The 57671-nt window shown below is 38.1% G+C and carries 29 protein-coding genes (1 of these 29 running past the window's edge); 3 read left to right on the top strand and 26 right to left on the bottom strand.

Features of this window, described 5'->3' with window-relative positions:
* The 4 genes in view from RM347_RS27430 to RM347_RS27415 are tightly spaced (at most 60 nt apart) and all read right to left on the bottom strand, a layout consistent with a single transcriptional unit that may run on beyond the window.
* Window positions 1-804: the beginning of an ABC transporter ATP-binding protein gene (locus RM347_RS27430; protein WP_322716223.1), read on the bottom strand. The gene continues 1008 nt to the left of window position 1, outside the view; the window shows 804 of its 1812 coding nt (coding positions 1-804); it begins with the start codon at window positions 802-804; its stop codon lies beyond the left edge, outside the window.
* A gap of 60 nt (window positions 805-864) precedes the next feature.
* Complete coding sequence (locus tag RM347_RS27425) at window positions 865-1683, bottom strand: ABC transporter ATP-binding protein (protein WP_322716224.1); 819 nt, start codon at window positions 1681-1683, stop codon at window positions 865-867.
* A gap of 18 nt (window positions 1684-1701) precedes the next feature.
* Window positions 1702-2742 (bottom strand): FecCD family ABC transporter permease, encoded by a 1041-nt coding sequence (locus RM347_RS27420; protein ID WP_322716225.1) that lies wholly within the window; start codon window positions 2740-2742, stop codon window positions 1702-1704.
* The gene (locus RM347_RS27415; protein WP_322716226.1) at window positions 2739-3770 is read right to left on the bottom strand and encodes a FecCD family ABC transporter permease; all 1032 of its coding nucleotides are present in this window, start codon (window positions 3768-3770) and stop codon (window positions 2739-2741) included. Before RM347_RS27415 ends, RM347_RS27420 begins: the two co-directional genes overlap by 4 nt.
* A gap of 503 nt (window positions 3771-4273) precedes the next feature.
* On the opposite strand from RM347_RS27415, the gene RM347_RS27410 reads away from it, so the two are divergent.
* The 3 genes from RM347_RS27410 (at window position 4274) to xisF (ending at window position 8977) form a co-directional block, all read left to right on the top strand.
* Window positions 4274-6379 (top strand): acylase, encoded by a 2106-nt coding sequence (locus RM347_RS27410; protein ID WP_322716227.1) that lies wholly within the window; start codon window positions 4274-4276, stop codon window positions 6377-6379.
* Window positions 6380-6466: 87 nt separating this feature from the next.
* Entirely contained in the window at window positions 6467-6898 is a 432-nt protein-coding gene (locus RM347_RS27405; protein WP_322716228.1) for an EamA family transporter, read from the top strand.
* Between the two features lie 528 nt (window positions 6899-7426).
* Entirely contained in the window at window positions 7427-8977 is a 1551-nt protein-coding gene (xisF, locus tag RM347_RS27400; protein WP_322716229.1) for a fdxN element excision recombinase XisF, read from the top strand.
* Here the strand turns inward: xisF and RM347_RS27395 are convergent.
* The 22 genes from RM347_RS27395 to RM347_RS27290 form a co-directional block, all read right to left on the bottom strand.
* Window positions 8974-9123 (bottom strand): hypothetical protein, encoded by a 150-nt coding sequence (locus RM347_RS27395; protein WP_322716230.1) that lies wholly within the window; start codon window positions 9121-9123, stop codon window positions 8974-8976. The two genes, xisF and RM347_RS27395, sit on opposite strands and share 4 nt — an antisense overlap.
* Window positions 9124-9779: 656 nt before the next feature.
* Window positions 9780-10649, bottom strand: a complete 870-nt coding sequence (locus tag RM347_RS27390) for an oxidoreductase (protein ID WP_322716231.1) — start codon at window positions 10647-10649, stop codon at window positions 9780-9782.
* Window positions 10650-10777: 128 nt separating this feature from the next.
* Entirely contained in the window at window positions 10778-11002 is a 225-nt protein-coding gene (locus tag RM347_RS27385; RefSeq protein ID WP_322716232.1) for an MbtH family protein, read from the bottom strand.
* 91 nt (window positions 11003-11093) lie between these two features.
* The gene (locus RM347_RS27380; RefSeq protein WP_322716233.1) at window positions 11094-12476 is read right to left on the bottom strand and encodes an MATE family efflux transporter; all 1383 of its coding nucleotides are present in this window, start codon (window positions 12474-12476) and stop codon (window positions 11094-11096) included.
* Window positions 12477-12501: 25 nt separating this feature from the next.
* The gene (locus RM347_RS27375; RefSeq protein ID WP_322716234.1) at window positions 12502-13533 is read right to left on the bottom strand and encodes a sucrase ferredoxin; all 1032 of its coding nucleotides are present in this window, start codon (window positions 13531-13533) and stop codon (window positions 12502-12504) included.
* 52 nt (window positions 13534-13585) lie between these two features.
* The gene (locus tag RM347_RS27370) at window positions 13586-14473 is read right to left on the bottom strand and encodes an SDR family oxidoreductase (RefSeq protein ID WP_322716235.1); all 888 of its coding nucleotides are present in this window, start codon (window positions 14471-14473) and stop codon (window positions 13586-13588) included.
* Between the two features lie 111 nt (window positions 14474-14584).
* Window positions 14585-15937 (bottom strand): cytochrome P450, encoded by a 1353-nt coding sequence (locus tag RM347_RS27365; RefSeq protein ID WP_322716236.1) that lies wholly within the window; start codon window positions 15935-15937, stop codon window positions 14585-14587.
* Window positions 15938-16042: 105 nt separating this feature from the next.
* On the bottom strand, window positions 16043-17422 hold the full coding sequence (locus tag RM347_RS27360) for a cytochrome P450 (RefSeq protein ID WP_322716237.1): 1380 nt from the start codon (window positions 17420-17422) through the stop codon (window positions 16043-16045).
* Complete coding sequence (locus RM347_RS27355; RefSeq protein WP_322716238.1) at window positions 17422-21534, bottom strand: non-ribosomal peptide synthetase; 4113 nt, start codon at window positions 21532-21534, stop codon at window positions 17422-17424. Before RM347_RS27355 ends, RM347_RS27360 begins: the two co-directional genes overlap by 1 nt.
* Window positions 21535-21751: 217 nt before the next feature.
* The gene (locus tag RM347_RS27350) at window positions 21752-22510 is read right to left on the bottom strand and encodes a class I SAM-dependent methyltransferase (RefSeq protein ID WP_322716239.1); all 759 of its coding nucleotides are present in this window, start codon (window positions 22508-22510) and stop codon (window positions 21752-21754) included.
* Window positions 22511-22650: 140 nt separating this feature from the next.
* On the bottom strand, window positions 22651-27276 hold the full coding sequence (locus RM347_RS27345) for a polyketide synthase (protein WP_322716240.1): 4626 nt from the start codon (window positions 27274-27276) through the stop codon (window positions 22651-22653).
* 32 nt (window positions 27277-27308) lie between these two features.
* Window positions 27309-31709 (bottom strand): type I polyketide synthase, encoded by a 4401-nt coding sequence (locus tag RM347_RS27340; protein WP_322716241.1) that lies wholly within the window; start codon window positions 31707-31709, stop codon window positions 27309-27311.
* Window positions 31710-31743: 34 nt separating this feature from the next.
* Window positions 31744-33423 (bottom strand): pyridoxal-dependent aspartate 1-decarboxylase PanP, encoded by a 1680-nt coding sequence (gene panP, locus RM347_RS27335; protein WP_428850622.1) that lies wholly within the window; start codon window positions 33421-33423, stop codon window positions 31744-31746.
* A 135-nt stretch (window positions 33424-33558) separates the two neighbouring features.
* Window positions 33559-38235, bottom strand: coding sequence for a type I polyketide synthase (locus RM347_RS27330; protein WP_322716244.1), 4677 nt, complete (start codon window positions 38233-38235; stop codon window positions 33559-33561).
* Window positions 38236-38264: 29 nt separating this feature from the next.
* Window positions 38265-41030, bottom strand: coding sequence for a non-ribosomal peptide synthetase (locus RM347_RS27325; RefSeq protein WP_322716245.1), 2766 nt, complete (start codon window positions 41028-41030; stop codon window positions 38265-38267).
* Window positions 41031-41087: 57 nt separating this feature from the next.
* On the bottom strand, window positions 41088-42341 hold the full coding sequence (ectB, locus tag RM347_RS27320) for a diaminobutyrate--2-oxoglutarate transaminase (protein ID WP_322716246.1): 1254 nt from the start codon (window positions 42339-42341) through the stop codon (window positions 41088-41090).
* Window positions 42342-42426: 85 nt separating this feature from the next.
* Window positions 42427-43308 carry a cupin-like domain-containing protein gene (locus RM347_RS27315; protein ID WP_322716247.1) on the bottom strand — a complete coding sequence of 294 codons (882 nt, stop codon included), beginning with the start codon at window positions 43306-43308 and terminating at the stop codon, window positions 42427-42429.
* Between the two features lie 176 nt (window positions 43309-43484).
* On the bottom strand, window positions 43485-44888 hold the full coding sequence (locus RM347_RS27310; protein WP_322716248.1) for a condensation domain-containing protein: 1404 nt from the start codon (window positions 44886-44888) through the stop codon (window positions 43485-43487).
* Complete coding sequence (locus RM347_RS27305) at window positions 44885-50944, bottom strand: polyketide synthase (RefSeq protein ID WP_322716249.1); 6060 nt, start codon at window positions 50942-50944, stop codon at window positions 44885-44887. Before RM347_RS27305 ends, RM347_RS27310 begins: the two co-directional genes overlap by 4 nt.
* 14 nt (window positions 50945-50958) lie before the next feature.
* Complete coding sequence (locus RM347_RS27300; protein ID WP_322716250.1) at window positions 50959-54207, bottom strand: non-ribosomal peptide synthetase; 3249 nt, start codon at window positions 54205-54207, stop codon at window positions 50959-50961.
* Between the two features lie 86 nt (window positions 54208-54293).
* A complete protein-coding gene (locus RM347_RS27295; RefSeq protein WP_322716251.1) occupies window positions 54294-55340 on the bottom strand; it encodes a TauD/TfdA family dioxygenase in 1047 nt (348 codons plus the stop codon).
* A gap of 1 nt (window position 55341) precedes the next feature.
* Window positions 55342-57671, bottom strand: a 2330-nt coding sequence (locus RM347_RS27290; RefSeq protein WP_428850621.1) for a condensation domain-containing protein, incomplete at its 5' end; no start/stop codon positions are given.

Raw genomic sequence — 57671 nt, 5'->3', positions numbered from 1 at the left:
AGAAAGTTTAATTGCTTTGGTGTTACTTTTTCTATATGCTTCGCTGTCTCCTGCCAATCTAGCGCTTTCATAATCTTCAGCAGTGAAACTTTTAATCGTGGTAATACCGCTAATATTATTTGCTAGTCGTGAGTTCAGAAAGCTTATCCTTTCTCGCACCTCAGCGTAACGAGTTTCTAGACGTTTTTGATAAGTAAAGGAACCCCAAACAATAAATGGCATTGGTAACATTGCTGCCAAGGTGATGTATGGGGGTAAAATGAAAAATGCACCACCAGTTAAAATGATGAGTGAGGTGATAATATTGATAATTTCATTGGCTCCAAAATTTAAAAAATCTTCTAACTGGTTGATATCATCATTCAAAATTGACATCAAACCGCCAGTGCTACTTTCTTCAAAGTAAGCTGAATCTAATTCTTGTACATGATTGTAGGCATCTAAGCGTAAATTATGCTGAATATTTTGGGCTAAATTACGCCAAATTCTATTATATGCATACTCAGAAGTTGATTCTAGTATCCAGACAATGATAGTAATGAATGAAAGTAGTAAAAATTGCCAAAATATATCTTTTACACCCAACTTGGCAAGTACAGAGTTTTGCTGCTCTACGAGAATATCTACTGCAATACCAATTAACCACGGTGGTGCTAAATCTAAAATTGTATTAATGATAGAACATGATGTTGCTTGCCAAATTTGTTGGTGATAGTGGCTGCCATAGTTGAGCAAGCGTTGTAAAGGATGGGCTGAATTTCTATGCTTATTCGATATTCGAGGAGATTTGGATGTGATTGTCACGACTGTTTATTGTTTCTAGTTAGATGATTGATAAGAGCGATATATTTAGTAGAAATCGAATTAGGAATTTAAGTACATTTGTTTGTTATTTACTTTTCCCTTGCGTCCTATCGGTACACACATCGGTGTCTCCATCACTGGGTCAGGAATAATCCGACACTCCAACCCAAAAACCTCTTGAACCATTTCTTGAGTCATCACTAGCTTTGGTTCCCCAGCAGCAAAAATTCTACCTTCTTTGACTGCAACTAAGTAATCAGCATAACGACACGCCTGATTTAAATCATGCAGCACCATCACAATTGTCCGTCCCTGATTTTGGTTCAACTCATACAACAAATCCAAAATCTCTATCTGGTGCGCCAAATCCAAAAAAGTAGTCGGTTCATCTAAAAGTAAAATATCTGTATCTTGTGCCAACGCCATTGCAATCCAAGCTCTTTGTCGTTGTCCACCAGACAAAGTATCTAATGCTCTATCTGCCAATTTCAACAAATCTGTAATTTCTAGTGCCTGCTGCACGATTTTTTCATCTTTTGCCGACCACTGCTGTGACCAATTTTGATAAGGATAACGTCCTTGTGCTACCAAATCTTGCACTGTTAACCCTTCCGGTGCTATTGGCCCTTGGGGCAAAATACCTAACTGCTGTGCTACTTCTTTGGTTGAAAGATTAAAAATAGATGTTCCATCAAGATAGACCGTACCGCCACGGGGTTTAAGCAATCTTGCCAAACCTCGTAACAACGTTGATTTACCACAACCATTAGCACCAACTAAACCACTAATTTGTCCGGTGGGGATTACCAAGTTCAGGTCACGGATAATTAGCGCCCCATCGTAAGCTAAAGATAAACTTTTGGTTGACAGTCCTTTCATAGATGATATTTCCCAGCTTTATTTTTTGCGGTTACGAATTAATAAATAAAGAAAATAAGGAGCGCCAATAGCAGCAGTTACCACCCCACATGGAACTTCGATAGGTGCAAACAGCGTTCTTCCTAGCAAGTCTGCCATCACAACAATCACTCCCCCCAAGAGTGCAGAAGTAGGAATCAAGCCTTCATGAGTTGCACCTACCAACTGTCGTCCTAAATGGGGTGCGATTAAACCAATAAAACCAATATTTCCGGCGGTGGCGACTCCTGCACCTGCTAAGGCTACACCCACCAGCACGAGTAAACCACGTTGCCACTCCACTCGACTACCTAAACTTTTGGCAACATCATCTCCTAAGTTAAGAGCATTCAAATGCCTTGCTAGTGTCAAAGCCATTGGGACAAAAACAATTAACCAGGGTAACAAGGTAAAGACTTGCTCCCAAGTTCGGCCGTATACGCTCCCAGCTAACCAAACCAAAGCATTACTAACGTCATAAATTTCTCCAAAGGTAATCATCAAGCTGGTTATGGCACTGGCGATCGCAGACAAGCCAATACCCATTAAAATTAATAGAATCGGGGAACTACCGTTATTCCAAGCCAGCGAGTAAATTAAAATCGCCATTAGCAAAGCACCAGCAAAGGCTGATAGAGGCAGGCTATAAATCGGTGCTGAAGGAAATAGCACAATTACCGTAACTGCCGCCAGACTTGCCCCAGCATTGATACCGATAATACCGGGATCAGCCAATGGATTGCGTGTCAGTCCTTGAAAGATAGTGCCAGAAATTGCCAGCGCCATTCCCACCATAAAAGCGACAAGGGTGCGAGGTAAACGCAGATTTTGAATCACGAATTGATGATCTGGGTTTCCTGTATCTAAACCCAATATAGTTTTCACAATATCTAAAGGCGAGATTGGATATTCTCCCCGCCCGACATTCATCACCATCGCTACTGCGATCGCTACTACCAAACATAACAGTATGACTGGTACACGTCGGTCTATGCGGAAAGATATCGCCTGGGAACGAATCACTAGCCAATCAAAACTCATTTTTTCACCTTTGACTTAGCTAGGTATACAAAAAAAGGAGCGCCAACTATTGCTGTCATTACACCTACAGGTAACTCCTGTGGTTTGAGCAATACACGGGCGGCAATATCTGCGACCAAAAGTAAAATAGCACCCAAAACTGCACAATAAGGTAATATCCAACGATAATCGGCTTTAATATAAAATCTCACTACATGGGGAACGACTAAACCAATGAAGCCGATTGGCCCTGCAAGGGCGACGGAACTTCCTGCTAGTAAGACTACGCTGATAGCGGTAAATATTTTGATCCAAGCTGTCTGTTGACCCAAGCCTCTGGCGACATCTTCACCTAAACTCATAGTGGTAATTTGTCTGCCAAGGGCAAAAGCTAATACTAATCCCATACCGAGGAAAGGCAGTAGTTGTAAAAATAAATTAAAATCTCGACCTGATAATGAACCAACTAACCAAAATCTGACTTGTTCGAGTGTTTGTTGACTGACAATGAGGATACCGGTGGTGAGGGAAGAAATCAAAGCAGTTAAGGCTGCTCCTGCTACCGTCAAATTCAATGGAGTGGCTCCTCCCCGTCCCAGGGAACCAAGGATGTAAACTAACACCGCTGTTACTCCCGCACCCAGAAAGGCCACAAAGGCGTAAATACTTAGGGATGAGCTGCCAAAAACAAAAATTGCAACAACGACGAAGAGGGCGGCTCCCGATTCAATACCCAAAATACCTGGATCTGCTAGGGGGTTTCGCGTCAAACCCTGCATCAATGCTCCCGATACAGCAAGGGCTGAACCTACAAGGATAGCAATTAGCGATCGCGGTAATCTCACGGTCTGAATAACTAAGTGATCATAAGAACCATCAAAGGCTATAAAAGATGTCAAAATCTTACCTAGAGGTATTTCTGCTGCACCTAGCGTCACACTGTACACCAAGCAAATTAGCAGCATACACAGTCCCAAAATCAGACCAAATAAGGCTGATATTTGTGGCTTTTTTAATCTTGTAGGTGAGAGTGTAGTCGCTTTTATCATGATCCTGCCGTCACTTGAAAATATTACGCTCTGCTAGTTAGTTGTTTTTTCAATGGGCACTCTCAATATTTAACAGCTTTTTAATCATTGGAGTTGATAATCTTTCTTGATAAATATATAGATTACATGATCGTGTTGCCTTTTCTCCATTTTTAAACGGAATAAAGGATACTATTACAGTTTTGATATATTTTCTCAACAGAGTGGTATTGTTAGATCAACTTAAATCTGCTTTGTCAAAGTCACTTGCGTGCCAAGAGGGGACTGGGGACTAGTGGTCTGCCAACCCAAAAATGCCGGGTGAAGGCTGGGAAAATGTTAAAGGGGAAAGGAAAAGGGATTAAAAACCTTTACCCTTTACCCCGCCAAGTTTCCTTGGCGTGCCACTAAGGACTAGGAGGACATAAAGGACAAGGGGGAATTATTTAAAAAGTCACTCTTTTGTCTCTTCCTAATCCCCATTCCCCATTCCCCAGGCGTTACATCTGTAAATGGTGGTGTTCATGAGGATTGATAGTTTACTCAGGGTTTACAAAAGAAAATCAATACGTGTTTTACCCTTAATACTCAGCTTGATACTGGTTTTGTTTGTCGGAAGCCGCACTATGGCTGTACCAACAAAATCCACAGAGATATTATGGGATACCTATGGTGTGCCGCATATTTACGGCAAAGATAACCAGAGTGCATTTTATGCCTTTGGTTGGGCACAAATGCAAAGTCATGGAGATTTGCTTTTGCGTCTCTATGGACAAGCACGGGGACGCGCGGCCGAATATTGGGGAGAGGAATACCTGGAGTCAGACCGTTGGGTACAGACTACGGGAGTACCAGAACGCGCTTGTTCTTGGTATAAAGCACAGAGTCCAACTTTTCGTAGTTATCTCGATGCTTTTGCTACTGGGATCAATGCTTATGCAAAACAAAATCCTAACTTGATTGACGATCGAGTTGAGGTCGTGCTACCAGTCAAGGCAGAAGATGTCATGGCTCACTTACATCGGGTACTCAATTTCACCTTTGTGGTCAATCCGGAGTCAGTATTCGACCTGAGCAAAGAAAAGTTGCAAGCAGGATCTAATGGTTGGGCGATCGCACCAACTCATTCCGCCGATGGGAATGCCATGCTGTTAGCCAATCCACATCTACCTTGGTCAGATTTATTTTTGTGGTATGAAGCCCAAATCACCGCACCAGGAATTGATGCTTATGGAGCATCACTTGTAGGCATTCCCGTATTAGCGATCGCATTCAACAACAATTTAGGTTGGACTCACACTGTTAACACATACGATGGTTGGGATGTTTATGAACTCACACTCGCAGCTAATGGGTACCAGTTTGATGACAAAGTTCGTAACTTTCAGACAAAAACCCTCTCCTTAAAGGTGAAGCAGAAAGATGGCTCTTTGCAAGAGCAACCATTAGTAGTGAAAAGTTCTATCCACGGGCCTGTGGTAGCCGAAAAAAATGGTAAAGCCGTGGCGCTGAGAGTTGCAGGTCTTGACCGACCAGGTGTACTCCAGCAGTGGTGGGATATGGCACGAGCAAAAAACCTTGCCCAGTTTGAAAAGACACTTCAGCGCTTGCAATTGCCAATGTTTACGGTGATGTATGCAGATCGAGAAGGGCATATTATGCACCTATTCAACGGTCAAGTTCCAGTGCGCTCCTTTGGTGATTTTAAATATTGGCAAGGCATAATCCCAGGAAATACATCTAAAACCTTGTGGACGAAAATTCATCCTTACCAAGATTTACCGCGCATAGTTGACCCGAAAAGCGGCTGGTTGCAAAATACAAATGATCCACCTTGGACAACTACATTTCCATCTGCCATTAAAGCAGATAATTACCCGCCTTACATCGCACCTCGTTTTATGGATTTCCGCTCCCAACGTTCTGTAAGGATGTTGGCTGAGGATGACAAAATCTCTTTTGATGAAATGGTTGCATACAAGCACTCTACCCGCATGGAACTGGCCGATCGGATTTTGGATGATTTAATTCCGGCTGCACGCAAGTACGGTCAGGACTTAGGGCAAAAAGCAGCTAATATCTTAGAAGCCTGGGATCGGCAAGCCAATGCAGATAGTCGCGGGGCTGTATTATTTGCCTTTTGGCTACAACAGATGGACTTAGATAAGACGTTTAGTAAACCCTGGAATGAAAATTCTCCACGCACCACACCCGACGGTTTAGCTAATCCTGAAAGTGCAGTTGCAACTCTGCAAGCAGTCGCAGCAGAGGTAGAAAAGACTTATGGGGCGCTTGATGTACCTTGGGGTCAGGTTTTTCGGCTACGGTTGGGTGATGTGGATTTATCTGCCAATGGTGGGGATGGTAGCCTGGGAATTTTTCGGGTACTGAATTTTGCTCTTGGAGCAAACGGGCAGTTCCAAGCCGTTGCAGGTGATTCCTATGTGGCTGCAATTGAATTTTCTAACCCTGTACGAGCAATGGCACTCACCAGCTACGGTAACGCAACTCAACCCGGATCGCCCCACATTAGCGATCAGTTACAGATGTTTGCCAATAAAAAGTTGCGGACTGTGTGGCGCGATCGCTCAGATATTCTTGCCCATCTAGAAGAACGTAAAATATTCTGAGCTTCTAGCGCTTGCGATCGCTCAAAAACTGTACTTTTTTTGCGCGATCGCAGTTTGTAGCCAATAATTAATGAACCAGGAGGCAAGATGGAAAGCAACACCATAGCATGGTGGATATATGCATTACTTTCGGCTGGCTTTGCAGCATTGACAACGATCTTTGCCAAAATTGGGGTAGAAAATGTGAACTCTAATTTAGCAACAGCAATCCGAACTGTTGTTATCTTAGTAGTTGCTTGGGGAATTGTATTTTTTCAAGGAAATGCAGTTAGTATCTTAACTATTCCCCAAAAAACGATGATTTTCTTATTATTATCTGGAGTATCTACAGGATTATCATGGATTTTTTACTTCCAAGCTTTACAAGCAGGAAAAGCTTCCCTTGTCGCACCAATTGATAAATCAAGCTTAGTATTAGTTTTATTGTTTTCGGTTATTTTTCTGGGAGAACCCTTAAACTGGAAAATAATATTAGGAAGCAGTTTAGTAACTATGGGGACTTTAGTTTTAATTCTTTAAACTTTTAACTAAGACTGGAAATTGTATGACATAGGTTGATTGGATGGCTGAAAAGCCTTTCAGAAGGCAGAAGGCAGAAGGGAACCCACGTTTAAAAACGTGGGATTGAAGTAAGGACGACGCCAGATGCTCCACTTGGGCGAAGCCCAAGTGGAGCACTGGCTCCCTTGTGTCTCGTTGCACTCTACTCGACACAAATCTTTTTATACTAGTGGGCAATAACCCACAACTAAAGTTTTTATTAATACTTCTTCCCTTCTGCCCTCTGCCCTCTGCCCTCTGCCTTTCTTTGTAACTAAATTTGACCATAAAACAGTTTTCAAGTAAATGAAGTACAAAATACAGGACTCAAAATCAGACATAAAGAATTTCTACTTCCTGTCTCCTGCCTCCTGCCTCCAAACCCCTAGCTTTGTACTTCATGCAAAAGAAAACTGCTGCATTTAATAAGCTTGATAGCAAACACATTAGAGAACCAATGCGTTTACTATCAGGTAATATTAATTTAACGCTTCTATGGTGTGGTGTATGGACGTTTTAGGTTACGCACGGGTTTCGACTGATGAGCAGGCTGAAGATGAAGGCGCGTTGATAAAACAAATGCGGCGGTTGCGTAGTGCTGGGGCAACACACATATATTACGATGTGGAAAGTCGTACCAGCGATCAGCGTAAAGGGCTTTTGCAGTTAATTGAAGATATCAACGCATCTGTACCAGGCAAAGTGTCGAAACTGCTATTTATTCGGATCGACCGTTTAACATCTTCATCAATGACCTTTTATCGTTTGATGGATGCGTTAAAAAAGAAAGGTATACAGCCACACGCGCTAGATGAACCCTTCGACTTATCAAGTATTGGCGGTGAGTTAACCATTGATGTGAGATTGGCAGCATCTAAGTATGAGGTGAAAATGCTGGGGATGCGAATTAAGAAAGAGCGCGACACCCGCAAAGCCAATAAAAAACCTCACTGGAATGCACCATTGGGGTATATAGTTGAGAGCGACAAGTACAAACGCGACGATCGTCTGTGTGTTTGTTTGATTGATGGTAAAGAAGAATTAACGCGATCGCAATTGATGCGGCTAGTATTTGATACATTTTTAGCAGTGGGTACAGTATCCCAAACAGCAAGAGTACTACATGATACTTTAGGTATTCAAGCAAACGCTGTTACAAAAGCTACTAATACTAGGATTAACCTTCTAGAAGAAGAAGAGGAAATCGTGCTAGAGAATATCAACAAATCTCGTGGAGGTGCATTGAATCTTCGTTATCCACACACAGGGTTGAAGTGGTCAGTTTCTGGGTTACGCTCTATTCTCGTAAATCCTATCTATGCAGGCGGGACACTGTATAACACAGTAGTTCATTCCAAAGGACATCGCAAACCCTTTGATGAATGGGAAGTGACATGGGGAACCCACGAGGATGAAGCGATTATCACCCGCGAGGAACACGAACGCATCAAGGCAATGATTCGCAGCAACCGGAATAACCGATGGGCTACCGAGCAAAAACACACTAACCCATTCGCCAACTTAGTTAAATGCGCTCATTGTGGGGCTGCTTATAGTCGCCAGTGCAAAAAATTGGTTAAACGCAAAGGTTTTGTTCGTCATCACTACCAATGCAGTTTTTATCGGACTGGTGCTTGTCATAATGGGCGGATGATTTCTTCCGATGAATTAGAAAAACAAGTGATTAACCATCTAGTTCGGGAGGCTGAACGATTAGCTGGACTGGTAGAACAAGAAGTTGATTCTTCAGAGGAATCACCAGAAATAAAGACACTTCGGGCATCTTTAAATACTCTGGAAGCATTGCCATCAAATCCAGCAATTGAAAAAGCTAAAGAGGATATGAGAATGCAGATAGCAACGGCTGTGGCGACGACAAGCAACGCATCCAAACAATACCTTATAGCTAAAGAGCGGATTGTTGTCGCATTTTCAAATCAGAGATACTGGCAAGGACTGGAGCCGCAGGACAAACAAGCTCTACTTAAAGGCTGTATTAAAAAGATAGTGGTAGATGCCAACCTGGTGACTGCGGTGGAGTTGCTGTACCTGCACTAAGCAGCCTTTTTTGATTTACGCTTGGTTGTGGCTTTCTTCTGTGGCTGCACCTGATGCACCTGAGCTTTTTGTAGTTCTAGCTCGCGTTGTTCAAATTCAACTACTGTTCGTGCGACCAATTCGGCTAGTGTTTCACGTCGTTTCATTTGAAGCGGCTCCATCATTACTTTAAAAATAGCTAGTAAACTAAAAAATTCTGTTAGCTACGAGCTTTTTGTATTGAGTAAAGGTTGCCTACTTGCTTCATTTAATAAAACGCTGTGACTAATTCTCTTTGTAAATTTTGCTTACTGCTCTGTGGTGCGATCGCAACAATTAATTTAGATTTTCCCGTAGTCTATAATTTACCTAAAGGGGATACTCTAAGCGTATTTAACAGTGACAAAAACGTGCAACTTCCGATAGTACTGATGCAACGAAAATCTCTTGCTACACTGTTTCATTTGAAAGTGTAACTAAAGGTAGTAATTATTGTATTTACTGACGTAGGCTAAATAAACATTTTGGTATCCGTGGGCAAAAAGGTATGGTAAGCGATCGCATGATTAAAGTTTTGACAATGGAAGTATGTGTAACCCTACTTAATCATTCGTGAGAAACAAGATACCCGATTTTTCAAATAAGCCGGGTATCTATAAATTTCAATTTTTACAAATCAAGTAATTTCTGGAGAGTTAATCGCAATTTGGTAATTGTACAGCAGTTTTAGCTGAGTGAATTACATAATCTAAGACTCAAAACCTGATATGGAGGCTGTTTTACTCCAGACTCGTGCTGTTATAGCAAACCGCAAAAAATCGCACTATTTGGTTACTAGAACCTCATCAAACGCAGTATTTACAGATACTTCCCTCCAAGCATCCAGGTCTCCTTTCATAAACTCCAGTGCATAATCAATAATCTCTACTGCATCTGCTCCCAAGGCTAATCTCTGTGGTGGGTTATCACTATCAACCACTTGAATCATTGCTAAAGCAGCTTTTTTGGGATCACCTGGTTGTTTCCCATGATCGTCTAACATGTCTTGACGACTTTTATTAACCAATTCCTTATAGTCATCTATTTGGCTGTCATTGGCAACAAAAGAACGTTTAATAAAATCTGTTTTAAAACTGCCAGGTTCAACTGCTGTGACTTTTATACCAAACGGTGCAACTTCAAAAGCTAATGAACCGGAAATTCCTTCTAGTGCCAGTTTACTACTGCCGTAAAATCCACCAGTTGGTTCTGCCATAAAGCAAGCTGTTGATGAAATATTCAAAATATGACCACTGCGTTGCTTTCGCATATGAGGTAGTACCGCTCGAAGCGTTTCTACAACACCAAAAAAGTTGGTTTCGAATTGGTAGCGAACTTCCTCATCACTAATTTCTTCAACTACCCCTCCAACCTTACATCCAGCATTATTAACAAGTACATCAATGCGTCCAAAGTTGGCAATTGCCTGTTTCACTGCTTCCCGTACCTCTTCGGGTTTCGTGACATCAAGTTGCAGCGCTAATGTCCGATCGGGAAAGCTTGCTGCTAAATCTTCTATCTGCTGTGGATTCCGTGCCGTTAGCACCACAGTCTCACCCCGTTCAAGCACTGTTTCTGCTAATGCTCGACCTAAGCCACTTGAGGTACCAGTGATAAACCATACTCGTGTCTGAGAAACTGATGATGTTACCATAGAAATTCTCCATTTTTAACAAGCGTTACTAAGCTAAAGGAAATTGAAATTGCAGCAGAAAAATGCTTATCTCTTGTGGAGTGGGCATACAAAGCCCACTCAGATACGCAATTTAAACGCACATCTGCCTAAATGTTGCCAGATGTTTCCTGCATCTTCTTCCGCAGACTAAGCGGCCTCATATCAGTCCAGACTTCTTTGATGTAATCCAGACATTCTTGCTTCAAACCATTTTTTCCAGCATCCTTCCAACCAACAGGGTTTTCGCGCTCAGATGGCCAAATGGAATACTGTTCTTCGTGATTAACTACAACTTTGTAAATTGTTGTGTCTTCTTTGTCGTCTTGATACATAATTGACCTCTTGATATTTAATTAAATATGACTTGCAATCTGGTACTAACTTAGTTAACTGCTACGGGAAAACTTCATTATTTTCCTAGTTCTATATCTGTTTATTTGCCCCTTCAAGCTTGAGTAAACTTAAATATTTAAATTCCAAAATTGTTAATACTAATACGATTAGCATAAAGAAAATATCTGCAAAAAACATTCCATAATATATGCCTCTTACACCTGAGATTCTTGAAAAGAATAATATCATTGGCACAGTTAAGATTATACTTTTTAACAAAATTACTGTTAAGACAGTTTTACCTTTGCCTATAGAGAGAAAAAGAGTATTGCTAAAAAATGCTAAAGGCCATATCGGCATTAATATACTGAGAATTCTAAAATTTAGCAGATCATCTTGTGTAAAATTAACTTCTGGCAAAATTAAACCTAAAAATGCCCTTGAATATAATTGTAAAGGCAACCAAATTAATATTAATAAAATAGTTCCAAGAATTGCAAAAGTCAAGTACGCTTTTTTGATCCTTCCATAATTTTTTGCGCCGTAATTAATTCCAATTATAGGTTGTAATGCTTGTGCAAAACCAATAATAGGAATAAATACAATTGAAGTCAGTTTTCCTGCTGCTCCAAAGAAAGCAATATCACTATTTGTTCCGTAGTAAGAGATTAAATTAAAAATTACAAAATCTTGAATCAATATTGTTACTGGATAAAATAATTCTGATATGCCAACGGATAATATTGCACGTAGTAAATCTATAGCGATCGCTATTTTTTTAAGATTAACTGGGATAGAACTTTTACCAGAAATGAAATAACCTAAGTTGACAATGCTATAAACAACCATCGCAATAACTGTCGCGAGAGCAATACCTTGAGTTCCCCAGTGGAATGCACTAATAAATATATAATTTAAGAAAATATTAACAATCACAAAAAGCCAGTCAAATATTGTAGCTAACCTAATTTTACCCTCTGATTTTATGACCCGGCTACAAGCTTCCCCTAGTATCAAAAATACTGAACCTAGTATATAAGTCCTAAAATATTTTGTACCTTCTGAAGCAACTTCACCGCTTCCCCCTATTAATAAAATTAATTCTTTACCAAAGCTGTAACCAATAATTGTGATGAACAATGAGATTGCAACACTCATCACAATTAAGTTGCCAAATATTTTAGACTGAGTTTTGATATCTCCAGAACCAATAGCTCGACTAAGAACAGAAGCAGAACCTACCCCAACTAACAGAGCAAATCCATTTATTATACTTGTAAATGGCAGTGCAAGTGAAATACCAGCTAAAGCAGCTTCACCAATGAATCGTCCTGCAAATAAAGCATCAATAAAAGTGTTTAAACTAAGCATCAATATCCCCAAAGTACTAGGAATTGATAACTTAAACATCAGCTTAACAAGATTACCTTGAAGGATTTCATTTGTAATTTGAGATTGTTTTTGTGAAGTCATTTTTTAGTTTTTGGATCATTTCTGTTTACTCAACCCTAACCAAACGGCTAACGCGATACTGCCTCACTGCTTCTAACTCCATCTCTTCTGCTGAGTTAAATGCACTTATGACCTCACCACAAATTTCTACTCTGGCTTCATAGGCACCTGATTTACTACCATCTGGAACTGCAAAATCAATACGAACTTCTGCCCAGTTAGCATCCTGTCCTTCAGCAACCTCTTCCATCGCCAGCACTTTGCCTGCTTTCAAGTAATCTAGCCAACTCCAACCAGACTGCATCCAAATTTCGCGTTCAGCACTTTGCTCAAATTCGCTTAAACCAGTCCATCCTCGGTAGTATTGACGCAAACCAGAAACTGAACCATTTCGCAGCACCAATAAATCCAATACATCTGGCTCTAGATGTCCCCACAAACATCCCTGGGGTAAATCAACTAAGGTAGGAGCAAATTGATGACCACCAAAATGAGTTGTTTGCCAGACTCTTAACTTTCCATTAGAAGCAGGAGCATATTCTTTACGTAATCGTCGATAGATGGGAGTCCCAAATCTGCCACAAGCAAGGTCAACTTGAGCATGGGTGCAAACCATGAGTTCGCGAATGTGACTCGTTTGTTGTTGATATTGCTGAAATTCCGATAAATCGTTGGGTTGTTGCATTAACTGCTTGAAGATTGCTGTCAGCAAAGCAGCGGCTTCGCTTTCTGGAACAACAAATTCTTGTTTCTCAAACTGAGAAAAAAGCTTTGCAGGGCGGTAGTAGTAAAACACGCGGATAAAGCCAGGATGAGAATACTCCCGGTCAGGAGCAATTAGCATCGGTTTCAACTTGACCCCATGCTTAAAAATTAACTCTTCAAATAAACCCATCAATGATTTAATCGTTGGATTTTCTTGAAATATTTCTTGCGGCCAAGGTTGCGGAACTTCCATAATCAACCAATGCTCATAAGTACCTGCTGTCCCAATTGGATCTTCTCCATTGGCTTTAGAAACCAAGGAACAAAAACGACAGTCACTTGTGAGAAGTTGGTGAGTATGTTGAGTTTGCATATTTACTATCTCTGTAGTTGTTCTTCAAAATGAATGAAATAGCGATAAATTACTAATCAAATCCCATTCCTTTTTGCATATCCTTATACAATTTGTCATAAAAATATTGATGCGGCACCAATCTTTTATACAAGGCATATAGCCGAAGTTGCCATGATGATTGTGTGACAAAATATTGTCTTTTAGGTTTTTGAGCTTCCAGAGCCTCCAAAATCGCATGTGTCACTTTTTCAGGTGGTAAACCTGTACTGCGATTGTCTTCTACTGCCCCTTGCATATATATTTTGTAATTCTTGCCATATATAGCTTTAGTTTCGGGCGACATATTAGCTAATGTTTCCTGATAACTAACTTCTACTTTGTCAGCCTGTTCTGGGGTTACTATTCCCCCTGGCAAGATGGAAATAACCTCAATTCCACTAGAAAATAATTCCATTCGTAAAGAATCTGTAATTGCCTCGATCGCAAATTTTGAAGCAGATAAAAGACTTCTATAAGGTAGAGCTAATCTGCCACAAATTCCACTGATATAGATAATTCGACCTTTGGCTTGTCGGATCATTGGTAAAAATGCTTGTGTAACTGCAATTTGACCGATAACATTTACTTCAAAATTCCATCTGATGTCATCTATTGGAATACATTCTAATGGACCATCTACTGCTACGACTGCATTATTAATTAATGCGAACAATCCTTCATCGCCAACCGCCAGTGAGACAAATTCCAAAGCAGATTTAATTTCTTCCGCTTTGGTGATGTCCATAATAATGGGAGTTAAATTACCAGATACAACCTGCTTTAGCGACTGTGCATCTCTCTCTGTGCGAACTCCGGCAAAAACGCGATACCCTTGCTTGGCCAGTAAAAGCGCGGTTACTCGACCTAAACCTGTGGATGTTCCTGTGATGACGACTGTGCCTTTATTACTCTGATTCATGTATTTTTATGCCCTGAAAAGGGTAAATTTAGAAATATGACGTATATCAACTGAATGAAAAACTAAATCTAAGGGCTAAAACAAGCTATAAACAAGTGGCTTTGACTATCTTCAATGTTTACGCTGTCCATGCATAACCATCTTTACACCACTCTTTGCATAACATTGCCCATCGTAATACCCTTGTGGTTCTGGCTGCTTGTTAACCAGCGCTAATTTATAGCTTGAAAGAATTGTTGCTAATACAAGCTTCATTTGAAATATAGAAAAAGACCCTGCAATACAACTACGAGCACCGCCACCAAATGGTATAAATTCATAAGCAGAGAATTTTTTTTCTAGAAAGCGCTCTGGCTTAAATTGTTTCGGCTCTGGGTATACATCTTCACGTTGATGTGTTGAGTAAATATTGGTAAATAGTTGTGTACCCGGAATTAACTCATAGCCCATAATCTCTACTGGAGACTCTACTATCCTCGCCACTGTGAACATCGGACTTGGGTAAATTCGCAAAACTTCATTACAAACAGCATTAAGATAGGGCAATGCAACAATACTCATTGGATCTGGGTTTTCACCAAGGCTATCGAGTTCCTCAAGCAGTCGCTCACGAACGTCTCTTAAATGATGAACCCAGTATAATAACCATGTAAGCGAATGTGTTGCACCATCCTTACTTCCTAATATAGGAAAAAACAGTAGATCGCGCACCTCTTCATCGCTTAATGGTTTACCTGTTTCATCACAAGCAAATATTAAATCAGACAGCATGTCAGTGCGTGAAAAATCTGCTTGCTTGCGTCGTTCTTGGACTTCATTATATAAAAATTGGAAAATTTCTTTCAGGAGGTACTTATGGTAACCCCACGGACTTAGCCCGCCTAAATCCAGTTGTGTAAAAGGAAGTTTTGTTGTTAGGTCAAACAGGGGAGATTTTTCATGTTTAATGCAAGACCTATATAGATGCTTGATTTTTTCATAGCGCTGTCCTTCTCGCAATCCAATCACAACCTCTATAGCTACTTGCAAGGTAATTTGTGATAACATTTCATGGGCAATAAAAGTTTTTCCGCTCGCCTGTTGACTAATAATTTTTTCCGTGACTTCACAAATACGTTTCCCACTAGCCTTCATCCGCTCTCCGTGGTAAGCCTTCATTAAGAGAGGACGACGATGTTTGTGAACTAAACCATTTGTATGAAGGATTCCTTTTTCTCCAATATGTCCGACTGTAATCGTGGGATCTCCTGAGGGATGACCAAAGATTGTGATTTCTTTGGTATTAGTTAAATACTGCTTTATGCCTAAGGGATTGCAGACGTAAACTATTGGTGTAGAACCAGACATTATGGTGATAATATCGCCATAGCGTTTGTAAATATTATCTAAACAGCCAAGCGGATTAGCTGCTAGCTGCTGACCTAGCAGCAACAAGGGTGTTTTCAATACTGGTGGTAGTGTCATAAATCTTATTTACTCCTATAATTTATAGATATTTAACCGGAAAAAAAATTTATAAATCACAAGTTTCAGAAATATATATTATGAATTAAAAATCAAATTCACTAGCTAAACCAAACCAACAGCTAATGGCTGAGACTTTCCTTGATCTTGACGCCGACCACGCATAATCATTTTCACGCCACTTGCAGGGGAACAAATCAATCCTGCAAATTTAGGACGTTCTGGACGCTGACTGACCAACTCTAATTGATAGCGTGAAAGAATAGTTGCCAATACAAGTTTCATTTCAAATAGGGCAAAAGTCCCACCAATACACACACGAGAACCGCCACCAAATGGCATAAATTCATAAGGAGAAAATTGTTTTTCTAAAAAGCGCTCTGGCTGAAATTCTTTTGGCTTTGGATATAAATCATCACGCTGATGGGTTGAATAAATATTGCCAAGAAGTATCGTACCGGAATGCAGTTTGTAGCCCATTAACTCAATTGGAGATTCTACCAACCTGGGAAATGTAAACAATTGGGTTGGGTAAATTCGCAAAACTTCATTACAAACAGCACTTAGGTAGGGGAGTGCAACAATGCTCATGGGGTCTGGGTTTTGACCAAGACTATCAAGTTCTTCTAGTAGTTGCTCCCGAACAGCCTTTAAACGGTGAATCCAGTACAAAGACCAACTAATAGCAGTTCCGGAAGCATCACCAGCTGCAAATATAGGCGATAATAAAAGGTCACGCACCTCTTCATCGTTTAATCTTTCGCCTGTTTCATCACAAGCAAATATCAGATCGCAAAGTATATCAGTGCGTGAAATATCTGCTTGCTGGCGACGTTCTTTAACCTCAGTAGATAGCAATTGAAAAAGTTCTCGCCGTAGGTGAAGGAGGTATCCCTGTGGACTCCATCGACCTAAATCTTTTTCTTGGAAAATATTGCTAAAAATCTTAACTATAAGAGATTGTCTATCGAGTTTAAGCAAAGATGCAAATAAATGCTTAATTTTGTCATAGCGCTCTCCTTCATGTAAACCGATTACCCGCTCTATACCCACTTGAAAGGTAATATCTTCAATGACCGGGTATGCAACGAAAGGTTTTCCAACTACCTGCTTACTCATCATCTTTTCTGTGAGTTCGCAGATACCTCGCCCACAGGCTTGCATCCGCGCTCCATGAAAAGCTTGCATTAGGAGCTTGCGCCGATTTTTATGAATTAAACCATCAAGTTGCAGGACTCCTTTCTTTCCAGTTATGAAGGCGAAATCTCGATTCAATGCACCGCTAGCTGTAATTTCCTTGGTATTTGTGAAAATCTCTTTTATCCCTAAAGGATTGCTGATATAAACAATTGGTGTAGAACCAGACATTACAGTAACGATATCACCATAACGTTTGGAAATAGCATCCAAATAGCCAAAGGGATTAACCTCGAATTGCAGACCTAGCAACCATAAGGGTGTTTTCGGTCCTGGGGGTAGTTTCATCAGTCTTTTTTACTCCCATTATTTGTTACATTGCACACAGCATGATCGATACAATTTCTCAGATGTTTAGCTAATTCTTGAATATGAGGCTCAACGAAAATAGAGAAATGATCGCCAGAAACTTCAATTACTTGAATAGCTTGACTAGAATATTTACCCCAACCTAATAAGGGGTCATCAGTATTCCATTCTGGATTGTCAAAGTCATGAATAATTTCCTCCTTCGCTCGAAATAGAGTTATGGGCTGAGGATAAAGTAGCGGAACATAATTTCGCATGGCTTGGACATCAGATTTGAACAGTTTGTAATAGCCAATAAAATCTTTAATTTCTGTATCGCTAAAGATGAAATTTGCTTTTTCGTTAATCAAATCAAGTTGCTCATTTAGTGGTAAAACTCTCAGTTCCTCAAAAGGAATTGAAAAGTCTATATTATTATCAGTTTTTATTGATTCAGCCATGCGGAGTAAAAATTTTGCATCATCATCTTTTGTAGATTCAATGCGTGTTTCTGAGAGGATGGCATCGATAACAACTAGCAAATCTACCTTTTCACCCTGTCTTTGTAATTGCTGGGCCATTTCAAAAGCAAGTACACCGCCGTAACAATGACCACCTAACAGATAAGGTCCATTGGGTTGTACTTTACGAATTTCTTGGAGGTACTTATTTGCTGTCTCTTCTAGTAAGGTAATTTCAGGTTCTTCTTCGCCAGGGGTATGTTCCAAGGCATAAAATGGATAATCTTCACCAAGTCTTCTCGATAAGTTAAAGTAGTTATTAATACCTCCACCAGCACCATGCATACAAAAGAAAGGTGTCTTGGAACCAGAAGAGTTAATGACTACAAGAGGAGAATTAGAACTTTTGTGCGATCGCTGACTGACAATGGGAGCGAGTTTCTCAATTGTGGGATTTTCAAAAAGAGTAGATAGGGTAAGATTATGCCCGAATTTATCTTGAATTTGAGCCATTAAGCGTACAGCCAAAAATGAGTGACCCCCCAAATCAAAGAAGTTATCTGTTACCCCAATATGGTTAGTATTTAGGAGATTTTCCCACAATTTTACTAATGATAATTCTGCAAAATTTCGAGGAGCAATGAAGGATTTAGTAGTATTTGTCCGAATAACCTCATCTGTGCGAAGAGAACGCTTGTCTACTTTACCATTAGGTGTAAGTGGGAGTGCATCTAACACCACAAAGGCAGATGGTAGCATATAATTAGGTAATTTCTGTTGCAAATAAGGCGAAATTTGTGCAGCAATGTCGTGTTTATCTGTAACAACATAGGCAATCAAAGTTTGATTTTGCTGAGTATCATTGTCGGCAATTACAACCGATTCTTGCACATCTGGATGTTGTGTAATAGCTGTAGCAATTTCACCCAATTCGACTCGAAAACCTCTGATTTTTACTTGTTCATCATGGCGGCCCAAATACTCAATATTACTATCATTAAGATAACGTACTAAATCGCCTGTTTTGTAAAGCTTTGTTTGGGTAACAAAGGGATTATCGATAAATCTTTCCTGGCTTAATTCAAGACGATGTAAATAACCTTTTGCTAATCCGTCACCACCGATATAAAGTTCGCCAATAACTCCTATAGGTATTGGTTGTAAATCGTGATTTAACACATAAACTTGAGTATTATCAATAGGACGACCGATAGGTACGCTGTTTGCTTGGTCTGATAACAAACTGGTGTCGTAGTAAGTGGCATTGGCGGAAACTTCTGATGAGCCGTAAAGGTTGATTAGTTTTGCAAATGGTACTAATTCTCGGAAATTTTTAGCTAATTTAACAGACAGTGCTTCTCCGCTAGTTATCCAAAGTTTTACTTGTGATAATTTATTGGTCAAATGACTGTAATTATCTAAAAGTAAACGTAGTAGTGACGGCACAAGTATAATACGGGTAACTTTGTAATGCGCCAGAGCTTCTATAAATAACTGTGGGTCTAGTACAGTTGCATTGCTAATAATTAGAGTAGGAATTCCTTTAAGTAAAGGAGCAAAAATTTCCCATACAGAATCTACAAAGCTAATAGCTGTTTTCTGACAACAAACTTCTCCTGGGGTGAAAGGATAAGTTTTCCATAGCCAGTGTAAGCCATTGACTGTACCGCGATGAGTGCCAAGAACGCCTTTAGGAGTTCCAGTTGAGCCAGAAGTGTAAATAATATAGGCGAGATTGTCAGCTTTTGAGATATTAATGAGATTTTCTGGACTTTCTTGAGCAATTTGATCTTTGTGGATATCCAAGCAAACAGTTTTAGCTGAAAATAATGATAGTTTTTCTAATATTTCCTGGTGGCTAATTAATACTGATGCTTGAGAATCAGAGAGCATAAAATTCAGACGCTCAACTGGATAACTTGGATCAAGGGGAATGTATGCACCTCCAGCTTTGAGGATAGCTAAAATTCCCACCACCATGTCTACAGTGCGTTCAAGACATAAAGCAACTAGTGTTTCTTTTGTTACACCCTGTTTTTGTAAATAATGTGCAAGCTGATTAACTTTTTGGTTAAGTTGACGATAGGTAACTTTTTCTGACTCACTAATTAATGCCAAAGAGTCAGGTGTTAGTTCAACTTGCTGCTCAAATAATTGATGCAGAGGTGTATCTTGATAGTCTGCATGAGTTTGATTAAATTTAAATAATAATTGTTCTTGCTCAGAAGCAGTTAGTAGCGGTAATTGACAGATGCGTTGCTCTGGATTAGCAACAATATTTTGTAATAAAGTCTGGTAGTTGTTAATAAATTGGGTAATTGTTGTTGAATCAAAAATATCTGTATTGTACTCCAAACATCCTGTTAATCCCTCTGGGGATTCAAACATCGACAGGAAAATATCAAGTTGAGATGTACCGCTATCAAAATCTAAAGCACGTAAGGTTAATCCAGATACTTCCTGCACAGACATTGGAGTATTTTGCAGGACAAACATGACTTCATAAAGTGGATTTCGGCTTAAGTCTCGTTCAGGTTGTAATTCTTCTACAAGCATTTCAAAAGGCAAATCTTGATGTGCATAAGCATTGAGAGTCACCTCACGGACTTGATGTAGAAGTTCGCAGAAAGTGGGATTACCACTGAGGTTATTACGCAATACCAGAGTATTAACAAACAAACCCAACATTCCTTCTAATTCGGCTCGGTTCCGGTTGGCAATTGGAGAACCAATTACAATATCTTTTTGGTCTGTGTAGCGATATAATAGTATGTTAAATGCTGCCAGCAAACTCATAAATAAAGTTGCATCTTCTCGCTGACTTAATTGTTTGAGTGCATTAGTCAGGACTGTTGAAAATGTAAAATATTGCTTGGCACCAGCAAAAGTTGTGACGCTAGGTCGCGGACGGTCTGTGGGTAATTGTAGTACAGGAAGCTCACCGCTTAGTTGTTGCCTCCAGTAATTTAATTTGGTCGCGAGGAATTCACCTTGGATGCGATCGCGTTGCCAAATTGCAAAATCCGCATACTGAATCGGGAGTTCGGGTAAAGGAGAAGGCTGATTTGTAGAGAAAGCCGCATACAGCGTTGACAACTCCCGCAAGAAAACACCACAAGACCATCCATCCGTGATGATGTGGTGCATGGTAACAAGTAAAATGTGTTCTACTTCACTCAAGCGTAGTAAATTTGCTCTAACTAAAAGTTCTTTAGCTAAATTAAAGGGTTTTGTTGCTGACTCGGCTACAAGTTGTTTAACTTCTGCTTCCCAATTTTTACCAGACAAATGCTCAAGATTAATAATAGGTAAATCCCAACTTGACCGTGGTGAAATTTTCTGTACTGGCTCTCCATTAATAACTGTAAAATATGTGCGCCAAATTTCGTGACGTCTGAGAATTTCATTCAGACTTTGTTGAAGTGCTGTAATATTTAGTTGTCCTTTTATATGAAAAGCAATAGGAATATTGTAAAAAGAACTCCCGCGGTAAAGTTGGTCAATAAACCATAGTCTTTGTTGAGAAAAAGATAAGGTAATATTATTGAATTGCTGTCGCTTGGGAATAGTATCAGCTTGAAATTTTCCTCCCTTCCATTTTTCCAAGAGAGCTTTTTTTGCAGGTGATAAATTAGAGCGCGGTTTATCCATTGTTAATATTTAACTAAAAGTTATTAATTGCGATCGCAATCTTAATTAATTTATGAACGTACTTGTAAGGTAACAGGAGATTCTTACAAAAACTCTTATTTTAAACTCTTTCTCTGCGTCTCTGTGTGAGATAAAAAACATTTAATTTCACGCAAAGCCGCAGAAAGGAGAGACAAAATAAATCTTGAGCGTTCACAAAGAATTTAGGATTTTTTTATTACTGAAGAGAGGCTTTCTGGCAAACAAAACAAGCTATGTCTTCGCTCTCTCCAAAGTCTCTGGTATTATAATAATTAAATTGTGTAAAGCCCGCATCTTTTAAAGCTGACTCAACTTCTTCTAGAAAATGGTCTTTCCTTAACCAAACAGTGTCTGAACGCTTCCAATGTTTTTCTACTAATTCAAAACCTGTGACTTTGATTTCCCACATCCTCTCTTCTGGTTTGTAATAGAATAACTCTATCAATGAGCATTTATCGTTAACACTGACAATATTAAAATTGTTTTTCTTAGCAGCTTCATGTAGCCAATCTGTTATTGGTATATTGAACACAAACATACCACCATCTTTAAGTGCGGCATATACGTTTTTGAATACCATTTTCAATTCTTGATTATTTTGGATAAAATGGAGAACATCATTTCCCAAAGCTGCATCAAAGATGGATGGTAACTCAAAATTACGTATATCACTAAGGATAAATTCGCTTTCAGGCGCGTTTTTTCTAGCGTAGTTTAGCAGCCCTTCAGAAGCATCTATTCCAGTAACTTTATATCCTCTAATGTTAAGCTGTTGTGCTAAATATCCAGAACCGCAACCGAGTTCAAGAATATGCGCTCCCGCAGGAAGTTGCGATAAAAATATTTGATCTAAAGCAGGTATTATACCTGCTAGCAAATCTTCAGGTGTATTCTTAAACTCATTCTGTAAACGAGCAATCGGTTCATAGTTGGGAAGATTATTTAGCAGAGACATAGACTATTTTTCCTGTTGTAAAATGAAGGTTTCCAATGAAATAATTTAGATACTATTTCTTTAGTATGCTTGAAAGTTGTATACAAGGCATATCATTTATATATTTGTGCCAACTGATTCCGGATATCCTAAAATGTAGGTCAATATCTGTTAACCAAAAGAGCTTCTACCTCTTCTTCAGATAATTCTTCTATTTTTTCCAACAGAAGTTGCTCAATCATTTCTGCTTGTTTCGCTGGTATCATTGCTTGCAATAAAAGGTCACGCAGTGGTAAATCTACGGGGAATTTTGCTCGTAATCGAGAAACTAGTTGAGTTGCAATGAGAGAGTCTCCTCCTAACTCATAGAAGTTGTCAAAAATGCCAACTTCTGCAATCCCAAGTACCTCTTGCCATATTTCTGTAATTTGTTTTTCCAATTCATTTGTCGGAGCAACATAGGAATTACTCAGTTGAGGTCTGGAATAGTGGGGGGATGAATTTAATTGATTAGAAGATTGTGAATTTGCTGAATAATCAAGGTTAAATGCATAATTATGCCGAGTATTTATATCTACTGTAGAAACAACAATTTGAGTTCCTTTCTCTAGAGAGAATATTCTTTTAAATACTTCTATACTTTCTGCTGGAGTAATGGCTAATTCTACTCCAGATGCCTGTTGTATCGTTTTTCTATCTTCGGCAATATTTAGTTGTAATTTATCCCAATTTATAGTATACCACGGCAAATAACTATTTCGATTTTGTTGGTTAGTAAAGGTATCTATAAAATGGTTTACTGCCGAATATAAAGATAACCCAAATCCTCCTAATATAGAAGACAATGAAGAAAAAACGATACAAAAGTCTAACTTTTGTTTTTGTAAAATTTGTTCTAATACATTAATTTTACGACATTGAAAGTCGAACACGTTTTTTAATTCTAGTTTACCAATTTCTGGAATCGAACCAAATATTTTTTCATGCGTGATTCCAGTTGAATAAATAACCCCGTTAATTTCGCCAATATTATTAGATGAAAAGCTTTGATATATTTGTTCATAATTAGTTGGATCTGCACGCATTACCAAAAATTTTGCACCTAATTTTTCTAATGCTAGCAATTGTTGAATTTTGTAACTCACTTCATTTTCTTGAGTGTGAGTTACAAGCCATTGGGAGAAATCATCCTTTTCTGGAAAAGCTAAATCTTCGATAAATATGAGTTTTGCTTGTAGAGTTTTTACTAAATATTCTGCAAGCACAATTTCAATACTTTCTATTCCACCAGGGAAAAGATAAATACCCTGTTTTCTCAATGGTATTTTTTCTTCAACTACTGGCTCTAAGTGAACTGGCTCAAATATCTGTACCCAACGGTAGGAACCACGATAAGCAACAACTAAGTCTGAGGATGAAGATGTTAACTCGCTTAAAAGTTTCCCAATAATATTACTTTCATAGTCGCCTTGTTGTTTCTCTACATCTAGGTGCTTAGTTAAAGCAATATCAATACTCCGACAAGTTATATTAGGATATTCTTGAGATATTACCTTACATAAACCTAACACCGTTGCTTTCTCTGGATCTAAAATTTCATTTCCATTAACTTCTTGAATATTATTAGATATAACCCAAAGTTGCAAGCTTTCATTAGTTTTCAGCTTTCTTAGGCTTTGTGCTAAAAATAGCAGACTACTGAATTCTAAATATTCACCTATTTTTTTAGTTTCAAGACTATTTATGGTCCATAAATATGCTATATTTTGTGGGATTTCCTCGAAGGAAATTAATTCTTCAAATAATAAATTATAGTCTTGAACTATGCATGGATTGATTGTATAAATGTCTTCAGCAAGTTTATTAAAAGCTTCTCCACGCTTAACTATAATTATATTTTTTTCTTTAGTTTTTAATGCATTAATTAATTTTTCGCTTACACCAAAAGCATCAACAAAAAATAACCATTTTTCTTGGGTGGATTCTGGTTTATAAGAGGTTGATTGAGCGAGTACAGAGCGTTTCCATGAAGGGACATAGAACCAGTCTGTAATATCTTGCTTATTATCTAATGTTGCTGGCTTATTCTTTAAAGAAGGTGATGGAGATTTCGCATCAATCCAGTATCTTTGACGTTCAAAAGGATAGGTAGGTAAAGGTAAACGATGACGCTGCTCGTGGGTATAAAATCCTGACCAATCTATATCGACACCAAAAAGCCATAACTTACCTAATGTCTGCAACAAATAGCTCACATCCGATTCTTGCTTTTTAATATGACCTAAAGAAGTCAGTACACGTTGTTTAGCATTGATATCTAAATGCTGTGTGGTAAACGTGCTTAAAGTTCGTCCCGGCCCCACTTCCAGAAAAACACCTGCAAACTGCTCTAAGAGTTGAGATATGCCATCGGAAAATCTCACGGTTTGTCTTAAATGTTGGCTCCAGTAGTTAGGATTTGTGGCTTGTGCATCTGTAATCCAACTACCAGTCACATTGGAAATAAAGCCGATGCGGGGTGGATTCAGTTGAACTGTTTTTAGCAATTGCACAAACTCTTCTAATATTGGTGACATCATTTGCGAATGGAATGCATGAGATGTATGCAACAGCCGACATTCAACCCCTTGAGAGGATAATTGGTTTTTTAGGGTGGCGATCGCTTCCTTTGCCCCAGAAACTACACATGAAGTCCGAGTGTTAATCGCTGCAATTTCTAGAGAGTTTTTATACAACGTCTGTGCATCCAACAGCGATCGCACCTCTTTTTCTGGAAGTGGGATTGCCAGCATACTCCCTGGAGGTAACTGTTGCATCAGTTGTCCCCTTTTTGCCACAATGGATACGGCATCTTCGAGAGAAAATACACCTGCGATCGCTGCTGCGACATATTCCCCGATACTATGACCTATCATTGCTTCTGGACGCACTCCCCAAGACATCCATAACTGAGCCAGGGCGTATTCAATCACAAATAACGCTGGTTGAGTGAAGGCTGTTTGTTGTAATTTTTGGCTAGCCGCTTCAATTTCTTCTGGCTCTGGAAAGAGTAGATGGCGAATATCAAGACCAAGATGAGGTTGCAAAATTTTGGCGCAAGTATCTACATGTTTGCGATATGTCGCTTCAACTTCGTATAGTTCCCGGCTCATGTTTGCATATTGCGATCCTTGTCCTGAAAACATGAAAATGACTGGCTGTTCTCTATGCTCCTGACATACAGTAAAAATCCGTTCCTGCTCCTGTGTTTCTAAAATACTTATAGCATCTTGAACACTCTGGCACACCAATATTCGACGATGGTTAAAAGCTCTACGACCGACTTTTAAAGTATAAGCAACATTAGCTAAATTTATATCTGTATGTTGTTTTAAATACGCTGCCAAATTGGTTGTTGCAGTTTCTAAGGCTGTGCTAGTTTTGGCTGAAATTAACAACAATTGCCAAGGTCTAGACTCATCCAAATATTCAATTTCTGGGGCTTCTTCCAGAATCACATGGGCATTAGTTCCACCAAAACCTAAAGAACTAATCCCTGCTCTCCGAGGAGTATTGTTAGTTTTCCATTCGGTAAGTTTAGTATTAACGTAGAAAGGACTGTTTACAAAATCAATCTCAGGATTGGGAACTTCAAAATTGAGGCTAGGAGGGATTTTTTTATATTTTAATGCTTGTACAGTTTTGATTAGACTTGCTATACCAGCGGCTATATCTAAATGTCCGATATTTGGTTTTACTGAACCGATAGCGCAGAAGCCATTTCTTTGTGTAAAAGCACGAAAAGCCTTAGTGAGTGCAGCAATTTCCACTGGATCTCCAGCAGCTGTTCCAGTTCCATGAGTTTCTATATAGGAAATATCATCAGCATCTATTCCAGCATTTGCCAGAGCTTCTACAATAACTTCAGCCTGACCATTTACACTAGGTGCTGTATAGCTAACTTTCAAAGAACCGTCATTGTTGATTGCTGAACCTTTAATAACTGCATGAATAAAATCTTTATCTGCGATAGCATCTTTTAATCTTTTTAAAACGACTATTCCAAGTCCACTGCCGAAAACAGTACCCTGTGCTTTAGCATCGAAGGCTCGACAATGACCATCAGGAGATAAAATTCCGTCCTCCTCATAGAAATAACCTGACTTTTGGGGAACTATAATTGTAACCCCACCAGCTAAAGCGATATCACACTCTTCATCTAGCAGACTTTTGCCGGCTAAGTGTAAAGCAACTAATGAAGTAGAACAGTAAGTTTGGATTCCTACACTTGGCCCTTTTAAATTTAATTTATATGAGACATTGGTAGTCAAAAAATCTTTATTAAAAGTATAGTTATTGGAAATATCTTTGGAATTAACGTTTTTATATATATTATTAAAAAAATAAGTGTTTGTACTAACACCAGCATAAACTCCAATCAAACCTTCATAAGTTTCTGGGTCATATCCAGCATTTTCAAGAGCTTCCCAGGCACATTCTATAAAGAGGCGATGTTGGGGATCAATTAGTTCAGCTTCTCTAGGAGTGTAACCAAAGAACCTCGCATCAAAATACTCAATATCTTCTAATATAGGTGCTGCTTTAACATAATTATGGTCGTGTAAAACTTCCTTGTCAAGATTTGAATCTGCTAAATCATCATTAGAAAAAAATGAAATAGATTCAACTTTATTTTGGAGATTATGCCAAAATTCATCGATATTCTTTGCACCAGGTAAACGGCCAGACATTCCCACTATTGCTATATCTGGATTTGCTGTTTGTTCTTGTAATATTTCGGTATCCATGATTTTATTAACTAGATAAATTACTTTTTGTTTTAGTTTATTTGCATTTTCATCTGTCTTCTTCTTTGTCCTCTACTTAGCCTTTGCTCAAAACCATTTTCCTGAGAGTCTTCAGGAGTGAAATTTTTCGCCATAGAGCCTATGTTTGGGCATTCATAAAGTTTTGCAATGGACAAATTTGAATTAAATGCCTTATTTACGATTGTAATAAGTTGAATACCTATGAGGGAATCACCACCAAGCTCAAAGAAATTATCATAAATTCCTATCTTTTCAATTCCAATAACTTCTTGCCAAATGTCAACTAGCTTTTGCTCATTTTTATTTCGCGTAGCCACATAATCGTTACTGAGTTCCGGTCGGGGATATTTTAATTTGGATGAATTAACAGTTTCCAAAAAATCTAGGGCTAGTGTTTTGTTGTCATAGTTATACTGTTTGAGTACATCCAATAAGTCAGAGGTAGATATTACAACTTGAGGCATTGTATTTCCCAAAATACGGTTAAACACATCAACACCTTCATTAGGTAATATACCTAGTTTAATATTTTCTAGTCGCAATTCTTGGAGTCGGTGGGGTAATTCTGTGTTTACTGCCATCCCAACTTCTTGCCAAGTATCCCAGTTAATGCTAGTAGTAAATCGACCCTGCTTTACAGCGTTGCTGTGAGCAAAAGCATCAAGAAAAGCATTGGCAGCACAATAGTCAACCTGTCCAAATTCCGCTACAATTGAGCTATTTGATGATACTAAAATAAAGAAATCTAACTCAATATCTTTGACAATTGAATCAATAACTATTGTCCCTTTTACCTTCGGAGTCAGAATACTTTCTGCTTCTTCTGGAGTTTTTCGCTGTATTACACCGCCTCCAGGAACTCCAGCGGCGTGAATAACACCATTTAGTTGACCAAATTGTTGTTGAGCTTGAGCGATCGCACTTTGCATTTGTTCTATATTGCTGACATCAGCAGCGATCGCCAAAACGTCTGCACCCAAGTCTTCAAGTTCTTGAACTTTGCGAATCTTGCAGCTAGTACTATCAGTTTCATCGTGAGTGGACAGCCATTGAGACCACTCATCTTTTTTGGGTAAAGCAGAACGTCCTACTAACAGTAGTTTTGCTTGTACAGTCCGAGCTAAGTATTCTGCCAAAACAAGTCCGATACCTCCGAGTCCACCTGTAATTAAATAGACTCCTCTTTCTCGTAGTGGAGGCTTTTCAATTTTAGCTTTATCAAAACGTACTGGCTCAAAACTCTGCACCCAACGATTCAAACCTCGATAAGCGATTAACCTTTCCGAATTCTCAACCGTCAGTTCTGCCAGTAATTTTTCTACAAGTTTCTCTTCTTGCCAACTGCTGTTAGCAGGAAAGATAACATCAATACTACGACAGTTAATATTTGCATATTCTTGAGAAATAACTTTAATTGGTCCGATTAAAGTGGCTTTCTCTGGACAAAGCGCTTCAGTTCCTGTCACTGGCTGTAGGTTGTTAGAAATGACTGTGATTTGAAAATTATTACTAGTTTCTCGTCTTCCCAAAGCTTGGGCAATAAATAATAAACTATAAAATCCCTTTATTTGTGCTTGTTCTAGTTCTGCCATTTTTAATTCATCGTCACTGTTACTTGTAACATTCCATAAATGAACTATCGTTTTTGGCAACTTGTTTGTTCTGAGCAATTCTTGGAATAAAACATCGTAATTCTGATTAATTTCTGGATTAATAGTATATTCAAACTCGCCTATTATGCTAAATTTATCACCGATTTTGACGGTAATTACATCTTGGTTTTGTTTTTTTAATTGTTTTACCAACTTGATACCCAAGCCGCACTCATCGATAAATACCAAAGTGCAAGATTTTTCAGTTACTAATTCTTGGCTATCAAGTTCGACTGGAGGTAAAGAAGGCTTCCAAAAAGGAAGATAAAACCAGTCGGCTATATCAGGTTTTTTAGCTAGTGATACTATATGAGCATCATCTTTGCCTTGCTTTTTCGCCTCAATCCAGTATCTTTGTCGTTCAAAGGGATAGGTAGGTAAAGGTAGACGATGACGCTGTTCTTCGGTATAAAACCCCGACCAATCTATATCGACACCAAAAAGCCACAACTGCCCTAATGTCTGCAACAAATAGCTCACATCTGATTGTTGCTCTTTGATATGGGGTAAGGAAGTCAGTACATGTTGTTTGGCATTGATATCTAAATGTTGTTTGGTTAATGTGCTTAAATTTTGTCCCGGCCCCACTTCTAGAAAAACACCTTCAAACTGCTCTAACAAGTGAGAAATACTATCGGAAAACTTCACAGTTTGTTGTAAATTTTGGCTCCAATAATTGGGATTGGTGGCTTGTGCATCTGTAATCCAACTACCAGTCTCATTGGAAATAAAGCGAATACCTGGTGGATTGAGTTGAATTTTTGTGAGCGATCGCAGTTGTCCCCTGTTTGCTACAATGAATACGGCATCTTCAAGAGAAAATACACCTGCGATCGCAGCTGCGACATATTCTCCGATACCTTCACCAATCATTGCTTCTGGGCGCACTCCCCATGAGATCAATAACTCAGCCAGGGCATACTCAATCACAAATAAAGCTGGTTGGGTGAGCGCTGTTTGTTGTAGTTGTTGGTTAGCCGCTTCAATTTCTTCTGATGGAAAGAGTAGATGACGGATATCAAGACCGAGGTGGGGTTGCAAAATTTTGGCGCAAGCATCTATATGTCTGCGATATATTGGTTCGACTTCGTATAGTTCCCGACCCATGTTTGCATATTGTGACCCTTGTCCTGAAAACATGAAGATGACAGAGCAACGACTTGGTTTCCAGTGGTAACTAAAAACACGTTGTGGGTCTTCATTCTTAAGTAATCTGACTGCATCATTCACGTCTTGACAAACTACCAACCACCGATGGTCAAAAGCTCGACGGCCTACTTGTAGAGTGTAAGCGACATCAGGTAGGTTGATATTGGGATGTTGCTGAAAGTAAGTAGCTAAATTTGCAGTCGCACTTTCTAAGGCTGTGCTAGTTTTGGCTGAGAGTAACAGTAATTGCCAAGGGCGAGAAGCACTGGATGCTTCAATTACTGGAGCTTCTTCCAAGATTACATGAGCATTAGTCCCGCCAACCCCAAAAGAACTTACACCTGCTCTGCGAGGTAACCCGTTAGTTTTCCACTCTGATAATTTGGTGTTGACGTAGAAGGGGCTGTTGGCAAAGTCTATCTCTGGGTTGGGTTTTTCAAAGTGTAAGCTAGGGGGTATTTGTTTATGTTTTAATGCGAGGACTGTTTTAATTAAACCTGTTACACCAGCTGCTGTATCCAGATGCCCAATATTGCTTTTTACTGAACCAATAGCGCAAAAGCCTTTTTTATTTGTACTAGCACGAAAAGCTTGTGTGAGAGCCTTGATTTCAATCGGGTCTCCTAAGGGAGTTGCAGTTCCATGAGCTTCAATATAAGAAATAGTATCGGGTTCTACATCAGCTAAAGCAAGTGCTTCTAAAATTACTTCTCTTTGACCATTAACACTAGGCGCTGTATAACCAACTTTTAAAGAGCCATCGTTATTGATAGCTGAACCTTTAATTACAGCATTAATAAAATCTCCATCAGCAACAGCATCAGCCAATCGTTTCAATACAACAATTCCCAAGCCATCGCCAAATATTGTTCCTTTAGCTTTAGCATCAAAAGACCGACAATGTCCGTCAGGTGAACAAAGAACTCCTTCTTGATATTGATAACCAGATTTTTGAGGTAGCTTTGCTATGGAAACACCACCAGCCAAAGCTATATCACTTTCTCCATTTAGTAAACTTTGACAGGCTAAATGTACAGCTATTAATGATGTAGAGCAGTTATTCTGAACATTTATACTTGGCCCGGTAAGATTTAACTTGTAAGAAGTTTGCGTACTTAAGTTATCTTTTTCATTACCAATAAAAAGATTTAAAGCATCTACCGAATGCATTAAATCTTGGTTTGAATATAAGTTCGTAAATAAATAATTACTGTTAGTGACACCAGCATAAACCCCAATTTTGCCTTTGTATGATTCCGAATCATAACCCGCAGATTCTAAAGCTTCCCAGGCAGACTCTAAAAAGATCCGATGTTGTGGGTCTGTGATTTCAGCGTCTCTAGGAGTAAATCCAAAAAATGCAGCATCAAATAACTCGATACCTTCCACTATGCTGCTGGCTTTAACATAATTTGGGTCATTGAGCAAAGTTGGCTCTATACCCGAAGCTAGCAGTTCTTCATCTGTAAAATGAGAAATTGACTCCACTCCATCTCGCAAATTTTCCCAAAACTTCTCAACATTGTTTGCGCCTGCAAAGCGGCCATTTATGCCAATGATGGCTATTTCATCGTTATCATCAAAGTTATTAAATTCCTGAGAGTTATTCATTGCAAAAATACCTAATGAAAATTATTTACAGCATCTACGCTAGGCTCTGAGTGGCTTCTAAAGAATCTGATATTGATAAATCTAAAGCAATCTGAATTTGGTCATTTAGTACTGCATCAATATCATCTTGAGTCGTGAGCGGATTGGCGATTACCGCACGAAGCGCAGTCACTGAAATTTCTTCTGCTAAACAGGTAATTGTTTTTGTTGTCCGCGAGATAAAAGTACGACCAGCTTGACGTTGAGTTTTTTGTAGGCGCTCATTGAATATATTGATTTGTTGATTATCAGTTTCTGTTAGTTGCTTTTTAACTGCAAGTTCTCTGAAAGATTCCGGGATGTAGCGGTAAAGAAGAAGATTTATATCCGGTTGAGATAGTAACTCAAATTCGGACATAGTACTAATTCGAGCAGCCATATATTGTGTCTTCTCAATGCCTGCATCAATTAAAAATTCATAACCTTTAAGCCCTATCAGATGTAGTCCAGCATGTAAAAATAATGCCATACCAGCTCGAGAACCTTCTAAAGCGCGTTTACCCAAATCGAATGAACCCTTACGCATGGTATAGCTAGCATTTTTTTCAATCGATGAAGCTAAGTATGGTTCACGCATAAATACCATACCAATACCCATAGGTAAATACAGCTGTTTATGTCCATCAATTGTGACTGAATCAGCGCGTTCAATACCAACAAGCTTTTGTCGATGTTGTTCAGAAAATATGAGTGGGCCACCCCAAGCTGCATCTACATGAAAATGAATATTTGCACCTTGGGCAATCTCTGCAATGTCTAAAAGTGAATCTATGTTACCAGAATCTGTAGTACCAGCAACGCCTACGATCGCAATAATATGCAAATTTTTGGACTGACAATCTGCAACAGCCTGACGTAAAGCCGGTAAGTCCACTTGGTTATCACCATTAGTAGGAATTTTTATCAACCCATGTGTACCTATGCCTAATAAGTCTGCGGCCTTGTCAAAAGAATAATGCATCAATTCAGAGCCAATGATCGCCGCTCCTTGATAACCGTAATAATCTAAAGCTGCTGTTAAACCTTCCTTTTCTACACCTGCAAAACTATTTTTTGCACCCAAGGATTTATTACGAGCGCACCATAGTGCGATGATGTTTGCGGCTGTACCTCCAGAAACCAATATGCCTAAAGTGCTTTGGCTATTTTGGATATGTTCGGTATAAAATTCATCAGAAAAATTATAAATCAATCTATGCATCATTGCCAAAGCCTGACGTTCATAAGGGCTAAAAGCTTTGGCTGTTTCTATTTTGACAACATTTTGGTTCATTGCTGTCATCAGTTTTGCGATCGGTCGCACAAAACAGGGAAGAGCAGAGGTCATATGACCTATAAATCGTGGTGAAGATGTATGTATTGAATGATTAATAACATTATTTGCTAAATAATCAAGGTAGTTATCAAAATTAGCAGGATTAATGGGAACTTGACTATCAGAAAAAGTTTCTACTAAGGCATTAAAATCAATATCTGAATTAGTGTTGATTGCATTTAAAAATTCATCAACTAAAGTGTCAGTTTGAACACCCATCTTAGCTTCTATAGATATTAAGTTGTTAGATGGTGCAAATAATTGCATCACTTCCTTGGCAACTGCATACTGTGGTGTTAGCTCATTCTCAAGAAAGAGATTTTGCTGAGTTTTTTCTTGTCTCTGCTGACTCAATGCCATTTTATACTCCAGAATACATCTTAGTTATTAATTGCCTTGCTGCTAACTACCACCAAAAATACTAGATTATTTGAAGAAACTTTTTAGTAAAGACTTTAGTGCTTACTAAAAGCTCCTAACTAGTTTTTTAAATTACTAATTATCTTCTATTATTGATGTCCTTCGATGATTTTGTCTGGCTTCTTTGCGGCGTTTAATTGAAGCTGACCTCGTTTGAGTCCTGTAAGAATCTTTTTGTAAATAAGCTTGTTCATCACTACTTAAAAATTCTGCAAGTGAACTAATAGTTGGTCTTTCATAAATGCTGATTATCGGAATATGGGCATTTAATTCTTTTTGTAACTGGGAAATTATCTCAACACCAATTAAAGAACTACCTCCCAAATCAAAAAAGTTATCATAAATACCAATCTTTTCAATTCCTAAAACTTTTTGCCAAGTTGTAGCAACTATATGCTCTATATTGTTGCTAGCTGGGACATACTCACTTTGTAAGTTTGCTCTGGAATGGAGTGATAAACTACTTTGAATATTTGATGATTCCTTGTCTTGTAAAAAGTTTCGTTTTATCCATTGTTCAATTCTCGGTTGTAGTTCTCCCGCAGAAACAACAATTTGAGGAGTTTTAGTTAGAGATAATACACGGCTAAAAACATCTATGCCTTCCTGCCATGTCATGCGTAATTTTTCTAAGGCGACTCCCACAGTTAGATCCTGTATATTGTCTTCTTGAGATTGCCAAGTATCCCAGTTCACACTAATACAAGGAAACAAATTTATCTGGTTGTGCTTGTGAGCATAAGCATCCATAAAAATGTTAGCGGCAGAATAGGAACTTAACCCTAAACCTCCTAAAACAGATGATGAGGAAGATGTGAATAAACAAAAATCTAACTTTTGACCTTGCAAAACTTTTTCTAAAACAAATAGTCCATACACTTTGGGATTAAATTGTGATTGACTTTGAGTTTTAGAACTTTCTTCGATAGTATAATATGCATCGTCGTTAATTCCGGCTGCATGGATCGCGCCATGAATTTTACCAAAGCGTTCATTAACTAACGCTATAGCTTGTTGCATTTGTTGTTCATTAGCGACATCAGCGGCGATCGCCTCAACTTGGGCACCTAATTTTTCAAGCCTCATCACCTTTTTCAGCTTCTGGCTAACTTCATTAGATTCATCATGAGTTAGTAGCCATTCAGACCACTGATGTCTTTCAGGTATGCCTTTTCTGCCGATTAAAACTAACTTAGCCTGCATTGTTTTTGCTAAGTATTCTGACATTGCTAAACCAATGCGACCAAGCCCACCAGTAATTAAGTAAACACCCCCTTCCCTCAACTTGGTTTTACTGATAATGCCTTCATCTAAATGCACAGCTTCGTATGTTTTAACCCAGCGATGATTACCACGATAAGCAATTAAGTTATCAGTTATTGGCGCTGTAAATTCTGTAAGCAGTGAATCTATGAGTGTTTGTGATGGCTTAATTCCAGATTTTGGCAGTACGATATCAAAGCAACAGCAAGTTATGTTGAGATACTCTTGTGGAATTACATTGCATGGCCCTAATATAGTTGCTTTCTCAGGACATAAATTCTCGCTGCCAGTTATGTCATGTAGATTGCTGGTAACAACCATCAACTTTATTGGGTCAATTATATTCTGTTTTGCCAAGGCTTGTGTCAGAAATAGCAGACTATCAAAACCAAGATTTTGGCAATCTTCAAAAAATTGATATTGTGTTTGTGGGTCTAGCTCTTGACTAGGTAAAATATCGTTAGGAGTAACGCTCCAAAAGTGTGCGATCGCTTGTGGAATCCAATTCTGTTCTTTTAATGTTTCCAGCAAGGTATCATAGTCATCCTTTTGTTGAGGATTGATTGTATATGTACACTCATCAAGCTTGGAAAATTTATCTGCAACCCTAACGAAAATTACATCTTGACTTTGTTGTTTAAGTCGTTCAGCAATTTCTACACCTAGCCCATAAGTATCAACAAAGACTAACCAACATGACTTTTGTTCTACCAGCCTTTCCTGTTGCAAAAACTCAATTGGTGTAGATTCTTTCCAGCGAGGAATGTAGAACCAGTCAGCAATATCTGGCTTTTTATTTGAAGTTTTTGGCGACATCATTGCCAAAGTCGCATTTCGATTTACCTCAATCCAGTAACGTTGGCGCTCAAAAGGGTAAGTAGGTAATGGTATCCGATGACGCTTTTCATCTACATAAAAACCTGACCAATCAATTTGAATTCCTACTAACCAAAGCTTACCCAAAGTGTTAAGTAAAAATTCTACATCTGATTGTTGCTCTTGAGGATGTCGTATCGAGGTTAGTGCTATGAGTTTATCTGTTTGATGTTGTTTCGCCAAACTAGTTAACGTCCGCCCCGGTCCAAGTTCCAACAGTATTGGCTCTGACTGTTTGAGTAATTCAGTGATTCCTAAACTAAAGCGTACTGGTTGCCTTAAATGTCTAGCCCAATAGTTAGGGTCTGTTGCTTCGGCTGCGGTAATCCAAGTTCCGCTAACATTAGAAACAAACGGAATTTTTGGAGAATTGAGTTTTACTTTTTGTAATGACTGGATGAAAGTCTCAATGATGGGTGACATCATTTGAGAATGAAAGGCATGAGAAGTATGTAACCGCCTACAGTTTACACCTATTTGTTCTAGCTTGTGTTGTAATTTCTCTATTGCTTCTGTTGCACCGGACACCACACAAGAAGAAGGTGCATTGTTCGCAGCTAAAGAGATTTCCTTGTCTAGCAGTTGTTGTACTTCTTGTTCTGGAAGCTGAACCGAGAGCATAGCACCACCAGGTAACTGCTGCATTAGTTTTCCTCGCATTGCAACTATGGCTAGGGCATCTTCCAAAGAGAAAACTCCAGCGATCGTTGCAGCTACATACTCCCCTATACTATGACCAATCATCATCTCAGGGCGCACACCCCATGCCATCCACAACTTGGCTAGAGCATATTCAATCACAAACAATGCTGGTTGAGTTATTGCTGTTTGCTGCAATTTTTGTGTTGCTTCTTGAACTGTTTCTGCGTTGGGATAGAGAACTGTACGCAGGTCTAATTGCAAGTGAGGTTTGAGGAGTTCGCAGCAGTAATCAATTTGCTGTCTAAATATGGTTTCACTCTCGTATAATTCTCGACCCATATTTACATATTGCGAACCTTGTCCGGAAAACATAAATGCAACCGGGCGATTAGAAGGTTCTTGGTAATGGGTGAAAGCTCTTTGAGGATCTTGCAATGCGTTGATTGCATCTTCTTGGTTTTGGCAAACTACCATTCGGCGATGGTTCAAATTCCACCGCCCTAATTGTAAAGTATGAGCAACATCTGCGAGGTTTATATCTGGATTTTTTTGTAGGTAATTAACCAGATTTTCTGTAGCAGTTTCCAGTGCTGTATTCGTCTTAGTTGAAAGTAATAATAATTGCCAAGTTCGAGAAGGACTAGAGGATTTAGTTATAGGAGCTTCTTCTAAAATTACATGGGCATTTGTCCCGCCAAAACCAAAGGAACTAACACCCGCACGGCGAGGAGTACCGTTAGTTTTCCACTCAGATAATTTATTGTTTACATAAAAGGGACTATTGGCGAAATCAATTTGGGGTGATGGTTCTTCAAAGTTCAAACTGGGGGGAATTTGTTTGTGTTTTAAAGCTAGTGCAGTTTTAATCAAACCTGCTACTCCAGCAGTTGAGTCTAAATGCCCAATGTTGGTTTTCACAGAACCAATGCCACAAAATCCCTTGTTCTGAGTTTTAGTACGGAAAGCTTGTGTTAAGGCAGCGATTTCAACGGGGTCTCCTAAAGAAGTCCCGGTTCCATGCGCTTCAATGTAGCTAATAGTATCGGGTTCCACCTCAGCCATAACCTGAGCAGCTCTTATTACCTTGGCTTGACCATTTACGCTGGGTGCGGTGTAGCTAACCTTATCTGAGCCATCGTTATTAATTGCAGAGCCTTTGATAATAGCATGGATACAATCTCCATCTGCGATCGCTTCTTCTAAGCGCTTTAAAACTACAAGACCCAAACCTCTTCCTTTTACTGTTCCCGCAGCCTTTGCATCAAAAGCACGGCAATGTCCATCAGGAGATTCAATTCCTCCCTCTTGATATAAATAACCATCTGCTGTTGATATTGAAACTCCTCCTGCTAAAGCAATATCACACTCACCACTGAGCAAACTTTGGCAGGCTAAATGCACAGCAACCAATGAACTTGAGCAAGTAGTTTGAACCGCATAACTTGGCCCCTGCAAATTTAATTTATAAGAAGCAAGTGTAGTAACATAATCTGGAGAAGTTCCTTTTTCTATCTGCTTATCACCGACAGAGGATATAAGCTCGTAATTGGAATAAATGTTAAGTAGATAACTGCCAAAACTTGTACCAGCGTAGACCCCAATCGGTTTTTTATAGATATCCGAACTATACCCGGCATCCTCAAGTGCTTTCCATGAATATTCCAAGAAAAAACGGAGTGAAGGGTCCATAACTTCAGCTTCTCTGGGGCTGATGTCGAAGAATGAAGCGTCAAACAAGTCTATACCTTCGACTACACCCTCTGCTTTAACATAATTGATGTCGCTTAATAAAGCCGCATCTACACCTAAATCTTTTAATTCTTGGTCATTAAATCTATGTATTGACTCTACTCCGGCTCGGAGATTTTGCCAAAATTGCTCAATATTTTCAGCATCGGGGAAACAGCCACTCATACCAATAATAGCTATTTCCAGACCAGTTTTATTACTTAAATATTCTGAATTTTCCATAATTAATGTTATGTGTTGACTATTAATTATTAAACATTCTGTTGCCGTTTTTGTAAAAAGCGTTGCTTTAATCTTACTTTACCAGCTTCTAACTGTTCATTTAATTCATTGCTTTGATTTGCAAAGCTATCATCTTGCTCTAGATTTAAATACCGCGATATGGAACTGATTGTTGGATATTTAAACAGGTCGGTTATTACTAAGTCAGCTTTAAAAAGCTCCCGCACTTTGCTGTAAACCTGAAGCACATTTAGCGAATGACCACCAAGATCAAAAAAGTTATCTTGAATGCCGACTTTCTCCACCTTAAGTATTTTTTGCCAAATATCAGCAATTGCATGTTCCATTTCATTTCGTGGCAATACGTAAGCTGTTTCTAATTCCGGGCGAAGATTATCTGGTTTGGGCAGAGCTTTGCGGTCTACCTTACCGCTAGGTGCTAGCGGTAGATTTTCTAGCATCACAAAGGCAGAAGGTAACATGTGGTCAGGTAACTTTTCTTTTAAGAAGCTACGCAATTCACTAATACTAGGAACTGCTTCTGTCTTAGCAACCACATAGGCAACCAATTGCAAGTTACCTGGTTCGTCCTGTTGAACCACGACTACATTTTCACGTACATTCGGGTGCTGACCCAGAAATGTCTCAATTTCCCCAAGTTCAACCCGGAAGCCACGAATCTTCACTTGATGGTCAATGCGTCCAAGGAATTCTATATTTCCATCAGGAAGCCACCTTCCTAAATCTCCAGTTTTATAGATTAAATCTCTGCGATTTTCTGGTAAGTTCTTCCTAACATTTCTAAACGGATTGGGAACAAAGCTAAAATTAGTTTTTTCTTCATTCTTCCAGTACCCATCACCTACACCAATTCCCGATACACAAATCTCTCCAGGAGCGCCAATGGGTAATAGTTGCATTTCCCCATCCAGAATGTAGAGATTTAAGTTGGCTAATGGTTTACCAATTGGAACTGCTCGCTGATTTTCTAGTAAAGGCTTGTCAACGATAAACTGAGTGATATCATCAGCAGCCTCGGTAGGGCCATAAGCGTTAACAATTTTGATTTCAGGATATATCTGGAGCCATTTATTAACCCAACTTACCGATACTGGTTCCCCCACAACCATCATCCATTTCAAATCAGGTAATTCTCTTTCATGAATTGGTAATTGGGCAGTATATTCAAGCAAGCCTCCAAATAATGCTGGTACTAATTCAATAACTGTAATTTTTTGTGTTTTGAGTGCTTGAAATAGTTTATCAGGAATAGCAACCGTTTCTATATCTACTATTACTGTCTTACCACCGATTAAAAGTGGTGCCAAAAATTGCCATACAGAAATATCTGTGGAAGAAGGAGCACTTTGGAGAAAACAAAACTCCTGCGTTAACTCCAACTCATCAAATTGGGCATAAATATGATTGATTGCACCATCATGCCTGACAATTGCCCCCTTTGGTAATCCTGTAGACCCGGAAGTATAAAGCATATAAGCTGGGTCAACAGCATCATTTATAACTTCTACATTATCATTAGATAGCTGCTCAAAATCAAATTTATTATATATTTTTAATCCTGTTTGTTTAGCAAGCTGTGTATTCTCATTCACAATGCTATCTAAACAAATAATAGATGATAATTGTGAACAACCTTCTACCAGATCGGATAAAAGATTGAATAGCGAAAAATCTGTTAATAGCAATCTAACTTCGCTATTAGATAGCATATATTTAATTCTATTTGCTGGATAGGTACTATCAATGGGTACATATGCCCCACCTGCCTTGTATATAGCAAGAATAGCAATAAGAAAATTGATGTCGCGGTCTTTAAAAATGCCTACGAACTCCCCTTTACTGACTCCTAATCTCCGCAATAATTCAGCTAGCTGATTAGCTTTATGATTGAGTTCTTGATACGTTAGTTTAGTTTGTTGATGAATAACAGCTATATTATTTGGAGTCTGAGATACTTGCTTTTGAAATAATTTATTTATTGTCTGATCAACTGGATACTGTTTAGTATTATTATTAAATTCCGTTAACAGCTGGTGTTGGTCAAACTCTTTCAATAAAACAATATCAGATATTTTAGTATCAATGTTATTTATAACATTTTCAAGGACATTAGTATAATATTTACTTATCAATTTTATATTTTCGCCTTGAAACAAATGTTCTTTGTAATCTATATCTGCACTAATATTTTCACCGTTAACTGTAAAAGAAATCGTTATGTCATTACTGAGTTGATTTAAATTACTTTTGAGATGAATATTTTCTAAGCAAACTACTATGTCAAAAATTGGACACCGATGAGGACTTGTTGGTAGCTCTAATAAATCAATTAGTTCATCAAAATTATAGTTTTGATGACTGTAAGCTGCGATCGTAGCATCTTTAACTTTAAAAAGAAAATTTTTGAATGAAAGTTGAGGTGTGACTTGAGTAAGCAAAGGAATAACTTTGGTATTTACGCAATCGATACCAATTTTTTCGTATATTGGTATTCCGACAATAACATTGTTATTTCTAGTATATTTTTGCAGCAATATATTTAATGCAGATAAAAGTATCAAGTAGATTGAAAAATAAGAGCCTTTGCCTAGCTTAATGATTGCTTGAGATAAATTATCTGATAAATCAAAGCTAAGAGATTTGTTTTTGCCACTATAAAATAAAGGTCTTACATAGTCCAGCATCAGATTGGTTTCTGGTAATTCTCCTGATAGTTTATTTATCCAATAAATTTTTTGAGAGAATGAGTCATTTGAGTCTAGATGTATACCCATATTTTTCTCCTTGTAACCAATTACTTGCTGATTTATAAATACTAGTATTGAAATCTACTAATTTATGCAATCATCAAAAGCTTCTTTGATAATTGAACATCCTTTTTCCAAGGTAGACATATCAATAATTAAAGGTGGCAAAATTTTTATAACAGTATCATTTCTGCCTGCACGTTCAACTATTAAGCCTAGTTCAAAACAACGCGAAGTGATACTTTTAGCTAAACTGCTACCGCCAAAGTTTTTAACATCAATTCCCCAAATCATCCCAATTCCCCGGATTGCTATATTTTCACTAATTGGTAATATTTGTTGAGTTAGAAAATTTTTCAAAAAAAGCTCTTTAGCTTTAACATCTTGTTCAAAATTACAACTTTCTCTATACTCTAAAGCAGCTGTTGCTCCTACAAATGCCAGTTGATTACCCCTAAAAGTACCATTATGTTCGCCCGGTTCCCATATATCTAACTCTGGCTTAATCAATAATAGCGACATTGGAAACCCATACCCACTAATAGATTTAGAGAGTACTACCATATCAGGAACGATATCTGCTCTTTCAAAAGAAAAGAAAGGCCCTGTTCGACCACAGCCGACTTGAATATCATCACAGATTAATAAAATATCATTCTGGTCACACAACTTTCTTAGTCTTTGCATCCAGTCAATAGGAGCTATAACAACTCCACCTTCAGCTTGTACTGTTTCAAAAATTATTGCTGCTGGTTTTTCAATTCCAGAGTTGACATCATTTAAAACTGTTTCTATATATTCTATTGTGTCAAAAGTTTCCATAAAGCCATAGGGATAAGGCATAAATGTTACATTATTTGATGTACCAATTGCCCCTGCTCGAATTCCGACATTACCACTAATGGACAGGCTACCCAAAGTCATTCCATGATATGCTCCCATGAAGGAGAATATACCTGATCTTTGTTTTACTTTTCTGGCTAACTTTAAAGCTGCTTCAACTGCATTTGTTCCTGTTGGCCCACAAAATTGAATGCGATAATCAAGTTTTCTTGAACTTAGTACTACCTCATCAAACTTGGCTAAAAACTTTTCTTTAGCCGAAGTATACATATCCAAACCATGTGCAATCCCATCGGCATCTAAATATGACATAACCTTTTGCTTTATATAATCATGGTTATGTCCATAGTTTAAAGCGCCTGCTCCTGCAAAAAAATCAATATATTCTTTGCCTGAATCCGAATAAATTATAGAACCTTTAGCTCTATGAAATATATCGGGAAAACTACGGCAATAGCTTCTGACGTTTGATTCACACTTTTCAAATATATTCATGAGAGTGTTTTGTTTAAATTCCCAAATGGATTAAGAAATCTGCTGATTATCCACACTGCATATTTAGTTGGCATTGTCTAATTATTTAAGAAACATAATTTAGATAAGACTTATAAAATTTAAAAATAATTTTAGGTGGTACTTTTAATACTAAGCCCATAGCTAATAAAAAGTTATAGTATAAGTTTTGAACTGGCATACCTTTTCTAACAGCTGCTAGAGCATTCAGTGAACTTTTTTGGGTATGCCAATCGATATTAAAAGAAATTGACATATCTAAACTCCGAACATGATGTAGCGTTCCGGGAGGCATATATACAATATCCCCAGGATTTACAATAAATTTAATTGGTCTGGCATTCTTGTATTCAGGATATTTATTGAAATCTGGGTTTTCTGGATTAACCAGAAACCATCGCCAGCCTTTGCGATAACAATATTTAGCATCTTCAGGCAGTAATATAGTAAATTGTTTCCGTCCGACAATTTGAAAAAAAATATTGTTAGTCAGAAGACAATCAAAATGTAGTGGTGTAATACTATTAGAAGAACCTAAGAAAAACTGGCAGTAACGCCACCACTCGTGCCAATACCACTCTGGCAAATAATCAAAAGGAAATGGTTGAGCATCTTCCACTAAAGAAGGTATTAAGCTAAATAAAGGTAGGTCATGACAATATGGCGGTCGAGCATGATTTTGAGGATCTTTTTCATATTTTTCTATTAATTGTATATATCTTTCCATTGTCAAACTACATATCTCGATTCCCTTTACACTAAAGGTTTTTGCGTAAATATTTAGAGATGGAGATAAATTTTTAAGGTATTTTAAAGACCATTTATCAAAGCCATTCCAGCTTGAAATTACTCCAGAAATTATGACTGGTTTCCCTAATTCAACATAATCTTTCTTGAATTCCTCACTTGAGAGTTTATATCTTCTTTCTATTGCAGATGAAACAATCATAGTTTTCTTCTTTTGGATATTGTCAATTATCATGAATTTGATCAATATTTTTACTTATTGGCGGTAATAAAGATAACTACGTTTTAAGTCTTATATACATCGGCTTACTAAGTTATCATTTTTATGATATTGATACTAGTTAATCGTTAATCATTGAGTAGTTTACTATCAGCCACTTAAAAAATTTGAGCTAATTCCAAGTCAAATAATGCTTCTTTTTCTAAAACTGTTGTTATTTTCTGTTGTTGTGGTACCAAAAATGATAAGTCCTTAATTTGAACATAAGGATTAGTCATTATTTGTTGTAGCAGTATTTGAAAATCTCTAATTATCCCAGTAATTGTAGTAATATCAAATCTCCGAGAATCATATGAAATTGCCACTATAATTTCGGACTCTGGATATATAACTAAATTCAAGGGGTAGTTGTTTCTGTAATAAGTTCCAGTCTGTTTAAATCCTATATTTCCTTTCCAATTTCGCACAAATTGACTGACTGGAAGATTCTCAACCACAACAATAGTTTCAAACATAGGTAAGTTTCGAGGGACTTGACTCCAACCTTGAATTTGAGTAAGTGGAGTATATTCATGATGACGCGCTTCTACTAATTGAGTCTGAAAATCTTGTAGCCATGACAACAACTGTTGCTCAGTATTCAATTTGACATTAATTGGTAAGGTATTTATAAACATACCAACTATTGAATCTACTTCGGCTAAGTCAACTGGTCTTCCCGTGACAGTGCATCCATAGATTATATTGTTGCGAGAAGTGTAACGACTGAGGAGAATAGACCAGATTCCATGAACTAATGTGGCAAGAGTAAGACGATTTTTTGTAGCAAAAGATAGCAATGCTTTTGTAGTCGCTTCCGATAGTTTAATTCTCTCTTCATCGTACCTTTCCTCTTGGTTAGATAATTGATTGTTTTCTATATAAGTCAGGGGAGTTGGTGCTTTAACTCCTTGTAATGCTTGCCGCCAAAAACTTTCGGTCTTAGCTATGTTCTGTTGCTGCAACCAGTCGATATAATTCCTAAAAGGACGAGCTGGTGGTAAGGTTACTTCTTTGCATTCACAAAGCGCTTCGTAAATTTGTAAGCATTCTTCTAAGATTATCGGGCCAGACCATCCGTCTGTAGTTATATGGTGATTACTCCAAATAAATTCATAGCGTTTATCAGCAAGACGAATTAAAGTTAGACGCATTAAGCATGGTTGGGAAAAGTCAAAACCTAATTTGCGATCGCTCTCTAGAAATGATTTGAATCGCTCTTGTTGTTCTGCTTCTTCAATGCCACGCCAATCGTACTGATTTAAGGTAATTTTTACTTGTTTATAAACAACTTGTAATGGATTATCTATGTCTTCCCAATAAAATCCTGTACGCAAAACTGTATGCCTATCTACCACTCGTTGCCATGCTTGTTCAAAAGCCTCTACATTTGGATTACCATGCAAAGTTAACGTGTGGTGAAAAAAGTATAATGCTGACTCGCTTGCATACAAACAGTGAAAGAGCATACCCTTTTGTACGGGTGTAAGTTCATAAATGTCCTCGACATTTTCAGCTTTCATTGTGTTTTTTTCTCAGTTGCTCGGTTAATTTTTGCCAGAAATTTATCTAGGTCTTGTTGGCTCAAGTTAGCTCTAGGGAAGTCAGAAGGTGTATATTTTTCTGCTTCAAGAGCTTGACAGTGACCAATGATAGATTGCATCTCTCCAATGAAACTTTTGGCTAAACTTCCAATTGTTTCTCGACGATGAACTGCTGTGCTATAAGTCCAACTAAATTGCAGTTGACCTTGAACAATAATTGCCTTTATTTCCAGTAAGTAAAATCGATTTGCACGTGGACTTTGGCTAATTTTAAGAGACTGCCTAGTTAAATCAAATAAAGATGACTGCGATATAATAGGATCAAAATTACCTAAGTAATTAAAACTTACTTGAGGTTGCGGAAAAGATTTCAGATTTGAATTTATTTCTGGATTGCTCGTTATATAGCGCAGTATATCGTACCCAATTCCTTTATTTGGAATGCTACGTAAATACTCTTTGACTGCGATCAATGCACTTCCCTGCTCAGAAGTTTCTGTTATATCTAAAATGGCTGGAAAGCAAGTTGTAAATAAACCAACTGTACGGGACAGGGATATATTATTTACATCTGTTAAAATTGTTTCTCGACTATTATCTTCTATATCTACCCATAGTTGCTTCTCTCCCGTCCATTTTTGAAAAGCTTGCACTAATGCTGTTAGTAGAACATCGTTGATCTGGGTGTTATAAGCCTTATTGACATTTTTTAATAAGGCTTGCGTTTCCTTTTTATCCAAAGAGATTGATACTATATCAGCGTTACCTACTGTGTTTTCAGTTGCAGAATAGTCAACAGGTAGACTGCGGAAAGGTTTTTGGGCTTTTGCCAACCAATAGTCTTGCTCTTGGATTATTTCTGAAGTCTGAGCGTACTCTTGTACACACTGCGTCCATCGCTGGAATGAAGTGCTTTTATCAGACAACTGTATCGCTTTACCTTGACTAAGTTGCTGATAAGCTGTTTGTAAATCTTCTAGCAAAATCTGCCAAGAAACAGCATCTACTAAAAGATGGTGGATGGTAATTACTAGGTAGCTACTTTGCTGCGATCGCAATTCAATAAAAGCAACTTTTACCAGTGGGCCTTCACTTAAGTTGAAGTTACTTTGTAGTTCTGTAATTGCGGACTCAAAAGCATATTTTTGTTCCTTTTCTGAAAATGAAGACAAATTTATATGCTTGCATACCATTATATCATTGGTATTAGCTTTTATTTGCTGCCAGCCAGATTCTTTTTGAAGAAAACGCAGACGAAATAAATCGTGGTGTTCAATCACATATTCTATAGCCTGCTTTAATATTTTGGGATTGCATATTTGTTGCATTTCCAGTATTAAAGACTGGTTTAAGGAATGTGCATCTGGTTTAACCTGGTCAAATAACCGATGCTGAATAGGTGTTAAATATACTTCTTTAGTTACTGAAATATTTTCAGCCTGGTTAGTTTCAGCTACCCCTGTTGCTGTCGCTAATTCAGCAATAGTCTGGTGCAAAAACATTTGTTGAGAAGTCAACTTCAAACCTAATTGGTTAGCTTTGGCAACAATTTGAATTGTAATAATGGAATCTCCTGCCAATTCAAAAAAGTTGTCATGAATACCAACTTTCTCAATTCCCAGAAATTGTTGCCAAATATCAGCAAGGGTCTGTTCGATTTCGTTACGAGGAGAAACATAAGCATTTGCTAAGTTTGGGCGGGGATGGCTTAGTTTGGAAATATTTGTTTTTGATGTATCTGATAAAAGCGCTAATTCTTGTTCTAGATAATTGAAAGAATTGTTCTTCTTAATTACCGTTTGTAAGTCTTGCAAAGAGACAACAACATGAGGCAAGCTACTTAGCAAAATGCGATTAAAAGCTTCGGCACCTTCTTGAGATAATATTCCTTTTTTGAGATCCTCTTCACGTTGGAGCTTTAATTGTTCTGGTAGTGCTGTCTCTACTGCCATCCCTACCTCTTGCCAAGTACCCCAGTTAATTGCCACTGTAAATTGGTCAGATTTAGAAGTACGATAATGTGCATAAACATCTAGAAATGCATTAGCTGCACAATAATCGACCTGCCCAAATTCACTCAAGATAGAACTTTGAGATGAACAAAGTACTAGAAAATCTAGATTAATATTTTTTAAGTTTAAAATCTTCTCTAATACTAATGTACCTTTTACTTTTGGCGCTAATACGCTGTTTGCTACATCCTGTGTTTTTAGTTGAACGATGCCACCACCAGCAATACCTGCTGCATGAATGACACCATTGATCTGACCAAATTTTTCTAAGGCTTCAGCAACAGCTAGCTGCATTTGTTCGTAGCTGGCTACATCGGCACTTTTAACTTGAACCTCTGACCCCAACTCTTCCAATACGAGCATTTTTTGGATCTTGCGGCTAACACTATCTTGACTATCATGAGTTTCTAGCCATTGCTTCCACTGCGATCGCTCCGGTAATCCCTTTCTGCCAATTAAAATTAACTTAGCTTGTACTGTCTTGGCTAAATATTCCGCCAACACCAAACCTATGCCACCAAGTCCACCAGTAACTAGGTAAACTCCTCCTTGCTTTAACTTAGTTTTAGCTGGGGTGCTTTCATCCAGACGGACAGCTTCAAAGGTTTGAATCCAGCGATGATATCCACGGTAAGCAACTATATTATCGGTTTGCTGTGTTGTCAGTTCCGTAATCAAATAATCAATAAACTTTTGTGTTGGTGAGATGTTAGAAGCAGGAATTACTACATCGACAATACAAGAATTAATGTTTGGGTATTCCTTAGGAATTACCTTACACGGCCCCAATATAGTTGCCTTTTCTGGGCATAATTTTTCATCACCAATAACATTGTATAGATTGTTAGTTACAACCCTCAACTTCAGAGAATCACTAATATTTTGCTTTCCTAATGCCTGTGTTAAATACAATAAACTCCAAAAACCAAGATTTTGGCAATCTTCATAAGTTTGTTCTTTGAACTTATTACAAGATAAAGTATCATTTGGCGTAATGCTCCAAAAGTGAGCTAATCCATTTGGAATCAAACTATCTTTTCGAAGTTCTTGAAGTAAGGCATCGTAGTCATCACTTTGCCGGGGGTTAATAGTATATGTATATTGGTTCAGCTTAGTAAAGTTCTCTGCGACCCTAACTGTAACAACATCATGACTTTGCTGTTCGAGTCGTTTGGCAACTTCACCTCCAATTCCATATTCATCGATAAAAACTAACCAGCGGGTATTTTGCTCAGTTGCTAATTCCTTCCCTTGGAAAAACTCAAGTGGTGTAGATTGTTTCCAGATTGGGATATAAAACCAATCGGCAATATCTGGCTTTTTAGCTAATGGTTTTTGCCATGCCTTTGATAACGTAGTTTCGGGGTTAGCTTCAATCCAGTAACGCTGACGTTCAAAAGGATAGGTAGGCAAAGGAATATGTCTGCGTTGTTCTTTTGTATAAAAGCCTGCCCAGTTTATTTGCAATCCTGATAGCCAAAACCGAGAGAGAGTATTGAGCAAAAATGCGACATCAGAAATTTGCTCTTGGGGATGTCGTAACGAAGTTAGAACTACAGCCTGTGAAATCAACTGTCGTTTGGCTAAGGTAGTTAATGTTCGTCCTGGGCCAACTTCCAAAAGCATTCGCTCTGGCTGTTGCAGTAGTTCGGTGATTCCCTCGTTAAATAATACGGGTTGTCGTAAATGTTTAGCCCAGTAGTCAGCATCAGTCGCCTGCTCTGCTGTAATCCAAGTTCCCGTAACGTTGGAAACAAAAGGAATTTGAGGTGGTTTCAGGTTGACTTCTCTAAGATGCCGTACAAATGGCTCTAAAATCGGCTCCATCATCTGGGAATGAAAAGCATGAGATGTATGCAGGCGGCGACAGTCAACACCTTGCTGCATCAAACGATTTTGTAATAGTGCGATCGCATCAGTAGCACCAGAAACCACACAAAGAGATGGTGCATTACTAGCTGCTAAAGAAAGTTCTGAACCCAACATAGGTTGTATTTCTTTGACAGACAGAGAAACGGAAAGCATCGACCCTGGTTCGACTTGTTGCATTAGTCGTCCGCGAATTACGACTAATGGCAATGCTTCTTCTAAAGAAAAGACACCTGAAATACAAGCAGCTACATACTCACCGATGCTGTGACCAATCATCGCTTGCGGATGGACACCCCACGCCATCCAAAGTTTAGCAAGGGCATATTCAATTACAAATAGCGCTACTTGCGTTAAAGAAGTTTGTGTAAGTTGTTCTGTAGTTTCTACCGTCGAGGGATAAAGTATATCTTTGAGGTCTAAGTTTAAATGTGGTTTCAGCAATTCACAGCAATCATCAACTTGTTGCCGAAAAATCGATTCTGTTTCATATAATTCCCGTCCCATGTTTACATACTGTGCTCCCTGTCCGGGAAACATAAACACAATTGAATGGTTACGGGTTTCTGAAAAATTACTTAAAACTCCTTGTTGGTTTGGCGCTGTTAATGTCTTAATAGCATCTTGAATATTCTGACATAGCAACACTCGACGATGGCTAAAATTTCGGCGGCCAACTTGCAAAGTATGAGCTACATCAGCAAGATTGGTATCAGGATGCTGTGCTAAATAATTAGCAAGGTTAGTTGTAGCTGATTCTAAAGCCGTTTGAGTTTTTGCAGAGATAACTAACAACTGCCAGGGGCGAGAAACACTCTCTTTGGTTGTAAAAACTGGAGCTTCTTCTAAAATTATATGGGCATTAGTACCGCCAATCCCAAAAGAACTGACTCCTGCACGTCTAGGATGTTTGTCTACTTTCCATTCGGAAAGTTTATTGTTGACATAAAAGGGACTGTTGGCAAAATCAATTTGAGGGTTCGGTTCCTCAAAGTGCAGGCTAGGAGGAATTTGTTTGTGTTTAAGAGCTAAGACTGTTTTAATTAAACCTGCAACACCAGCAGCTGCATCCAAATGCCCAATATTTGTTTTTAAGGAACCAATTGCACAGAAGTTTTTCTTTTTTGTACTGCTTTGAAATGCTTGTGTTAGTGCAGCGATTTCAATTGGATCTCCTAAAGATGTTCCCGTTCCGTGAGCTTCAACATAAGTTATTGTTTCTGCTTCTAACTCCGCAACCAGTTGAGCCGTTTTGATAACTTTAGCTTGACCTTCTATGCGGGGTGCAGTGTAGCTAACTTTGTTTGAGCCATCGTTATTTATCGCCGAACCTTTAATTACAGCATGGATAAAATCTCCATCATTTAAAGTATCTTCTAATCTTTTCAAAACAACGATTCCCGCACCTTCTCCATTCACAGTTCCCCGTGCTTTAGCATCAAAGGCGCGGCAATGTCCATCAGGAGAATTAATACCTCCTTCTTGATAAAGATAGCCAGCTTTTCTTGACGCGCTGATGGAAACACCACCAACTAAAGCTATATCACATTCACCGTTGAGCAAACTTTGGCAGGCTAAATGTACAGCTACTAATGAGGTTGAGCAAGCTGTTTGAACTGTATAGCTAGGCCCTGTTAAATTAAGTTTGTAAGAAGTACGTGTAGCAAGATAATCTTTATCGCCAGCGATCGCTATTTGACGATCGTCTACTGAGTTTCTAATATTTTGATTAAAATAAATATTTAATAAATAACCGCTTAAGTTAGAACCAGCAAAAACACCTATGGAACCATTATATGTTTCCGAATTATATCCGGCTTTTTCCAGCGCTTCCCAAGCACACTCTAAAAAAATCCGGTGTTGGGGGTCAGTCATTTCTGCATCTCTGGGATTAAAACCAAAAAAGTCAGCATCAAAAAGTTCTGCATCTTCTATGACAGCGTTTCTTTTAACATAGTTGGGATTGCTGAGAAGCGCTGCATCAACTCCTGCTTCCAATAGTTCTTCATCACTAAAAACAGAAATTGATTCTATACCATTTTGGAGATTATGCCAAAAATCATCAACATTTTTAGCTCCAGGGAATCTTCCTGATAATCCAATAATTGCTATTTCTGAACCGTTAGTAGTATATGCACCAGTTGGAATATTCATTATTTGTTAATTCCTTAATTATTTTCAACTGATTTCATTTTTTGTAGACGTTTTCTTTGTTGCGCTTTCCCAGATGAAATTTTCTCTGCTTGAGTATCATTCTCTTGTAAAGATGCAGTGGCATTTGGAGATGAACTTAAATACTCTGCTAAGGAATGGATGGTGGGATATCTAAACAGATCAAGGGTTGATAGTTCTGCTTTTAATATCTCCTGTAATTGGCTATGAACTGTGACTAAAAGTAATGAATGACCGCCAATTTCAAAGAAATTATCGTGAATGCCTATCTTTTCAAGATTCAAAGCTTTTTGCCAAACAGAGGCTATCGTCTTTTCCACCTCAGTTTGCGGTATCACATAAGCAACTTCTAATTCTGGGCGCAGAACATCGGGCATTGGCAATGCTTGACGGTCTACTTTGCCATTAGATGTTAATGGTAATGCTTCTAATATCATAAAGGCAGTTGGTACCATATGATCAAGCAATTTATTCTGCAAGAAGCGGCGCAGTTCAGGAATTGTTAATGTTTTGTCTGGTTGGAGAGTTGTATAAGCTATTAAACTTTGATTTCCAGATTTATCCTCCCGAAGGATAACTACACTTGTTGATACTGATGGATGTTGATTAATAACCGCTTCAATTTCTCCTAATTCAACACGGAAACCACGTATTTTAACTTGGTTATCAATGCGGCCGATATACTCAATATCTCCACCTCGTAGAAAGCGAACTAAATCACCTGTCTTGTAAAGGCGATCACCTTCTTGTTTACTAAAGGGATTGGGGATAAATTTAAGGGCTGTTAATTCAGGTTGATTTAGATAACCTCTGCCTAGCCCAAATCCGCCAATATGCAATTCACCGGCTACTCCCATTGGTACTGGTTGCAGATATTGGTCTAAAATGTACAACTGGGTATTAGCGATCGGCTTACCAATGGGTATGGAACCTGAAGAATGTTTCCCGACTGGAACTTGATAAACACAACAGCCTACTACTGTCTCTGTGGGGCCGTATTCGTTTACTAATATTGTATCTGGAGCTACATCTTGCCAGAAGGTGATGCTTTCAGCTAATAAATTTTCGCCACCAATGATAAAAGCTCTCGTTTTATTTGCGATCTCTTCTTTGGATAACTGTTGTTTTAGTAAATCCAAGTGAGCCGGGGTAATTTTCACTAAACTTAAATTTGAGCTTTTCTTTAAAGCTTGAGAAAGGGTTTCAATCCCTTGTTCTTCTGATAGTAATTCTACTGTGCGACCAACTAATAAAGGTGAAAAAAGACTGGTGACTGTTAAGTCAAAACCTAGAGGCGAGTGGACTAAAGTTCCTACTCCTTGTTCTACTGCATATCTTTGAGTAGCCCAACTTAAGTAATTAACTAATCCTTGATGAGGGATGAGAGTTCCTTTAGGTTTACCAGTGGAACCGGAGGTGTAAATAACATAAGCTAAATTTAATCCGGTTGTTCTAGTAATTGGATTTTCATTTTTTTGTTGGTTTATAGTTTTGCGATCGCTATCTATACAAATTACTTGAATTTCATTTGTAGCTAAATCTGCCAATAGATGCCGTTGAGTTACCAGCACTGGCATTTGTGAATCACTTAGTATAAAACTTTTCCTTTCTAAAGGGTAGTTAGGATCAATCGGTACATAAGCACCACCTGCTTTTAAGATGCCTAAAAGTGCAATCAACATTAAAGGCGAACGCTCGACACAAAGTCCCACCATTACATCTGGCTTCACGCCTAATTGTTGTAGGTAATGAGCTAGCTGGTTAGCACGAGCATTTAATTCTCGGTAGGTAAATTGCTGATTTTGGTAAATAACAGCAATGTTATCTGGCGTGCGATCGCACTGCTGTTCAAACCAATGGTGGATACACTTGTATTGTGGCTCTGCTGTTTTAGTATTGTTGAATGCAACTAAGAGTTCTTCCCGCTCTTGCTCACTGAAGATATCCAACCGTGATATTGCTGTAGAGGGGTTGTCAAGAACGCTAGTTAACAAAGTTTGCCACTGATTCGCCAAACGTTGAATATCTTCTTGACGGAAAAGTTTTCCATCATAGTGAAATTCTACTTTGACTAAATCATTTTGTGTACGGACACAAGAAAGTCTTACTTTAAATCGCTCAAAGCAGACGTAATGCTGATAAATTGAAAATTCTACTTGAGGAGCATAATAATTAGTTAATGTTTCCTCAAAATCAAAACCAAATGGTAAAAATGAATGTTCTATATCATCTCCATCTGTTTTAGGAAATGCGTCCCAACTAAAACTATCCTGCCATTCAAGTATTTCTTCTGTTAAGTTGTTAACCTGTATCAAAGTATTACTGAATGTATCATTTTCTTGCAGATGATAAGCTAGGGGTAAATATTTGGCAAATAAACCTAGTGCTGGTTTTAATTCTTCATAATTGCGACCATCACAGCCTAAACCTACAATTAAGTTTGATTGCCCAGTAATACGCCAAAGTAGAATTTGCCAGCAAGTAAGGAAAAATCTATCTATTGAGATTTGATATTTTTGGACAATTTCTTCAATCTTAATCAGTAAATCGTTATGAATCGCTAACTTGATCGATTGAGGTTCAAATTCCGATTCTTCAGAAAGTCGATTCTCAAAAGGAAACTTTAAGGTATCCAAAGCCGAAAAATCTAATTGCTGCCAATATTTTCTTCTGGTTGTAGTCTCCTCTGCTTCAAGTAATTCATTTTGCCATGTAGCAATATCAGCATATTGTAGTGGTTCTTCGCTTATTTCTGCACTCTGCAAGCAGGCAGTATAATACTGACTAATTTCATAAGCTATATTTTTTAATGTTTTATAGTCGGCACAAAGAGATGGTAAGTTTATAAATAAAAGGTATTTTTTTGATGAGCACTTTAGCAATTCTATGTTTAGTAATTTTTCTTGCTTTAAATTTACTGATTGTTCCTTTTTTTTCTCGAAAAGTGCTTCTATCTCTTCGTCTTGAGAAAATTTATTTTCTAAAGTATGCTCATTTAACAATACATTGCTGTTAGTCTCTATTACCTGAATAGGTATTTTTAAACCACGCGGGCGATGAAAACTTGTACGAAGAATCTCATTTCTATCAATAACTTTCTGTAAAGCCTCTTTCAATATCTCTATTTCTATATCTCCTTCAATAAGGATAGCGCATTGACTTCGATATAAATTACTACCTTGCTGTAGTAACCAAAGGTGCTTTTGTTGAGGAGATAGTGGAAAACCTTGAATTATTTGTTGCATTTTTATTTCTAGATTCCAATTTCCAATTTAGTCAAAATTTTTTACAGATTCTAATAGATAACCATCAGTTGAAAAAATTAACTATCTCAAGTTTGACTAAAACTTATCAGTTCGCTCATCGCAACAAAAAGCTTACGTTCTCCCACATAAGGATTGCGTCCATGAGCGGTTAACACGTTGTCCAGTAATAATACATCTCCTCGCTCCCAAGGAAAACATACTTCTAATCTCTGATATACCCCACAGATATCAACCATTGTAGAGTCTTCAATCGGAGTACCATCTCCGTAAAAGCAATTTCGTGGCAAATCTTCTGTTTTAAAAGATGATAGTAGTGACTCACGGGTTTGTGTATCTAAACAAGCTAAATGCCAATGTTGTGCTTGATTAAACCAAGAAAGTTCACCTGTTTGAGGATGCTTGATTACAGCTGGACGAATAGAAATCGTTCTCAATCCCCCATCGTTTTTCCATTCAAAATTAATTAAATTATTTTGACAAAACTTTTCTACGTCTGCTCTACTTTTAGTTTGAAAAACCGTTTGCCAATCAAGCCCTAATCCGCTTCCATAATTACGAACATACATAACTTGCTTTTCAGCAAATTGTTCCCTAATCTTGGGTTCTATGAATTGAAACACCTTACGACTATCAACTATTGGGGTTTCTCCTCCTTGTTCTGCAGGTTGACGACAGCCGAACAAAATTTTTGCAGGCCAGCGATAATTAAAAGAATTTTCGTTATGCCACAATAACTTACTATCCGCAGGATAAGAAACTGGAGTATAAACTTTGCCAGTTACTGTTTCACGAGTATGTTCACCATTTTCATTAAATAGTTGTGAGCAAACCGCTAGACCAAATCTTTCAAATGCGGCTGCTGTAGTAATATTAAATCCTTTAAAAAGTATAGCACCATGTTTGATTAAATTTGTATATACAAATTCTCGATTTGCCTCCGCCCAATCTGCGATATCAATATCTGATACGGATGGTTTGATAATTAACGGTAGGGTTTGCTCATCTCCAAAACTATCTAGTTTGATTAGTTCGGTTTCTAAATTTATGTATTTTCTCCCACCTTTGTGTAATTTTTGCGGGGAATTAGAATTAATTGTTTTTATTTGTTTCATTTTACTCCTCAACTTCAGTTACAATGTCAATTACTTTTCGCTTAATTATGCTTAATCTTTGTTGAGATTTCTCTTTTCGCTTTCCTTCTTGATTTAGCTGATATTCTTTGTCTGACTGGATGATCATTTCTTCTAGTTGATTTAATCTGATAGCAGGATTTACAACAATTTGAGACAAAATTGCTTCAAAACTATTTAATAATCGGGCTATGCTACTAGCATCCAATAAGTCTTTGTTATATTTCAATAACCCAACTATTCCTTGCTCTGTATCTGTTAGTTCCAGGAGCAAATCAAATCTGGCGATCGTATTTTCTAAATCATCTAAGCGAGTCAATGTTAAATCTGAAAGTGCTAAAGGATGTATAGGAGCATTTTGGAGGATAAACTTGACTTGAAATAGAGGAGTTTGGTTTAAGTCTCTTTTTGGATTAAGAGCGCTAACTAGTTTCTCGAATGGTAAATCTTGGTGAGCATAAGCTTCTAGGCAAACTTTACGTACTTGTTGCAAAAATTCGCTAAAAGTGGGATTTCCATATAGGTTACTACGTAATACCAATTGATTAACAAAAAAACCAATTAAATTTTCTACTTCAATTTTATTACGATTGGCAATGTCAGTACCAACAACAATATCTTTGTCGCCTGTATACCAATAGAGTAAAATTTTAAATGCTCCGAGTAGCGTCATAAATAATGTCGTTCCAAGACTATCACTAAGCTTTTTAATCGCTTGGGACAATGTCTTAGAGAGTACTAAAGTTTGCCGCTTCTCTTGAGAGTTTTTTAGTTTTGAAGTTTGACGAATTTTAGGTAATTGTAAAACTGGTAAATTATCTCCTAATTGCTTTTCCCAGTATCTAAGTAAAGTATTAAGTACTTCACCCTGCAACCAGCTTTTTTGCCAATTAGCAAAGTCTGCATACTGGATATTCATCTCTGTAAGTGGTGAAAGCTTACCGCTAGAAAAAGCTTCATAAAGTACTGACACTTCTCGAATAAATACTCCTTCTGACCAAGCGTCAGAGATAATATGGTGCATCGTCACCAACAACATATATTCCTTAGCTTTCAATCGTACAAGAGTTAATCGCAACAAAGGAACTTGTGCTAAATCAAATGGTTCTTGGTAATTTGCTAGTCTTAAGTTTTTTACCTCTGCTTCATAATCAGCATCAGGTATATGTTGTAAATCTACTATTGGCAAGGGTATCTCTAATATAGGTGCAATAATTTGAACTGGTTGCCCATTTATAATGTGGAAACATGTTCTTAATATTTCATGTCTTCGCACTATTTCATTAATACTTTGCTCTAAAGCTGTTACGTTGAGCGAACCTTGTAGCAGTACTGCGCTAGAACCATTATAAATATATGAATTTGGATCTAATTGATGCAGAAACCATAATCTTTGCTGTGCAAAAGATAGGGGTAATTCTACTTCTCGTGAAACCCGTTCAATTGGTGGAGTTGACTTAGCGGCTAGCTTTTTATCCTCGATACTTTTGGCTATTCTTGCGATCGTCTGTAATTCAAAAAATTGGCGCAGTGGTAACTCTACATCAAATATTTTATTAATGCGGGATGTAACTTTGGTTGCTAACAGTGAGTGTCCACCCAATTCAAAAAAGTTGTCGTTTATTCCTATTTTTTCTAGGCCAAGTACTTGCATCCAGATAATCGCTAACTGTTTTTCAACAAGCGTCTGAGGAGCAACAAAGGTTTCTTCAAATTCTGGACGTATTAGTGCAGGTAATGCTTTGCGATCAACCTTACCATTAGGCGTGAGCGGTAGTGCCTCTAATATTACAAAAGCCCCTGGTATCATGTAGCTTGGCAACTTTGACTCCAAAAAGCTCCGTAGTTCAGGAACTGTCAGTGTTTGCTCGACTTTAGGAACTACATAGGCGACTATTATTTGAGAATCCCCCAAATTATTGCCTATTACAGCTACAGTTTCTCGAACTGTGGGGTGCTGCCTGATTACAGCTTCAATTTCTAAGAGTTCAATACGAAAACCACGGAGTTTGACTTGGTTGTCAATGCGACCAATATACTCGATTTCTCCATTTGTTAAATAGCGGGCTAAATCCCCAGTTTTATACAGACGTGCTGCTTCTTTGCTGAAGGGATTGGGGATAAATTTCTCTGCTGTCAAGTCAGGACGGTTAAAATAGCCTCGCGCAAGTCCATCCCCACCGATATGCAATTCCCCTGCTACACCTACAGGAACTAACTGGTTATATTGGTCTAGAATGTAAAGTTGCGTATTCGCGATCGCATGACTAATCGGTATAATCGTGCTGTCAGTTTCAACCTGAGATGCTGCTG

This window comes from Nostoc sp. ChiQUE02 (assembly GCF_034531305.2).
Classification (GTDB): domain Bacteria; phylum Cyanobacteriota; class Cyanobacteriia; order Cyanobacteriales; family Nostocaceae; genus Nostoc.
The sequence above is the reverse complement of the archived record's forward strand: the minus strand, read 5'-3'. Positions and strand labels throughout refer to the sequence as shown.

What these genes read in the sequence shown, in the direction of transcription:
- RM347_RS27425 (WP_322716224.1), bottom strand. Translation starts at nt 1,683, where the DNA reads ATGAAAGGACTGTCAACCAAAAGTTTATCTTTAGCTTACGATGGGGCG.
- RM347_RS27420 (WP_322716225.1), bottom strand. Translation starts at nt 2,742, where the DNA reads ATGAGTTTTGATTGGCTAGTGATTCGTTCCCAGGCGATATCTTTCCGC.
- RM347_RS27415 (WP_322716226.1), bottom strand. Translation starts at nt 3,770, where the DNA reads ATGATAAAAGCGACTACACTCTCACCTACAAGATTAAAAAAGCCACAA.
- RM347_RS27410 (WP_322716227.1), top strand. Translation starts at nt 4,274, where the DNA reads ATGAGGATTGATAGTTTACTCAGGGTTTACAAAAGAAAATCAATACGT.
- RM347_RS27405 (WP_322716228.1), top strand. Translation starts at nt 6,467, where the DNA reads ATGGAAAGCAACACCATAGCATGGTGGATATATGCATTACTTTCGGCT.
- xisF (WP_322716229.1), top strand. Translation starts at nt 7,427, where the DNA reads ATGGACGTTTTAGGTTACGCACGGGTTTCGACTGATGAGCAGGCTGAA.
- RM347_RS27395 (WP_322716230.1), bottom strand. Translation starts at nt 9,123, where the DNA reads ATGAAACGACGTGAAACACTAGCCGAATTGGTCGCACGAACAGTAGTT.
- RM347_RS27390 (WP_322716231.1), bottom strand. Translation starts at nt 10,649, where the DNA reads ATGGTAACATCATCAGTTTCTCAGACACGAGTATGGTTTATCACTGGT.
- RM347_RS27385 (WP_322716232.1), bottom strand. Translation starts at nt 11,002, where the DNA reads ATGTATCAAGACGACAAAGAAGACACAACAATTTACAAAGTTGTAGTT.
- RM347_RS27380 (WP_322716233.1), bottom strand. Translation starts at nt 12,476, where the DNA reads ATGACTTCACAAAAACAATCTCAAATTACAAATGAAATCCTTCAAGGT.
- RM347_RS27375 (WP_322716234.1), bottom strand. Translation starts at nt 13,533, where the DNA reads ATGCAAACTCAACATACTCACCAACTTCTCACAAGTGACTGTCGTTTT.
- RM347_RS27370 (WP_322716235.1), bottom strand. Translation starts at nt 14,473, where the DNA reads ATGAATCAGAGTAATAAAGGCACAGTCGTCATCACAGGAACATCCACA.
- RM347_RS27365 (WP_322716236.1), bottom strand. Translation starts at nt 15,937, where the DNA reads ATGACACTACCACCAGTATTGAAAACACCCTTGTTGCTGCTAGGTCAG.
- RM347_RS27360 (WP_322716237.1), bottom strand. Translation starts at nt 17,422, where the DNA reads ATGAAACTACCCCCAGGACCGAAAACACCCTTATGGTTGCTAGGTCTG.
- RM347_RS27355 (WP_322716238.1), bottom strand. Translation starts at nt 21,534, where the DNA reads ATGGATAAACCGCGCTCTAATTTATCACCTGCAAAAAAAGCTCTCTTG.
- RM347_RS27350 (WP_322716239.1), bottom strand. Translation starts at nt 22,510, where the DNA reads ATGTCTCTGCTAAATAATCTTCCCAACTATGAACCGATTGCTCGTTTA.
- RM347_RS27345 (WP_322716240.1), bottom strand. Translation starts at nt 27,276, where the DNA reads ATGGATACCGAAATATTACAAGAACAAACAGCAAATCCAGATATAGCA.
- RM347_RS27340 (WP_322716241.1), bottom strand. Translation starts at nt 31,709, where the DNA reads ATGAATAACTCTCAGGAATTTAATAACTTTGATGATAACGATGAAATA.
- panP (WP_428850622.1), bottom strand. Translation starts at nt 33,423, where the DNA reads ATGGCATTGAGTCAGCAGAGACAAGAAAAAACTCAGCAAAATCTCTTT.
- RM347_RS27330 (WP_322716244.1), bottom strand. Translation starts at nt 38,235, where the DNA reads ATGGAAAATTCAGAATATTTAAGTAATAAAACTGGTCTGGAAATAGCT.
- RM347_RS27325 (WP_322716245.1), bottom strand. Translation starts at nt 41,030, where the DNA reads ATGGGTATACATCTAGACTCAAATGACTCATTCTCTCAAAAAATTTAT.
- ectB (WP_322716246.1), bottom strand. Translation starts at nt 42,341, where the DNA reads ATGAATATATTTGAAAAGTGTGAATCAAACGTCAGAAGCTATTGCCGT.
- RM347_RS27315 (WP_322716247.1), bottom strand. Translation starts at nt 43,308, where the DNA reads ATGATTGTTTCATCTGCAATAGAAAGAAGATATAAACTCTCAAGTGAG.
- RM347_RS27310 (WP_322716248.1), bottom strand. Translation starts at nt 44,888, where the DNA reads ATGAAAGCTGAAAATGTCGAGGACATTTATGAACTTACACCCGTACAA.
- RM347_RS27305 (WP_322716249.1), bottom strand. Translation starts at nt 50,944, where the DNA reads ATGAATATTCCAACTGGTGCATATACTACTAACGGTTCAGAAATAGCA.
- RM347_RS27300 (WP_322716250.1), bottom strand. Translation starts at nt 54,207, where the DNA reads ATGCAACAAATAATTCAAGGTTTTCCACTATCTCCTCAACAAAAGCAC.
- RM347_RS27295 (WP_322716251.1), bottom strand. Translation starts at nt 55,340, where the DNA reads ATGAAACAAATAAAAACAATTAATTCTAATTCCCCGCAAAAATTACAC.